We start from the raw sequence: 57,671 nt of genomic DNA, 5'->3' as shown, positions 1-57,671 counted from the left end.
GGGTGTTAGGAAATATTTATCTTTTCCTTGAATATTTCGCACTACAGTTCTCTAAATACTGTTGAAGCGATAATTTATGTGGTTCGAAATGAGTTTCCAAAATTTTCAATTTCTGTATACAATCTAATCTAAATGCTCTGAAATCATTTTTATTTCTGCAAAAAGCAATTAGAACCCAATTATCTTGGGTTGTATAAAGTGCGAAAGGTTCTATTTCTCTTTGGCTTAATTTATTGGCTAAAGATTTATATTCGATTTTTACCAAATTGTAATTGGAAATCGTGGTTTGAAGTTGAATTAAATATTTACTGGTTTTTTCATTTTCTTTGTTATTTCGAACTTGAATTCTGTCTGATAATAATTCTGTTTTCTCCTTTTGTGAATATTTTAAAACAGATTTAATCTTGGTAACAGCACTTTCATATTGTTCGGTCAAAGATTCGTCTTTATTTCTTTTAATGAGCAATTCGGCAGTGATCAATGCATTTGCTTCTTGTTCAGTAAACATTATTGGTGGAATTTTATAGCCATCAACGAAAGAATATCCTTTGCCTTCAATTGTTATTATTGGAATTCCAGATTTTTCTAATGTTCTTATGTCACGGTAGACTGTTCTTATACTGATGTCGAATTTTTCAGCGATAGTTGTTGCGGTTACAATGTTTTTCGATTGTAATTCAGTGAGAATTGCAGTTAATCTCGATATTCTAGGTTTTTCTTTGTCCATTTTTAGCTTATTGACTGCGATACTCTTTTTTTTAGCCCTCCAATTTCTCCAACCTTGAGGTTCCAAGTAATTTAAAGTTTCACCAATTTGTAAATCATTATATCTTTAAGTTATTGCTTAATTTCAATTGTCCTAAAAGTTAAGTTAATTCTTGGAATTTTCACCCTTTTTGTTGGTGGCAAGCGATGTAACCAGTTAGTTTGAGTTGTTCCTTTCATTACGAGCAAGCTCCCTTTTTCTAAAATGACAGAAACGTTTTTTTTCGAAGCTTTGTGTTTAAATAAGAATTTGCGCTCTGCACCAAAACTCAAAGACCCAATAGCGCCATTTTTTTTCAAATCTTTTTCGGCATCACTATGCCACGCCATTCCTTCTTCGCCGCTGTGATAAAGATTCAACAGACAAGAATTAAAAGTTTCACCCGATTTTTTTTCGATGATTTCTTTCAATTCCAGAAGTTCTTTGCTCCAAGGTAAAGCAGATTTAGTGGTTTTCGAATAGGTATATTCAAAAGGTTGATCACCGTACCAAGCTACTTTTCTTTTGGTGATGATGGTTTTCCCGAAAATGATTGCTTTATCATTTTCCCATTGAATGTTGTCCATTAATTTCTCGAAATACTCTTGTGCTTTGGATTGTGAGAGCACAGGCCCGTAGTAATTCACTTCTCCATCAAAGGGTAAAATATTAATATCGTCGCTAAATAGATCCATGTTGATTTAATGTGTCAATTCTGAAATTTTAGTCATTCTTTATTCGTTGTGGTGCTCAACAATTAACTCAGTTTCAACGATCAGTTCCTTATTGGAGTTTTGATCTTTCAATTTAGCTACTACTTTACAAGGATTATCTACTTGACTAGAAGAAAAATTGAACTTAGCGTATAGCTGTTTTTTCAAATTGTCAGGATTAAAACCAATATCTTCATTTTCAAAAAGTAGGTTTGGTGTAAACAATATTTTATTTCCACTATTGTCAGTTATATCTATTGAGAAAGTTGGGAAAGCTCTTCCTTGATTTAAATCAAATCCTTCAATCCCATCAAGAATTAAAATTAATTCACTTCTGCTGTCTATGTGGTTTTTAAAGACCGGACTTTTCAAGGATTCATTCCATAAATAAATTTGTGAATACTTGATTCCTTTGGAATTAATCTCTAAAAGTTCGTTTTCTTTGATGGTGAAAGGTAATTCGTAGTTGAATTTACCATCACTTTTTTCGTCCCATATTTCAACGAATAATTTGTATTCTTCATCGTTTTTATATGGAAAAATAGCTCCAAACTTTGCGTGCAATTGCAGAGGAGATAAATCTGTACCATCCTTCACTTCTTCCAATAAATTTGCATTCGAAACAACTGTATCTTTTTCATTTTTGATAATGTAAATTGACATTCCAGGATAGGTTTTTCCTTCGATTTTTTTTAGTCCTTGAATATCATTAAAATAGATAACCACTCCTTCTCCAAAAATAAATTCATTTCGATTGTCTAATTCTTCGTTGATATTGATTGAAACTTCATCACAGTTAATTCCATCTCCTCGCGAATAAGCACCGGTTGCTAAATCCTTTTTTACGGATTGATTGAATTCACAAGATGTTGAAATCAAAAACAGGAGAATTGCTGCAAAGGGGAATGTAAATTTCATTAAACTTGATTTTTTTAGGTGAATTTGCGAATTTTAATTCAATTCTAACATGAAAATTAGTTACTAAATTATGTTACTATTTTCAATTATGGCTTATCTCGACCTATAAATCTTTCTTTTCCAAGTAAAAAATTAATTGCTCTATTCACGTTTTTTTCTAAACTTTTCTCGGTTTTTAGGAATGAAATATACCTTACAATTTCCTTTTGATAGGAGGGAGATAAGCTTTCAAAAACATTGTTGGCTTCTTTATTTTCAGTTAAAGCATTGACTAACTTCGGATGAGGTTTTATTGTTCTATCGCTTGGATCAAATTCGATTTCAACTTCAATAATTTCACCTATTCTTTTAGGTGAATCCTTAAGCATTTTCATATTGATGTAAAGTCGCCATTCTCCACTGTATCTCAGTAAAGTTTGTTGATAAGGTTTTCCATTAACATTTCCTCTAATTGGAATTGTCCCTTTGTTCTTATTGGCTTTTTCGAAAATTGAATTGAGTATTTCAGAGGGGACAAATACGAATGGATTTCCAACAATAATATCTAGTTTTGCATTGAATTGATTCATCCCCTCCTGAAATATGTTTCTTTAATTTTAATCATAATAAGCAATGATCAGGTTTTTTTAACTTTAATTTTTAACAAACTTAACGCGTTTCAATAATCCTTCAGGATTTGAAATAGTCATGAAATACAGTCCATCATTCAAATTTTTAATGTTGATTTCATTGTTCGAGTAACTTTGTTTTAGCACTTCTTGACCTGCGCTATTCGTAATAATTATCTCTGCGTTATCATCCATAGAAATTCCATCTATTTGAATAGTTGAAACAGCTGGATTAGGGTAAAGAACAATGTTTGAAGCTAATTCTTCATTTGTCATGCTAAGACTTGGGTCTAAATCAAAGCTCCACAAGTCATTTTTTAATCCGGCTTCAGCTCCATTTCTCACTTCTCCAGCTCCAAAATATACTGTGGTTCCAATAGCGAAAGTTCCAGGAGCCCATCTGCTCACTCCAGGATGTGGAGGTAATTCTGTCCATGAATCAGTTTGGTAATCGTATTCCCAAAACTCTCCAGTTGGCATAGAACTGTGGTTGTCTCCATCACCACTAATAACAAAACCTCTATCTCCAATGTTAAATTGTGAACCTGCTACACGACCTTCACCTGGGAAATCATTTAATTGAACCCAGTTTTCGTTTGTTAAGTCCCACTTATACCAGTCTACAAATACATTTGTTCCCGGTCCGTCTCCATGTCCTAAACCTGTGTAAACATCTCCATCCGCTGAAAACATAAAGGGATGATGTCTTTCTAATCCTGGTAAATCTGGAAGCTGACGCCAAGTATCAGTTGCGATATTGTACTCCCACCAATCTTTCATATTTCCGCTTACGTCGTTGTTTCCCATTCCAGTGAAAAGTAAACCGTCTTCAATTACGAATGAAGGATGAATTCTTTCTTCACAAGGACACGTAGCCAATTCAGTCCAAACTCCTGTTGCTGGATCAAAAACCCACAAATCATTTAGATAAGAGTTGTTTGCACCATATCCAAATCCCATATAAGCTTTTCCGTCCCAGGTATCTCCAATTGAAAAACCTCGACCTACGCCAGGGAAATCCGGTAAAGTAGTCCAAGTATCAGTAACTGGATCATATTCGAAGAAATCTGATGTAGACTCATTAGCAACAGTTACCCCAGTTGCTTTATAACCTTTTCCATTGAGGGAAAAAGAAACTGGATGATGTTTTCCATCACCGGGATTACTGGCTTTTTGTTGCCAAGTTTGGGCTGTAGTTGTTCCTAAAAACAGCAATGCTGAAAAGAGTGCAGTAATTTTTGTTATCATAATCAATAGTTTGTCTAGATGAATAAAGTAACAAGTTATGGAAATTTCTTTAAAAATTTAGAATTGGATTTCTGATTTATTCATGTGTTTTCTTGATGGATTAATTAGTTTTAGTAATTCTAATCCATACCAACCTCAAACAAAGTAAAATTATCAATATTTAACTCTCTCTTCACCACTTCATTCCATTTCAACAAATTTTCACGATTTGTACCTCTTTGCATTTCTTTAAAGTAGATTTCACTCATTTCTAATGCTTTGATTTTAGAGTTCTTATATTTTTTCTTGATCAAATTCAAATCATTTCCACATAGGAGAAGTTCTTCATGCATTTTTCGTCTTTCAATTTCCATTAAGTCAAAATAAATATTGATAAAAGCTTGAGATTCCTTGGTCATTGGTAGATTATAGAAAGTATCGAAAGGGTCGAAAACAGTTTTTGTGATAATTTGCAATGTATCACACAGTATGTTTAAGTCCATAAATAATTGAACTTCCAAATGATATAAATTGGATGGTATTTTCCTCCTATGAAAGTCATTTTGCTTGGTCTCATCAATTTTTTCCTTAAGTAAGAATCGATTTCCATTCCATACAGCATAAGACTGTTCAAAGAAATTTTTCTTGAATAAAGTGTCTGTATCGAAAAAGTTATAATCTTTAATTTTCGCTTTTTCGTTGATGAAGGAGTTCCTTTTTATACTGTTGTTTTCTATTTTAAATTCATTTGTGCAAGCCCAAAACTTTTGATTATCGGGCAGCATTTGAATTTTTCGATAATCTGCATTTGAAACTTCAGCGAAATCAAAAAAGGGAAGAATAAATTCATCACTGAAATTATATGCATATAAAATTGCTCTGGTAGAAATATTGATAAGCGAATCGTTTTCAGATTTGTAAGCTAAATTGTAGTTGAAGTCCATTGAATTTAGAAACATTTCACCTTCTATTTCGATAAAACTTTTTGATAATTCTAAATTTACTTTCTCCAAAGAGTGAATAGACCAAATTGCCTGAAAAGGATGAGTTCGTGCATTTTCGATGTTAAACTTGATTTTAATTAATTTATTCGACAATGAATCTATCCAAACCGTTCCTTGGAAAAAATGATTTTTACTTACTTTAGGTTTGAATTTTATGGCATAAATGATTTTATTTTCTTCGTTTTTGAATTTAGTATTTAAAGAAAGCCAATAAGTTTTTCTGAGTTTTCGCGAACTTAATTCCAAAGGGCCAGTTGGAAAATAAGCATCTGACTCCATCAAGTTTTGCATATACATCGCTTTGGAAGTTTCCGTTGAAATAAAAAACCGATTTTCGATTGGAGCTAAAGCAAAACGTGCATTTTTCATTTCTAACTCGGAAACATCATAACCTTTAAAAGTTCCATTGTAATATCCTTGAAATAATTCTAATTGGGCGTTGTTGTGAAATGACTCTAATTCGAAATAGGTTTTAGCTACTTTTTTCGCAGTAGTATTTGACTTTTTCGCATTGGAAACTAATTGATAAAGAAACGCATCATCAGCAAGAATAGTAACCTCATCTTCCAATTGAGCTTCTGGTAAAAGATAGATTTTTGAGTATTTTTTTGTTTGTTGAGCTATGAAAATCAACTTTTCATAACCCACAAACGAGCAAATAATAGTGTCACCATTGGTAACGTTTTCTAGTGTGAATTCACCGTTATAATTGCTTAATGTTCCTTTTGTATCTCTGGTTTTGTAAATGGAAGCAAAAGAAATAGGCTGATCACTCAATGAATCGATCAAAATAGCTTTGATTTTGAAAGAGTTATTCGAATTTTGGCCTAAAGCTATATGCAAGACAAGGAAAAATATTAAGAACAATATGGTTTTTAGATTTTTCACTTTTGTGCGCTGCTGTTTTTTTCGTTTAATTTAAATCAATTTATAAATGGGTTGAGTATTCTATAATTTTAACTCAAATATTGAATCACCCCATCAATCACCTCTTTCGTTCTCAATATACGAAAATGGCCAGTGCCTTCAATTTCTCTAAATTCACAAACATTCCAATTTCTTTGAACATTTCTAGATCTTTCAATGGGAATGACTTTGTCGTTTTTATCGTGAAAGATAATTGCACTTTTTACGTTTACTTCCTTTACAAAATCACTAACATTTAGCGATCTTACATTCATGTTCGACTCTTTTTTTAATTTAGAAATGAGTTTGCTTTTCACTTTGTTGTTGATTCCAACCATTTCAGCAACTTCATCAATTCTCTCTTCGAATTTGTCGGGAGTGGTTATGAGCACATATTTATCAATTTCTAAATCAAGATTGTCGTGTAATGCATAAGTTGTAGCCACTCCACCGAAAGAGTGGCTGATCAAATGTTTGGTTTTAAATTTTCGGATTAACACTCCCACCAAGTTTGCAAAATCTGTAAGGCTAGTTTTGCCTTTACTACTATATCCGTGAGAAGGTCCATCAAAAGCATAAACGGTGTATCCGTCTTCCAAAAGTGCTACAATTATATCTGAAAAATTCCCAGCTTGACCTTCCCAACCATGAATTAGAAAGACTGTTTTTTTACCTCCTTTCCAAGTGTACAATTGAATATCGAACTCATTGTACTTGAATATTTCCTTTTCTGCTTTATCTATAATTTCTAATTCATTTTGACGTAATTTATGAACTTGTGGATTCATCAATTGGTCGAAAGCAAAATTTGTTATTGCAGTAGGGAAGAGGTTGGATGCTAATTTGATGATTTTCTTTTTCATTTTTTCTGGGTCAAGTTTGAATTCACTTTTTACTTGGACATCGAAATTAATGATTTTTGTAGACTTGGTTTTTCAAATTTCTAATGTGTTAATTAAAAAGATTTGACATAAGAGATTTCTTATCTCTTGAACTTCGATTTATTGTTGCCCCTGAATTATGTAGGGCTTTTAAAAGGGTTTTCATTTTAAGGACATGCTTTTCCCAAATAATATGACGTGTAAGAATTTCAGCAAAAGGCTTTCCTTGATTTAATTTGTAAAATGATATCTTCTTTGTTTTCAGTTGTTCACCTTCTTTTTCAGATTTTAGTTTGATCTCAAATTCATTTATTGGTATAGAATAATCCACAGATTTCTTAAACATTAAATCAATTAATTGGAAATGAACTCGATTTTCAACAATGGAAATTTTCTGAACGAATTTACACTTTGAATTTTTCCAATAGATATAAATATTGGCAATTACAGCGACCATAAAACAGATTAAATAAGTAATCTCAGGGTTTTCTGACATCCATCCTATTATATTTAGGGCGCTGGTTTTAGAATTGCCTAGTCTTGTTTTAGCTCCTAAAAACATAGGACCAAAAATAATTAAGGCAAATGTGCCAACAAAAGTTATAACGGATGTTGTGACATGCGTCCAAATAATATGACTTGAATTCTTAGGTTTAGGTATATCAAAAATGGTTTTCAATTCGTCCATAGCTAGAGTACTGTGTGTTTGTTTTCTAAAGCTATTTCCATGTCCAATCCAATTCAGTATTGATTTTAATTCCAACAAACGCTATGTGTTTCTTCAACGATTGAATGTCTAACAATTCTCTTTTTGGAATAATAATGGACATACTTGGTGAAATTTTTAAAAACAAATGATAGTGGGTTTCATTTATGATTTCAATTTCAGATAATTTGAATTTCCCTTCTTCCGTTTTATCACTTGAATGAATATATTCGTTTCCGAAATTTAATTTTATTGGTTTACCAAATTGTTTACTGTAGTTTTCTTTAATAAAGTTTTGGTAGTGCTTTTTATGTTTCCAAATAAAATATTTACGATAAAAAAGACCAGTTATTATTGAAAATGAAAGGCAATAAATTGATGTAAAGATGTTATTCTGAAAGTAAAAATAGATTCCTAAAATCAGAGAAGCTGCTACAATTAAAATCCACGATTTATTTTTCTTTTTATTGATTCTTTCATTTTTTGATGCAGTGTACATTTGAAAATCTAAAAAGTCTTTTTCCGTTAATTTATACGCTATTTCCATTACTTATTTTCAAATTTATCTTTCCTCCAACAATTGCACAAGCAATCCAATCTGCGGGCATTAAATATTTTTTATAAGCGTTTGCCCTCATTAAACATCCGATTTCTATTGTGTAATCATTACTTACAAAACTCTCGTTGTAAACTCAAAACCTCATTTCCAAAACGTTCCGTAAATCCGTATTCTATTGCTATTTGTAAATTCTCACATGCTTTTTCTGTTTTCCCGTCTTTCAGTAAAATAAGTGCTTTAACCCTATAAGCGTACGAGTTCGACGGATACAGTTTAAGTGACTTGTCAATATCTTTCATTGCTTGTTTAAAATCACCTAGTTTATAATAATTAAAACTTCTGTTACTGTAGCCTAAAGGCTCCTCAGGATTGAATTCTAGCACTTTGTCGTAATATTTAATGGCCATTTCGTGTTGTCCCATTTCTTGATATTTGTATCCAATATTTCCATAAGCAGGGTAGAAGTCAGGGTCGACTTCCAAAGCTTTGAGTAGATATTTCAGCGTTTCATCACCTTTTCCAATTTCGTCACAAATTGCTCCGAGGTTAGTCAAAACGGACAAACTTGTTGAATCAATTGAATAAGCTTTAATTAAATCTTCATAGGCAAGATTGAAATTTCTGATTTTCGAATAGGATGCAGCTCTATTTGATAAAGCGCTCGCTCTAATAGTATCATTTTCGGCATTATCAATGGCCATGCTGTAATCTTCAATAGCCATTTCCATTTCTCCAACTGTTTCCATAACCATTCCTCTACCATTGTACGAAACAGAATTTCCGTCCAAAAATATTACATGAGAAAAAACGTTGTAAGATTCCTGAAATTCTTTTAAATCATAATGTAAATAAGCTTTGGAGATTAAATACTCAATATTTAATGAGTCGATCTCTAATGCCTTATCAATATCTTTCAATGCAGCAGAATATTTACCTTCATTTGCCTTTTCAATTGATTGAAGATTGTATTCCTCGGCAGTTTGGGCAACTATAAAATTAAAGTTCAAAAAAAGTAACAGTGATAAAATTGTAAGTTTCATAGTAGATAATTTGTAGAATAATTCGCGTTTACTTTCTAAAATATGAACTAATTTAAAATTATTTGAACGATTATTGAATATTTACATTGAAATTCAATGTTGAACTTGCCTTTTCTTTCTGAAATAGACTGTGATTCCCAACAAAATCGCCAAAATAAGCCAACTTGGTTCGCTCATTCGTCTTGTGTCCTCTCCAATATCTAAATCTTTATTGCTTGATAAAACCTCTTTCTGTTTCTTTTTTAGAATAGCCTTTTGAGCTTCATTTTCTACTACTAAAAACGAAGTTACGGGCGACATTACTTTGGAAACAAAACTGTGTTTTACAAGGTTTAACCATTCGGTTTGGGTTGTTTCTGGATGAAGAATTTGAGATCTCCACATAGCCTGCATCGTTAATGCGGAATTCCAGTTATTTTCTTTCATGTTTTTCTCATCACTTTCAAACTTGTCTGATTTTAGAATAATGCTTGGATTTTCATCATTTGAGATGTAGCGAATACTTTTGTCAGATAAAGGATATTCCAATACAGGTTGATCAAATGACAGAGCTAGACTGTCCTTTGTAACTAACTTTGGATTAGCAAGCAATGAATGAGGTTCAAGTTTTATATTCTTGGTCAAATTATAGAATATATCTGGTTCAGGAAAGGCAAAATTCCAATCTGAAAAGTCTTTATTCAAAATAGCATTTTCTAAGTCATCAGTTAAAACAACAATCACTGGATAAGATTTTTCTTGAGCTTTGTATGAATTATATAACGTTGACTTTATGGCCCTATCCAAGTAAAATCCGCCCTCAAAGTTTTGCTTATTTAATTCCTCTTCCCAATTGGAATTATAAGAAGTGCTTGTTACATATTTATTTACAAAGCTGATTTTCGCATTTTCAGCTAAATCTTTATGTTTTTCTGCAATTGCTTTAATGCGTTTAATGTATTTCTTAATGTTTTCTTTTGCGGTTGAATTGACTAAAAAATGGAAATATGGTTTTCTTTTAATTTCCTTTAATTTCTCTTTTTCTGACGTTGAAACATAAACTGCATTATCATTTTCGACACTTAAATGTGGTTTTGGTTTGTTGAGAGATTGTCCAAGATTCAGTGCATGATCATCAATTGTTATTTGAATTGGATCTTTGTGTAAAAGTTCAATTCCAGTTTTCCGAACTTCATTTTTTGCAAATGGAAAAACCCTAAATCCAACTTTGTTTCCTGATAAATAATACAAAATTCCAGGATCTCTGTTCTCATTTCTAATGCTAGAAAAAACCCACATTGCAGTTCTTTTTTCAGCTAAAATCCCCATTTCTTTCTTGTCAAAAACATAGAGATAATAATCGCTAATCCATGTTCCTTCCGGCAAATCGATTGTTGTGGCATACTCTGCCATCCATGAATCTTCGTTTTTATTCGTGATTTCTAAATCGATCAAACTTTTCCAAGCATTTTGAGATTTATCAAAAGTGCTTTTAGAAGTAATCTCAGTGATTTCAACCTTATTATTTTGAATAATGTCTGTTCTTACATTTCGAGGTTCTTTTCCTAAGAATATACTTTCAAGATTGTCTATTTTGGAGTTTGATAAAGTTAGATTGTCTAAAACTATCCAATTGAAAATAGTGGACAAATAGGGTTGTTGACTTCCGAAAATTCCACCTCTATTATTGACTTTATGTTTTCTTAAAACACTTAAAGTTTTTTCTAACGATTCTTCATCAATATCATATTCTTTTGAATAATCTGGACTATAAACATAGGCTAAAGCTTCATTTAAGGTGTTTCTATCACTGGAATAACTAGCGATTATGAACAGTGGAATTATCAAGAAACCTCCAATTGATATGGACCAAATTTGCGTAGAAGAATATTGATTTTTTAAGTATTTGAAATCTTTAACCAATTCATTGATGTGAAGGATAAATAGGAGCAGAGGCGTTAACATTAAAAATCCTGTTCCTACTGCAATAATGGCAACTACGGAAAGGGGTAAGAAAGGAAGAAAAACCACGAAGAAATAGAATGTGTAAACTAGTGTAATGCTTCTTCCAATAAATAAAAAAGTTCTATAAATCTTGTTTTCAAGGTTTGGCAAACAGATGAATATTCCATTGAGAATTGCTAATATGAAATACCAATAACTATTGAAATCTCCGAAAATACCAGAGCTTGTGGTACTAAAACCATTGGAAAAAGAGCCATTATTCACCAACAAGCCTATTATTGGGAATATAATTGCAATTGGAATTTTCCAAACGAGTTCATATTTCTGTAATGTATCCGCTTTTTTTGTTAAAAGGATAAGTGCGCTTTGCGTAAGGAAAAATAAAAAAAATAGTGTGCCAATTATGAGTAGTATTAGCATAGAGTGGATTCCGAACTTATCTCCCACAGGTTGCCAAAGTGGAAGTATAACTTGTGAAAAGATATACCAGATTACAGGAATAAAAATGGCGATAAATAGACTTTTCCATGCTCTAGGATCATCTTTTTTAATGGTTATTTGAGTTACTAGAATAAATAATGCATAAGCTAAAGTAGGCATTAAGAACGTACCCACATAAACGAGTAAATTTTCAGAAATCATCCATCGTGGAATCGAAAATGGAATTATCTCATGAGAATAAAATCCATATAAATAAATGAAAGTGATGTATGTTGGTAGTGCGATTAATGCATACCAAATTGAAATATTTTTCTGTTTTCGCGTCAAGTAAATAGCATAGCCGAAATTAGCTAGTCCTAATATTCCCAAAGTCCAACCAAACTTCTTCCAAACGATAATATTTTCTTCATCGAGCAGGGTTTTTATGATTTGAAAATCATTATTGAAAAGGAGAAATAAAATTACAATTGGTAAGGTATTTACAAGAAATAGCCATTTTGGATTAAGCAATGTTCGCATGTGAGTTTCGTTTTTGTAATATTTTTTCCACAGCTAAATAGATGAGGATCAAAAATGTGAGGTTAGTAATTATTCCAATACCTTCGTGAATTACCGATTGGTTTGGTAGAGAATGAAATTTCTTTTCTATAATTATTGAGGTGAATATTCTTGAGCTATTCACTAGAACCGTAAAAATGTATGCTCCAACGAATGAAATTAACAGCATTAAAGCTTTAACCAACGAACTGGTAAAATATTTAATGCTTAGAAAACTAAGCATTAGGAAGCAGAGCAACCAAAAGTTAAATCCTGAACAAGATTTATCAATGATAATGTTCAATTTATCATAAAAATAACCTTCTCCAATAATGAATGTTGCTTGGGAACCAGTGATGAGCTCAATTATTTTATTTGTTGGACTGAGTATAAATAATAAATCACTTGTTTCGGATAAAGTATAAAGTAGTTTCAAAAGAATGAAAATCCCTAATGCTGTTAGGTAAAATAGTATGTTCTTATTCCTTGTCAAATTCTTGTGTGTCTCGAATTTTAACGGACATTAATTAACTATGTTGTATGTGAAAATTTCAAGAGATAATTTTTTGGCATTTTTTCACAGAATGATTTGAAATTCCGTAAATTCAAGGAATTTACGGAGTAATTGTTCTCCTCAATTATAATAACTGAAAAGCATAAGATTACAATATTTTCAATTATCAATTGGCTCAATTACTTAACAAACTTTAAGGTCTTCTCTTGAGAATTTTTATCCATAACGGTGATAAAATAAATTCCTTTAGAAAACGCTTCTGTATTCACTTTTGTAATTCCCTTACTTTTATTTTCAGCACTATGAATTCTCTTACCTAAAGCATCTCTAACTTCAACTTTGATGATTCTAGATTCAGTTTTAATATTTAATATGTCTTTTACAGGATTAGGGTATATGCTCAAGTTTTTTAAATCATAATATTCTGTGTTTAAGTTACCCACGGTGAAATTATGTGTCAATACTTGACCTGTGCTCAATATACATTCAACTTTCCATAAGCCTTGGGAAGTCACATTTTTAGAATACCAATAATAAGATGCAACATAATCTTCTGATAAATTTTTGGTCCAAGTTTGATGGATAGAATTGTCTGGTTTAATAACTTTCAAAACGAAGCTTTCATTCAGCTGATCTTTTAGAAATACTGTAAAATAAACCGTTTGATTTGGTTGGAAATTGTCTTGTTCATTTGTAGTTTCCTGCGTCGGACAATTACTCAAATCAACAGGAGCGCTATTTGTTGTTAAGCCATTTATTGTTGGGTTCAAATAGGGTTTCTGATTTTCCCACCAAGATGTTGAATTCCATGTGTTCGATGGTCCAGCATAAGGGTCTATCAATTTATTTAAGGCATAGGAATCATCTTCATAAACTTCAAAATGCAAATGAGGTCCAGTTGAATTTCCGGAACTGCCCACAATTCCTAAATATTCCCCTTGGCTCACTGTAGAACCAATACTTTTTGAAGTAAGAGAGCCATTTTTGAGGTGTCCATACCATGCAACACTTCCATCGTTGTGTTTGACATAAACAGCGTTCCAAATATTGTTATTGAAATTGCAACTCCTGTCAAATTCACCATCATTTTTATAAATAATTTGACCATCTGAAGCGGCAATAACTCTCAAACCATCTTCATCTTGCATTTTCCAAGGAAATGGCCAAGTGAAAATATCTATTCCTTGATGATTGTATCCTGATTGTGTGTCATAAGTTCTCGTTCCACCCGAATAATCTGTTAATTGGTTTGGGTAATTTTGATTGTGATCGACATAATTGGAGATTCCCCAAATTTCATGATAATTAACATTGGTCGCTTGTTCTACTGGCCAAATAAAAAGAGAACTAGGAGTTCGTACATTCGATTGAATGTAATTATTTTGCTCAATTAAATTCTTCTTGCTTTCATTTAATTGGTGAATAATATTTTGTCTTTGTTCAGAAGTTAAACAAGGAGATTTTTCGTGATTGTGGTTGTATTCTCCTCCTCCAGATCCTTGAGCATGAATACTTAGCCCGATATTCGAAAGGAAAAAAACTACTAGTATTTTTGATAAAATGGGTTTCATAACTTCAATATTAGTGAATATAATCAGACTGCTCAAGAATACTAAAGTTGTTTAACTGTTTGTTCATGAGATGTGTAGTGTCTTATTTCTCATTTAAAGTTAAGAATAAAAATTGATTTTAGGTCTTAGGAGTTACAATTCCATCGATATTTTTATTGGTCTTCATTTTAACCAATACCTCGTGTAGCGTTTCTGCGGCTAATCCATGCAAAACCAATCTATATGCTGCACTGTAAGTTGTAACAGGAACCATCGGGTGTTTGTTGTTCACTAGACCTAAATGTCCAGGAGTTCCGAGAATTTGTGATGCATAAATAGCTATTGTTTCATCTAATTGAAGTGAGTTTGATGCTCGAATAAAATCATTAGAAGTTAAAAATAATTGATAAAAGGGAGTAAAAAGTTCTATTGCTGAACGCAAATCTAAAAAGTTGGTCCATTTATTTGGGAATTTGATGTGATCGAATTGATCTACCGTAATCATATCTAAATTGATTTTTTCAGGTGGAGTGATTGTAATGTTCTTCTCTTTCATTTGACTGTTTAGTCTTATTACGAAATTGTACAAATTCAAATCATGATTTAAAAACAAATCGTCCTTTACATCATTAAAATCTTTAGGTTTTAGAGGGTTTCCGTTGATTTCAATATTGGGGACATTCCCTTCTATAAACTGTAAAATTTCAGTTCCAACGTGAAAGTGTCTAAATATAAGCAGGTTTGCATCCGGACTTACAAATCTTTTGAGTCCCCAAGCTAATATACGATGCAAGAATTTTGAAGAATTGATCAATTTAGGGAAGAAAAACTTAAAAATGTGAATGAAAAACATTGTGATTTTGGAGAATAACTGAATCACAGGCATAAAATACCTCACAGATTTCGATGCGTTATCTCTCATCAAGGCCATTTTTGTGGTTTGATTAATTGGAATACTGTCATCTAAAAGTAACGCCAACCAAGGATTAGGATCTCTATCGTCGTGCGCTGAAATATCCATATTTTCGTTTATCATACTCTATTTTTAATAATTGCCTAATTCTTTCAACTGCAAAATGTATAATTTAGCTGTTGTTTTAGCAGTTTTTACAATTTTTCTAGCCACATCCATATTCATGCTCGGATGATTTAAAGCTTCTTCTAAGTTATGAAAATGATTTTCATCTGCTACACCATGATAAGTGAAAAAAGAAACTTGATTGTCTTTTAAATTCATCTGATCTTTAATCATTTCACCCCAGTATCCAGCGAGTCTCTTCCCGATTCCTTCTATGATAAACATTGCACCAAGCAAGTCAACAGGGTTGTTTTTACTCGCTTGTTGAAACATAAACGAAGTCAACGCCACGGTTCCAATGTTCTGTTCACCTGTTCTAATCATTTCAATGTTTTCACCTAAAGCTTCGTAATTTCTTTCCAACATTTGATAATCTTTGTGTTCTGCAGCGGTATGTTTTATGAATGCTGACCTTAATTCAAATAAATCGATATCTATATTAGAAGCCGCTCTAGAAATCCACAAAGAACCATCAATTACTTGTTGCCTCAAATCATGAAGTAATAATTTGTAATCCGAAATGCTCAATTTCCCGTCATGAATTTTAGTAATGATAGGAACTTTAAGTAATTCAGTCTCGAAATCAATCCAAATTTGTGCTAAATTTCTAATCAACCATTCAGAAGTTTCGTTTTTATCAATGACTAATTCTGGTGATTCAATTTCTCTAACTGGATATTTTTTTGAATTTGATTCTTCGTTTCCAACTACCGTTAACTGCATGAAAGAAGTGATGAACCTTCCACTTTCAGGAACCATACAAAGGATTTTATCTCCTACTTTCAATTTTTTCGAATACATCAATTCTTCTAACATAATAAAAATTGAGGCTGCTCCGGTATTTCCTTTTGTGGTAAGATTGCTGAACCATTTTTCATCAGTTATTTCTCCACCACCTTTTAGCATTAATTCTTTAATAGGTTCTTTGAAAATTTCAGATGAATAATGACAACATAACCAATCTATTTTGTTTTTCTTGACTTTCCCTTGATCTATTAAGTCGAAATAATGTGCAACTCCAGCTTTAATTACCTTGTCTAGTAATCGGGTGTCTTGCTTTAAATTTATTGCGCCGGCTTTTGAAGCTTCTTCATAACTAGGGTAATCTAACCAAGTTTGTTCCTCTTCATTCTTGTTGTCCGTTTTACCGGTGAACATACAAACAGGAAATTCGTTGGCATGAGATTTTAAATCAATCCAATCAATTTTCAAAGAGATTCCATTTTCGTTTTTTTTGTTTTGAAGTACCATTGCACCAGCTCCATCGGAAAGCATCCATCGAAGAAATTCGGAATCAAAAGGCAAAGAATCTACGCCTTGGGCTTCAAATCTTGAAGATTTAAATAGGCGAGAAGCCAATTCACTTCCCACACAAACAGCATTTTCCTTTTCTTCACTTTTAATCTGAGAATAAGCATTTTTCAAAGCCATCATTCCACTCGCACAAACACTTTGAAAGCTGGCTACTTCACATCGGTTGATGTCAAGTCCTGCATGAACCATACTTGCAAATCCCGGGATTGGGAGGTCCGCTTGAGTAGTTCCTGTGCATAAAAATTCGACATCTGCGGTCAATAATGCTTTTATACAAAGCATTATTGACCGCGTTTATTGCCAGTTGAGCATTCGAATGCGTAGTTTCTTGGTTTTTATTTAGTGCAAAATACCTGGATTTAATTCCGTTTTGCTTAAGAATACGATTTTTTGCTCGGCTGTCTTTACCATTTATTCGACCTAAATAGTCTTCCATTTCTTCATTCGAAATCGCTTCATTTGGTAAAAAAGTACCTGAACTTGTGATGTAAACTTCTTTCATATTTTATTTATTATTCTTGGAAAATAATTTGTCCAAAAAGTTAAGCGAAAAACCATAATTTTTTCTTCCTCTGCTGTGGTGTTCGTTGTGATAGGTGCCAAAAAGACTCCAATCAGCTCCTTTTCCACCTCCAAATCTATAATTGCAATGACCTGCGAAATTTAAGAGGATGCTAACCAAAGGAAATAGAAAGACAGCTATTATTGAAAATGGAATGAAAGGTACTATGGTGAGTGGAATTGTGCTCAATAATAATGCTTCAATCCAATGGAAGCTAAAAACCGAGTAAACAGTTGGAACAGTTGATTTATGATGAATATAATGAACTTTTTTCATCATAAATTTGTGGTGCATAATTCGATGAACGATGTAAAAATGAATTTCATTCCATAAAGTAAGGATGCCCAATCCAATGAAGATATTCAACCAAGTGTTTGGCAGTAGTTCAATCGTATCAATCCGGATTAAATAGATAATAGGAATGATTGAAAATCCAAAAACAAAGATTGATATTAATGAATGCTTAATTTCAAATTTGATTTGTTTTTTTGAAACGTCCTTTTCTATGATTTTATGAAGTATATTCTTCCTTTCTAAAAACTTACAAATAGCTAAGAAAAGTGAGCCAACACCAAAATACAAAATCATAAAATAGATTACCGTCAAACCAAATAACAATGGATAAGAGTGATTGGATAAAATATTTTCGATTAGAATTTCCAAGTTTAGAATTTTTACAGTAGTTAAACTAGGTTTAACGTAAAAAGGATGGATTTGTTGCTTTTGTTGTGTGTATTATTTATTGTGTGTTTTATTTTAACTAAGTTTTCTTTTCAAGAAATAAATTCCATGAACAATCATAAAAATCACTTCGAAAGCAAAAAGATGGTAAAAATAATTAAGATCACTTCCAAAATACCAATCCATGTGAAGATTTAAACTCATACTGAGTTCAAAGAGCATTTTAATTCCTGTGAATTGAGCCACATATAGCGCTAGTTTAATAATTGTACTCCATGCTAATACATAAACTATATATTTGTACTTTTTTAAAACTTCCGATTTTTTTTGGTACTCAGTTGCACTTATTATTTTGAAAATAGGAATGAAAACTAGTGATAAAAATGAAGTTGAGACGAATAGATAGAGAATAATCATGCTCCAAAATTTTATTAATGAAACAGGAAAGGGAGAGTAAACATGCAACGATTGCTCAATTTCTACATGACCTAAAATAACCAAGAGGAGAGAAACAAAAAATGCTACTGTTATGGGAGTTATATTCGTTTTTAAATGTCTCACTATATTTCTCTTTAAATATATAATATCGCCCTAACTATCCAGGTAAAACAACTCTCTTCAAATCTTTCCCAATGCGTTTTATGAAATTTTTTTCAAGTTTTGAAATGATTTCTGGACATCCTCTTTCAAAATCTTCACATCTAATTTTAACTTTTTGGTCATAAAAAAAAAATCTCAACTTCAAGCATACTGTTGCATGAGGTTGAGCTTTCGTACAAGGAGTCCATATCAAAAATGGAATTATTATTTAACCTATGAAAAATAGATAAAGCAATGCTATCTTCTAAAATTACTTTATGCTTTTTCTCAAAGTCGAACTCCACTTTTGTGTTTTTAGTCTCTTTTGGTGTGAAAGTCAGTTTATTTCCTGAAAGCTCGAAAGAATCGTAATGAAATGCTCCTCTTCGCAAGATAATTTTTAGATGGGGTAAATCATTTGATGTCAATCTTGAAATGTCATAAGGATTTTTATCAAGTGAAATAGAATCATTGTTTTGTACACATCCTGTCACTAAAATAATTGTAAGGAGGAAGAACTGGAATTTTCTATTCATGCATTTTTCAGTTATTTCTCAATGTTATCCAGGTCTTATCTTTTTTCGCTTTCTTCTTCTTTTCCCTCTTGAATAATTTCTTCCGTTTCTTCATTTTCATTACCAGAAATTTCTTCAACTTCATCTTTTTGACTGTCATCCGAGCGGTCAATGCATAAAATGCAACAAATAGGGAAGTGGTCTGAACCTACATTTTCCTTTACATTTAATTCTTTGAGAAACATATTCGGAGAATGAAAGACCAAATCTAAGGGCGCTCTGAAAAACCAATATTTGGCATGAAATGAGGCCAAAATTCCCCTTCCGTGCCTCCCATCAATTAAGCCGCTATTTTTACGAAATAATTTCGAGATGTTTGACCATGCCACTGTATTGAAATCCCCTATTACTAATGTAGGTTTATCAAATTCTTTAACTTTCTTGGCTACACACAACAAGTCTCCATCACGTTCTTTAGAGTTAGCCTCTTCTGTAGGACTTGGTGGAGGAGGATGAACGAAAAACACGGCGAAATCTTCATCATTTTCATTTTTGAAATGAACTTCGATACTTGGTACGTCATCTGCTACAAAATAGTGAACCGTAATTTCTTCAAATGGAATTTTCGAATAAAGATGCATTCCATAGGTGTTTTCAAGTGTAATTTTCTTGGTATGAGGATAATCTTCTTCATGAACACGCATTGCTTTTTCCCAATCTGAGTTACTTTCAATGGTTAAAAAAATGTCGGGATCTTCCTTTCTAATGAACTTATTAAATCTTTCAAATTCTTTATTGAATTGATAAATATTTGCAGAAATAATTTTGACTCCTTTTAAATCGCTAATATCTTGCCCACGTTTTTTATAGAATCTAGTATAGCGGAAAAATAAATAAAAATGATAAATAATTAAAGCCAACTGTAATAAGAAAACTACCCAAAATAAAGTGTTTACTTCAGTAAAAATACCTAATCCAACAATGGCTGTCATATGAAGAAATAGGAGCTGTAAACTAAGGAATTCTGGAACACGAAAAACCCAGTGCTGATTTGGAACAAAAGGCAACAAGCTCAAAAGAACTAAAAATATCGATAATACTAGAAAAAATACTCCCACGTAAGTTGTTTATACAAAGTTAAAATAATTACGAATATATGAACCGTTAAGTAAGCTTTGTGCGTAGACTTAAAAAACAAAAAAAAACTGACCATTCCCTCAATACTAATATTTTCTTGAGTTTATGGTCAGCTTCAATTCTAATTGAGTGTTATTATTTAATCATTAATTTTTTTGTCAAGCTATTTTCTTTGTTTGTGAATTTTAACAAATACAAACCATTAGGAAATGATAAATCTATTTTGTTTTCACCATCAATTAACTTTTCAGTTTTCAATAGTTTACCGCTAATATTAAAAAATTCGACAGTTTCAAAATTCGAATCATTGGTAATGTTGATTCTGTTCTGAGCTGGATTTGGGTATAAATTGATATTTTCTAATTTAAATTTATCAGTTGATAGAATTCCGCAAGACCAATTACTAAAATCAACAGTTCCTAAAGTTACATCATCTACATTGTGGAATACAACATCTTCTATTTCAGTAGAGTCGGCCGCTTGGTTAGATTCTATCCAACAATTTCCCATAGCGCTAATGTCTAGCGGAGTATTGTTGTAGATTGCAAATATTTCTCCATTGTTTCCGTTGTCAGAAAAAAGGTTGTTTCCAAGATCACCAGTTGTTCCAAGATCAGCTGAAGCTTGACCAATTACGGTAATTCCCCAGATGTTCCCACGAATTTTATTTTCACGTATGATGATATTCTGTGAGTCATCACTACTATTTAATGAAATTCCACTTCCTCCTAAATTAGGGTCATTTTGAGAATCATTGTCTTCAATAATATTGTCTTTTATCAATACATTTGCGTTTGCACCTAAAACAGATAAACCATATCTATTGTCAATGATTACGTTTGCCTCTATAATTGCATTGATATCTGCTCCAACAAAATTAGATACACCAATTCCACCAGCCATTGTCATAGCTCTATCACCAAGAATAGTATTTCCAATAATCCTTAAAGTATCAGTACCAGTTGGTCCCACATTTATTTGAGGGCGGTTTTGATTTGACTGACAATTTTTTTCTATCCAGTTATTAATGATTTGTGCGGCTACATTTTGATTTGCTCCCGAACCAACTGCAGGCAAGTCATTCATATAAAATGTGTTGTTTTTTATTACAGCAGCACCTCTTGATAACGAAATTACTGCACCTGTTGAAACTCCTGAGACATTATGAGCTAGATAACTATCTTCAATTTCGAAGTCTTCCGTTAGAACTCTTAAACCACCTGTATAGGTTATTTCAGAATTTTTTATTGATCCAATAGAGAATTCTTCAAAACGAATACCTTCTGCTGGATTCAAGGTATCTGTAGAACTAAGCACAAACTTCGGATTGTTTTGACCAGCATCAATAACTAGACTCCCCTCAATGGTTATTCTTTTATCGGAATCAACGAATAAAGTGTCTGAAGTCGTAATTTCTAAAACATCGGTAGTTGAAATGATTAAATCATCACTCAGGATGTATTTTGTTCCATCAAAGGTTAAAATTGATGGGTCTAAAGCAGATAGAGTGGTTAAGTCATAATTTTGACCTGTTCCTGGTGTTGTCAATTGCGCATAACTTGCGGCACTTGCTAAAACACCAAAAGCGAAAAGTGTAATTTTTCTCATGTTATTTTTTTTTAATGATTATTCAAAAACACTAAATACCATAGGAAAACTGTTTTTCTATGGTATTTAGTGTTGTTACTGAAGCAAAGGTATCTATTTTAAAGGGTTTTGTCCGAATAGAACCGAACGAAATAAGTTACTTTTTGTTAACCTTTTAATTTCAATCAATTATAATTAAGTCATGAAATTACTACCATAATTATTACCGTTTTAGGTACTTTTTGAGGCTGTTTTATTGATGAAAAAATTGCGAACTATTGAATGTTAATTTGTAAAAAGGATTTTTGCAAAAGTGCTTATTCTTCGTTTTATATAACGATATTCTCTAATGTCAAATGGTTAAATAAAAAAATATCAGCATGTAGTTGGTACAAACTTCGCAGTTAGTTGATTTACCCCTCGAAGATGTTACAAATCATCACTCGAATAGGTATCTCCTTGTCTAATGTCACCAGTTTTAAATCCTTTTGTGAACCATTTTTTACGTTGAGCAGAAGTTCCATGAGTGAAGGAGTCGGGTGTTACATTTCCTCTTACTCGCTTTTGAATGGCATCATCTCCCACGGCATGGGCTGCACTTAACGCTTCATCGATATCTCCTTCTTCGAGATATTGCTTCATGTGATATGCCCAAACTCCAGCATAAAAATCCGCTTGCAATTCTTGTTTTACGGTCATTTTATTGGCTTCGACTTGTGATTTTTTGGATTGAATTTGACGAACTTTTGCTGTGATTCCTAATATTGTCTGAACGTGATGTCCAACTTCGTGAGCAATTACATAAGCCATTGCAAAATCTCCTCCTTTAGCTCCATACCGGGTTTCAAGTTCTTGGAAAAAATCTAAATCCATATATACTTTTTTGTCTCCTGGACAGTAGAAAGGACCAGATGCTGAAGTTGCATTTCCACAAGCTGTAGAAACTTGCCCAGTAAATAAAACCATACCTGGTTCTTCGTAAACCATATTGTTTTCTTGGAAAATTTTGTTCCAAACATCTTCTGTGTCTTGGAAAACAGTTGCTACGAAATCTCCAATTTCAACTTCCTCAGCAGAAAGTTCTCGTTGTTCAGAATTTACCATTCCCGATGAGGAGGATTGATTAAACTGTTCTAAAATAGGAGCAATTTGCTTTCCAGTTTCTCCACCGAATACACTTACTAAAAGGATGATTATTCCAATCAAACCACCTCCACCTAGAATTTTAGACTTAGAACTAATTCCTCGTCTATCATCTACGTTACTGCTTTTTCTTCTTCCTTTCCACTTCATAGCTATGGTCTTAATTTTGAATGTAAAAATATAGAATGTAGTGGATTAATTAATCAATGTGATGCTTTTTTTAAGAGTTTAGCAATTTTATTATTGATAAATAATTTCCATAATTTCATTTGCTACATGAGGCCTAAAATGTGAAGTTTCGTAAAAATTATGAATTGGCTCAGTAAAACTGTTTTTACCTGAGAAATTAAAAATATTTTCACTGCCAAATATTTCATTCAATAGGTCAATTTGATCCTGTTCAACTGGAACTTGGTCATAAATAGGTGATAACACTATTTTGTAGTTAGTGTTATGTTGAACAAAAAGCTCTTTCATCAATTTTAGTTGCTCTATTTCCTCTTTAGTAACCTCAGGTTTCCGATTGTTTGGTTTAGGTCTTTCGTAAAAGACACCTTGTTCAATAAGGTCTTTGTAATACCCTAAGGAATCTTCTTCAATTTCCCTGTCATATCCATACCATATGTCCCCATTTTTGCGATTCATTAAAAATGGATATTCACGAGTATTGATAAAATTGCCCATATATTCTCTATGCTTTTTAAATATTGCGTAATCGATATAAGCCAGTAAAAATTTAGGGTACAGTGAAGCCTTTAGAAATTCCGAATAGTATTTTACATACGATCCCTTAGAAATTTCAGGCATGGCAATGAATAACACTCCGTCCCTAGGTCTTGTTTCTGATAGTCCATGTCTATCCAAAATAACTAAAGCGTTTTTTATAGAATCACCATTCTCATTAATAAACTGCATTTTCTTCAATATGCCCCATATCCCCTCGGCTGAAGCATCGAAATGTAAGGGTTTAGCATCTTTAGGTAAATGTTCTTTCCAATTTTCACATTTAAATGCGTGTGATCTTGAGCTTCCAAATAAAAAAGAATCATATTTCTCTTCTTCTCTTAAATGAATATATGTTTTAGTAGTCATCGTTCCACGATTGACTGCAGTTCTTTGATCAAGGTGATACTCTGGAAAACCAAAAACTTGGAAGAAATCAAAATATGCAATGGGCAAAACAATTATTGCAATAGGTGCTAGGAATAGAAGGAATCTAGTAAGAAGTTTTTTCATTTTTTTTGAATTGAAAATTTTAAATTGTGGCCTCTTTACCTAACTCTAAAATAATCAAAATTATTAGTTAATAAATTACTTTCATCCTAAAGTCAAGATTTTAAAAAGCCAAAAAATAATTGTACTTAAATTTGAATTAAATCTTTTATAAAATGAGAATCTTTAGACGAAACAAAAGTAGTAATAAACCACTTATCAGACAAGTACGTATAATCACTATATTCTAATTTTGATTTCACTTGGTTTATCTAATATCTTAAGTCTATTTTTTATACTGAAGTGGGGTAACTAAACAGGATGTTTGGAAATTAAAATGAAGTTTCGTTTAAAGAGAATATATATTGATTTATTTCATCACTTTAACATTGTTTATCACTATCAAAGAAACCTAATTCATACCTTAGGAGTTCATCAAATAATGACAAATTATGGAAAGAAAAGCAATAGCCGTTTGGAGCGGAAATGGAAAAGAAGGAAAAGGCCATTTAACAACTCAAAGTAAAGTTTTAGATGAAACCAATTATTCTTACAAAAGTAGATTTGAAGATGGAAAAGGAACCAATCCAGAAGAATTGATTGCAGCTGCTCACGCAGGATGTTTCACGATGAAATTAACATTCAACTTACAAGAGGCAGGATATACCGCAGATACCCTGGAAACTTCAGGTTCTCTTACATTTGAAGACGGTAAAGTTGTTTCTTCAAATCTAAAACTGACAGCCAAAGTTGATGGAATTAAAGAAGATGAGTTCTCGAAATTAGCAAAGGATGCCGAAGAGAATTGTCCAATTTCATTGTTGTTAGATACCAAAATAAATTTGGATTACACCTTGAATAAGTAGATGGTATTCTAAATGCGGAATTTTGATTAATCTCAATATTCAAAATCAAATTTAGAAGCGGAATTTCCAATGGGATTTTCCGTTTTTTTTTAATCAATAAAATGAATTTTTGTTAAACTGCTCCACATCAGGTTGAACAGCTACTAGCTGAAAAGAATGTATTTATTAGGAGTTTTATTATCAATCTTTTGTTGCCTTAATCCCTCAATTGAAGTTTCGCTGAACAATAACAGATAAAACCCATTTTTTTTCAATGGCAAACCTTTAGTGTATTGGAAAAAGCAAATCAATTTCTAAAATAGACCAGACTATTATGGGTTGAAAAATTAGATTTGGAACTTGAATTTCAATTCTTCTACCTTTTTCATTTTTCTGAATTGCGACTACATTGTTCTCATTTTGTTAAATATTATAAATTTTAAAATCCAATTTATTAATTTTCAGTATTATTAATTGTAATTATTAGAAATGGTTTTGGAATTCGTTTAAATCACTGATTAGCTATTCGATTTAAAATATTTTTCACTCAAATATCACTATATGTTTCAAAAAATAAAAACCGCATTAAATCCTATTATCGAAGTTGTAAAAACGATTATTTCTGGAGTAGGCTCTCATAGTTTAATGACTTTTGCCGCTGCAATAGCATTTTACACCATATTTTCATTGCCAGGTTTGATTATAACAATCATTATTGTTGCCGGAGTATTTCTCGGAAAGGAAGCTGCAACTGGTGAATTAACAATGCAGTTAAGCGAATTTATTGGACCTGATATTGCACAGTCAATTTCTGAAATTATTGTTCAAGTAGATATGTCATCAGATAGTACACTTCAGACAATATTTGGAGTAGGAACTTTGGTATTCTCTGCAACAACCATATTCATGAGTTTACAAGAAGGTTTAAATAAAATTTGGGATGTGGTTGCGCAGCCTAAAAGGGGTTTTGTTAAGTTTCTTGTGAATAGGGTGTTATCTCTTGGGATGATTGTTGGAATGGGGTTCATTTTTATCGTATCTTTAATTAGTGACACTTTACTAGAATTGTTTTTTGGTAAAATTCAAAGTTTAATAGGAAGCGAACCAAGTTTACTTTTAAATATTACAAGTAGTATTGTTTCATTCGCAGTTGTATTCGCAATCATCGGAATGATATTTAAATTTCTTCCTGACGTAATTTTAAAATGGAAAGATGTTGGATTGGCAGCATTAATCACAGCTGGATTATTTATTTTAGGAAAGTATGGAATACAATATTATTTATCAACTAGCGATTTTGCTGAAACATACCAAGCAGCTGGATCTATTGTAGTTTTATTGATTTGGGTTTATTATTCAACTGTCGTTATTCTTCTTGGGGCGGAAATAACCAGAGCAATTATGATTTACAAAGGTAGACCAATTCGCCCTGCGGAGCACGCCAAAAAAGTTTCTGTTAAGCAAGTTGATTACGATACTTATAAATCAAATTTCTACGATAAAGATAAATAATGATTAATTATTAACGCGATATTCACTCATATTGAGCTATATAAGTCGAATTGATTGAATATTGCGTTTTCTTTACAACGCACTACTATTGGTCCATTCGGCATACAATAATAATTATCCATTAAGCGTTATTTTTTTCTAAACAAAAAGTCTCTACCATCTTGATTTAGAATCATTTCATTTCTTGTCGGAATAAAAGTGAAGATTGCTCCAGCCTGATCAAATTTAAACTCATGCTCACCTGTTGCAACTAAAATTAATTCTGGTTGATCTGTTCCTTGGGCAATTAATTTGTTTTCATTTCTGGAAATTTTAATTTTTATTGGAATTTCATCTGAAGAATAAGTGCCAATATAATGTTCTAAAATTTCAGACCTCACCTTATATTCTTGAAAGGAAGGAATCGCGAAAGGTTCGTTATTTATGACATTGAGTACTCCATTAGTGATAAAATTTAAATCAATGTCTAAACCGTTGGAAATAACTGAATATGATATCTTTCCTTTTGAAAAATGATAAAAACTAGACTTGAAGCCATCAATTGCTCCGTCATGGCCATAACCCATTTTATTTTTAAAAGAAAAAGAGAATAATCCAACTCCATAATCTTCTTTTATTGTTTTCATAAGGTTTACACTCTCAGAATTTAAGAGTGATCCAGCAAAAAGGGCATCACTAAATTTAACTATATCTGAAGGAGTGGAAACTATTCCTCCAGCTCCTAATGGAATAGACATGTCACTTTCTACTTGTTCTTGCCAACCTTCATTGTAATAATAAGATTTAGCATCCTTACTTAAAGTACTTATTTTAGACCCCATAAAAGTGTTGTTTAATCCTAAAGGCTGAGTAATATATTTAGAAAGAATTTCATCCAATGTTTTGTCGTAAATTTTTTCGAGAATGAGGGTCAACAATACATAGTTAGAATTACTATACTCAGCCTTCTTGCCTGGTTTAAAGTCACTACCGCCATCAGCAATGATTTGTATTAATTCTTCTCGGGTTTTTGGCAGAGTGTAATAGTTCACGAAATTTTTATCGTTGGTGAAATTTGAAATTCCACTACTGTGATTTAATAATTGTAGGATTGAAATCTGCTCAGCGTGTTTTATTGATGGAAAGAACTTGTCAATGTGTTGATTTATAGTCAATTTTCTATCTTCTATTGCATTCAATACCAAAACTGCAGTAAAAGTTTTGGAGATTGACCCAATTCTAAATTTTGTTTCATGAGTATTTCTAATTTGGTTTTTAACATCTGAAAAACCAACTGATTTAGTATAAATTATAATGCCGTTTTGGGATACTGCAACACTTCCCATAAATTTATTATTCTTTTCTAATGTGTTAAAATATCCATCTAGTTTCTTTTTATCAAAGCTTTGTGATAAAGAGAATGAGCTGAAAAAAACAATAATCAGTGCGAAAAATAGGTGGTTTTTCATCTTGCTATTATTAGTTAGAATGGTGCTTAAATCTTAAACTTTTGGAATAAATATAAAGAAATTATTTGTAAAGTATTAAAAACTAGTTGAGTAAATTGGTTTGGGCTGCAGTTTTAAATTGGTTTCCTTTTTTTTTGAATAATAAATAACAGGGTTAAAAGGGTATATTCTTTTAAGAATACCTTATCAAATCAATTGGCTATTTTCAATTCAAAAAAATACTTGATTTGCCATTCTTGAGTTTTAATCGCCTGTTTACTCATTGGTAAATCCCAAAGAGGATAAACCCTAATTCCACGTTTTCCGTCTTTACGCTCATCAGATATAATCTTTTTTTGATGCAAAACAGCTTTTGGAAATATAAATACACCAAATGATTCTTCTTTTTGGACTAATATTATAAAGAATTCAAAATCATCAACAATATTATAGGGCGAAGTTATTCCTTCATTATTACGCTTCCAAATAGTTACAAATTGCCCGGTTTTCGTAGGTGTGATTTTAGCTTTTCTAAAGATTACTTTTTGACCATCCAATTGAAATGTGTGAGCTAAATATTCTTTACTCTCTGACTCAGATACAATGTTACTTATTTTCTTCCCTTGAGGTATGAAAAGTTTTGCGTCGAGAAGTTCTATTTCTGGAATGTCCATATTAACTATAAATTTTTAATTGCTTTCTTCGTTTCTAGATTTTATATGAAATATCGCAGACATTACGATAGCTGTAAGTCCAATGAGTAAAAAAAAGCCATGAAAAAGAACATTAAAATTATCTAAATCACTTAAACTTAAAATAGTTAGAAATATTCCAGATATTAAAAGTTTTGTCGGTTTGCTTAATTTCATGGCTGCTTTTTATAAGGTACAAGTTTAATTAATTCTTAAGAATTTAAATAGGAATTGGGACTTGTAAAATCATACAATTGAACTTCTATTTTAATCTTCAAATTTTATCAAATATCTCATTCTATCTTGATTGAAACGATTCCGGTACAGTTGTTTTTCTTTTGTGAAATTTGGAAATAATTTCTTGTTTAAGAGATAACTCAATAAGATTAGGGCAATAAATATCGCCAAATTGACTATTTCATAAGCTTCAAAATTATAATCAAATGATAAAATGACACCTACCAATCCAATACTATATATAACCATGATGGCTACATAAGTACCTTTGTAATATCTGGCTACACCAATCAGAAACAGAATACTCATTAAAAGTGAAATTCCTTGAAACCAATTTGATTCACCATCACTATAGTTCCAAATAAGTGTAAGTATCTTGAGAATAATGGTGAAAACGATGATTAGCATCAAATTCCCATTCATGATTTTAAATTTTATTCTTGCATTTAAAGAAGCTATTGTTTGAACTATTCTTCCTAAATCATCGCTAGAAATCTTATTTTCGGATTTAAGGATATCATAAGTTTCTTGCTTTGATAATCCATTAGAAACATGAATTCTAGCAGCTTTACGTAATTGTCGTTTTGTCATAGATTTGAAGAATAGTAGTGTAAATTTATAAAGTTAATCGGAAACAAGTAATGGTTGCACGTGATAAATATCTAAACTGTTTTTCGTTCACCATTCATGACTAACTATTCCTCTAACAAGATTTTCACTTTTCAATTGCCTTCTCCCATCCAATTATAGCCGCTTTCCGTGTTTTTCCCCACATATATCCTCCAAAAGCTCCCGTCGCTTTAATTACTCTATGACAAGGAATCAGAAATGCAATGGGATTACTGCCAATTGCCGTTCCTACTGCTCTTGCCGCTTTTGGATTGTCAATTTTCTTGGCTAACTTCCCATAAGTTGAAAGTTTTCCTGTTGGAATGGCCAAGAGTGCCTCCCAAACTTTGAGTTGAAAATCTGTTCCTTTTAAATGCAGTTTTATTTTGTCAATTTCCGTCCAATCTTCTGTGTAAATCTTTAATGCATTTTCTTGAATAGCATCGCTTTGTAGGATAAACTTTGCATTTTGAAAACGGTTATTTAGTTCAGAGAATGCTATTTCTGAGTCATCTGAAAATCCCATATAGCAAATTCCTTTTGATGTAGATGCTACCAATAATTTTCCAAATGGGCTTTCTCCGAAACTGTAGTTAATGGTAAGATTTTCTCCTTTGTTTTTGTATTCTCCCGGAGTCATTCCTTCAATATTCACGAATAAATCATGCAACCTTCCTGTTCCGGAGAGTCCAGTTTCTATTGCAGCATCAAATAAGGTTGATTGATGCGTTCCCAATATTTGTTTTGCATGATGAACGCTAATGAATTGTAAAAATTTCTTAGGACTCACGCCAGCCCATTCCGTGAACAAACGCTGAAAATGGAATGGACTTAAATTGATTTTCTTTGCAATTTGGTCAAGCGTAGGTTGATTTTTGTAATTTTCTTGAATGAATTCAATTGCCTCTGCTATTCGCTGATAATTTAGAATTGCTTGCTCATTCATACACTTTAGTTTTAATTCTGTAAATGTAGAAATGTTTTTAATGACTCGAAACCCGATAATTGCTAAATAATAGAAGTAAGAATTTTGTCCTTATTAGATTATTTCAATTGCTCACCTAACAGCTCCACCTTTTTCAACCATTTTTCTCTAAAAGTTGCATTTGAACCTTTAATAGAACTTATGAAAGTAACTTTTACTCGATTGATTCCGCAAAATTTCAAAGTTCCTTTCTTAAATTGATTGATAGTTGGACGCTTCATAATTAGAAAGTCATACCATCTTGGGGTGTCTGCAGTAATTATTATTCTTGAGGATTTTCCTTTCAATAACTTTTCTGGAAATGGTTTTCCTTCAATAGGTTGATAAGTAATTCCTGGGAGAAAAGTTCTATCGATAAATCCTTTCATTAAAGCGGGATAGCCGTACCACCACATTGGAAAAACCCATACAATATGGTCCGCATTTTTAATTTTCTCTATTGCATCCAATAAATCTGGTTCTAATTCCATTCTTTTACGATAACCGTATGTTAGGTTCGGATTAAACTTTAAATCAGCTATATTTATTTGACTCAATTGAACATCTGTTTTGGCAGCTCCATTTAAATATGCTTCCGATAATGCGTAATTGTAACTTTCTTGGTCTGGATGTCCATTAATAATTAAAACTTGTTTCATGATTGCTTATTTTTATTTCTGCAAAGTTCAACAAGTAAAAATAGAGGGGAAAGGACAAATGTCTAATTCGCAATTGACTTTCTAATTCGGCTTAAATGCCTTTGTGTGATACCTAAATAGGAGGAAAGGTAATTAAGAGGAATAATTTTTAATAATTCTGGTTCGTTAATCATCATGTTTCTGTAGCGTTGATCGGCGCTTTCTTTTTGTAGAATGAAAATACGCTTTTCCATTTCAACGTATTCGTTTTCAGCATTGATTTTGAAAAATCGTAACCAATTTTCACTAGAATTCTCCAACTTCAATACGTCATCCCGCGTAAAGCTTAAAACCTCAATATCAGTAATCGCTTGAATATTTTCAATAGATTTAGATTGGGTTAAAAAAGAAGAATAAGCACTAACAAATGAATTCTCGAAACGAAAACAATAAGTAACTTCCTCACCGTTCGAAGTTGAGTAAAAAGACCTAAATATTCCTTTTGAAATAAAAGCTACTTCCTTACAAGTAGAACCTTCTCGTATAAAAAAATCACCTTTTTTGTATTTTTTTACTTTCGCCAATTTTTCAGCGATTTGAAGTTCTTTTTCAGTGAGTAATCTAAAGGATTTGAGATAATTTATCATGAAATAAAGTTAATGTTTTCATCTAATAAGGTCCAAACAAGACGGCTATAATTGAAATATCTATTTCTTTATCGAATGTAGCCAAGATATTCGAAAAACTATTTGCATCTCCATGATATATTTTATTTCCTCGAACTGTGAGTAAACAATCCACAAAGCTGGTAGATTCCCCTTTGTAAATTTTTCCATTGCTAATTGTATATAAAACATCTGTAAAACTCGTAGAATTCCCACGATAAATGATATTTCCTTTAACAGTGTAATGAATATCTGTAAAACTTATGGATTGATCCTTATAGAATTTCCCATCCTTTATGGTAAATTGAATATCCGTAAAACTTGTAGATCCCCCACGAAATATTTTATCACCATTTATGTTGTATAGTACATCAAAGTAACTGGTAGAATTCCCTTTGTAAATATTTGTTTGAGCGAAAAGTGTTAATGAGAAGAAGAGGGAAGCTATAATCAGAATGTTTTTCATAATTTGAATTTATCTTTTTTATTGAAAAATTATAGCCAAAGATAAGACGATTGATTTAACCTTGTTTCTCCATTCTTGTAATGAAACATTAAACAGCTTATGTTTTTGAGTATGATGAAATCATTAAACAGATATTTTTCTATTAACTAAATTTTATTCCCCTAACTTTGCAACAATGAAATATCAAGAGGACTTAGACATCGCAAAAGAGAACAAAGCCGACAATAAAAGGTTGGGAAAGCAAATGAGACGAACTCCAGAAAGAAAACTGGACGAAATTTTCCATGCGGAACACGAAAAAGCTTTTGAAGATATTGACTGCTTAGAATGTGCCAATTGTTGCAAAACAACAAGTCCGATTTTCAGAGATGTTGATATTAAAAGATTAGCAAAACGCTTTAGAGTAAAGCCAATTCAATTTATTGATCAATATTTAAGGGTTGATGAAGACGAAGATTATGTGTTAAAATTGGCTGAACCTTGTCCTTTCCTTTTTGATGATAATTCATGCAGTGTTTATGAAGATAGACCAAAAGCCTGCAGTGAATATCCACATACCGACAGAAAAAAAATGTTCCAAATTATTCCTTTAACATTGAAAAATACTGAAATCTGTCCTGCAGCAAGTAGAATAGTTGAAGCAATGAGAGATATTTAAATATCAGTATTGAGCAAGAGTATTGAGTAGAGAGGCGAGATCAAGGATTTTTTACTTTTTATAATTTAAATTCTCATTTTATTCTTTAGTCTTAAATGGTCTCAAATAAAATCATTATTCAGAAGAAATATGGTTAAGTCTGAGATGTAGGTGTGAATGTTAAATTTTATTTATTATATTTTTAATGATATTTCGATGCACCTCTCCCTTTGGAGGGAGATACAGAGTGAGGATTTTAGTGTGGTGTATTTGATTACTAGTAGGAGTGTCCTAATTGATTTTTCTCTGATAGTTAGTTATAATTTGTTACATAAAAAAAATCCCCCATACTTTTCAGTACAGAGGATTTCAACTTTTATTTCATTCTCACTTCCTTGCCGATTCATCGGCACTTCTTTCAAGAAATTGTTAAACAATTGCCTCTTCTTCTTCCGTAATCGGTTTTCTAAACACAATCTTACCATCGAATAAATCAACAATCACGTTTTGGGATTTGTCAATTTTCTGAGCGAGTAAATCTTTCGATAATTCATTCAAAATACTTTTTTGAATTACTCTTTTCACCGGTCTCGCTCCAAAATGTGGGTCGTAACCTGTTTCGGCAATCCAATTGAGGGCATCATCTTTTACAACCAATCTGATATCGTGTTGCTCTAATTGTTTTTTCAAGTTGTTCAACTGAATTTCTACAATTTGACGTGTATCTTCTTTTGTTAATGGAGTAAACAAGATTTGCTCATCGATTCTGTTTAAAAATTCTGGACGAATGTGTTGCTTCAAGAACTCATGCATTTCCATTTTTGTTTTCTCTTTAATTCTTGGGAGTTCCACATCTACAGCTGCATCAAAGTTTCTATGTATGATTTCCGCACCCATATTTGTAGTCATGATAATGATGGTGTTTTTGAAATTCACTAGCCTTCCTTTATTGTCGGTTAACCTTCCATCGTCTAAAACTTGTAATAAAACATTGAATACATCAGGATGCGCTTTTTCGATTTCGTCCAACAAAACAATAGAGTAGGGACGTCTGCGAACAGCTTCGGTCAATTGCCCACCTTCATCGTACCCAACATATCCTGGAGGAGCTCCAACTAAACGACTCACACTGTGTTTTTCTTGGTATTCACTCATGTCTATTCGCGTCATTGCGTTTTCATCGTTGAATAAATACGAAGCTAATGTTTTCGCCAATTCTGTTTTCCCAACACCTGTTGTACCCATGAAAAGGAAAGAACCAATTGGTCTATCTGGGTTTTGTAATCCTGCTTTATTTCTTCTCACAGCGTCAGAAACTGCTTCGATTGCATCTTCTTGTCCAACAACTCTTAACCTCAACTCATCTTCTAAACGTAAGAGTTTAGCTCTTTCGCTTTCCAACATTTTATTCACCGGAATTCCTGTCCACTTAGAAACTACATCCGCAATTTCTTCTGCATCCACTTCTTCCTTAATCATCTTACTGTCAGCTTGAAGGTCAATTAAGTCTGCTTTTCCTTTTTCAACTACTGCTTCCAGTTCTTTAATTTTTCCATAGCGCAATTCGGCTACTTTTCCATAATCTCCAGCGCGTTCTGCTTGATCGGCTTTCAATTTAGTTTGTTCAATTTCTTCCTTCGCATTTTGAATAACATCAATCACATCTTTCTCAGCTTTCCATTTCGCCATAAATTCATCACGCTGTTCAGAAAGATTTGCTAGTTCTGCTTTTAGACTCGATAATTTTTGTTGATCATTTTCTCGTTTAATTGCTTCTCGCTCAATCTCCAATTGCATGATTTTTCTTTCAATCTCATCCAATTCTTCAGGTTTTGAGTTGATTTCCATTCTCAATTTTGAAGCAGCTTCATCAATTAAGTCAATCGCTTTATCTGGTAGTTGTCTGTCGGTAATGTATCGTTGTGAAAGTTCCACCGCAGCAATAATCGCTTCATCTTTGATTAAAACCTTATGGTGATTTTCGTATTTTTCTTTAATTCCACGAAGAATTGAAATTGCATCATCCGAAGTTGGTTCATCAATTAAAACAGTTTGAAAACGTCTCACTAAAGCTTTGTCCTTCTCGAAATGTTTTTGGTATTCATCCAACGTTGTTGCTCCAACCGCTCTCAATTCTCCACGCGCTAAAGCAGGTTTTAGAATGTTTGCTGCATCCATAGCGCCTTCTCCAGCTCCAGCTCCTACAAGTGTATGAATTTCATCAATGAAAAGAATAATTTCTCCATCCGACTTGATCACCTCGTTCACAACTGCTTTTAATCGCTCCTCAAATTCTCCTTTGTATTTTGCTCCAGCAATTAATGCTCCCATATCCAAAGAATAAACAATTTTTGATTTTAAATTTTCAGGAACGTCTTCCGAAACTATCCTTTGAGCGATTCCTTCAGCAATTGCTGTTTTACCAACACCTGCTTCACCAATCATAATTGGATTGTTTTTCGTTCTTCGCGTTAGAATTTGCAGTACACGACGAATTTCTTCATCACGACCAATAATAGGGTCTAACTTCCCATTTTTCGCCATTTCATTTAAGTTGTTGGCAAATTTATCCAAAGACTTATATGTTCCGTCCTTGCCTTGAGAGTCTACAGATTCTCCATCTCTTAATTTCATAATTGCTTCTTTTAAAGTCGATTTTTTGAACTTATTGTCTTTCATTAAACTCGCCACTGTGTCGTTTCCATCCATCAATGCATAAAGTAAAACCTCTAATGAAAGAAACTCGTCCTTAAAATTGCGCATTTCATTCATCCCATAATTCAAAACACGTTGTAAGGTGTTGCTTAAATAAGGTTGACCACCTTGAACTTTCGGGTAGTTTTTTATTATACTATCCAAAGCACTTGTAAATATAGCCAAATCGCTATTTAATTCTTTAAATATAAAAGGAAGAACACTATCGTCGACCTGTATCATGCCGCGCAAAACATGTCCAGTTTCAATCGCCTGTTGACCGCCTTCAAGCGCAATTTTTTGCCCTTCGTGCACAGCCATCTGCGTTTTAGTTGTCCATTTATTAGTATCCATATTTTCTTGTTTTTTATTTCTTATTTTCGATAGACTTATATCAAAATCTAATCCATTAGAAAAAATGTATAGAATCGCTATGTATCAATGACAATATGGCATTCGGAAAGTTTTAGAGCTGACTAAAAGTCTGAAATTCGAGATTTCCCCATGATAAAATATAAATTATCTGACAAGATATGCGTTTTAGCGAGATTGAAGTTCAATATCTATCTTCAATTAAAAAGTTTTAAAAAAAGATGTAACTTGTCTAAAAATTTCCGTTACAGATAATACAAACATTACATATGAAAAAAACAGTCTTCCCCATCCTAACAGTTCTAATCTTAGGAATTTCAATTTCTATGAACATTCAAAAATTACCATCAGAACGAAAAATTCTTAAAAACATTAGTAAATCCTTTGGACATGTTCCTTCCGGGGAAGTGAACTTAGATGGAAATGATAAAAGGATATCAGAATTTCACATTTCTAAAACAGAGGTGAGCAATAAAGAATACCAAGAGTTCTTACATGAGCTGAAAGAAAATGGTGAAAATGAAATATATGAAGTTGCAAAAATTGATACTTTAGGTTGGCAAAAAGAATTTGGTCAAAAATCAGAGGCCTACTCAATACATTATCATAGGCATGATGGCGGTAAAGATATCCGTAATCGCAGTACGAAAAATTATGATGGGCCTTCACCAATGGTTGGTTTTAGAATAGTTACAACATCAATTAAGTAATGAGTGGTCAGTATTGGGGTTGATATTAAAGATTCCTCGCGCTAAACCCAAGACTCCTTTCTCAAAACTCAAGACTAAAAATAGTATTAAAAATAAAATTTTTAATACTATTTTTGCTCGATGTTAACACCATTAAATTTTCCCAAAACCCCATTAAAACTCTCCAAAAAAGGAGATGAAATATATGTTTGGGATATTTTTAGGAAAAAGAAATTACTTCTTACACCAGAAGAATGGGTAAGACAACATGTTTTGCATTTTTTGATTAATGAAAAAGAAGTTCCGGCAACCTTAATTGCTGCAGAATATCCTATCGAAGTCAATAAAATGGTGCGCCGATGCGATGGAGTACTTTTTAATCGTGAAGGAAAACCTATTGCAATTGTAGAATGCAAAGCGCCTAAAATTAATCTTACAGAAGCTGTTTTACATCAAATAGCACAATACAATTTCAGGTTACGGGTGAATTGGTTGATTCTTACGAACGGTCTTCAAACTATTGTAGCCTTCGTTGATCAAAGCTCTGGAGCTATTCAATACTTTGAAGAGATTCCTTTCTACGGAGAAATGATTAAATAAAAAAAGAGCAACATTTCTGTTGCTCCTTAATTCTTTGTTTTATCCTTATTCAAAAGTGTACTACAGCGAGTTACCAACTCGTCGTTTAATGAATACTTTTTATTTACCTATCAGCTCCATAACTTCCGTTAAATTTGGAGATAAAATAATTTCTGTTCTTCTGTTTTTAGCTTTTCCAGCGGAAGAGTCATTAGACGCCTTAGGTTCGTATTCTCCACGACCAGATGCAGTCAATCTATCTGGATCAAGTCCGTGTTCATCTTGTAATATTCTTACCATTGATGTGGCACGTGCTACACTTAAATCCCAGTTGTCGCTGTATTGCGCTGTTTTAATTGGAACATTGTCAGTGTGACCTTCAACCAATATTTGGAATTCTTTGTTCTTCTTTAATACTCCAGCCAATGCTTCCAATGCTTCTTTTCCTTTAGCTTGAACATTTGCTTTTCCTGATTGGAACATCAATTTATCTGACATCGAAACGTAAATCTTTCCATTTTTTATTTCAGTTGTCAATTCATCTCCATCAAATCCAAGTAAAGCTTCACGTAAAACTCTATTCAATCGGTTTGCAATTGAATCTTGACGAGCTATTTCTTCTTCTAATTTCTTGATTTCACCTTCTCTTTCACTTAAAGCAGCTTCCTTTTCAGCAAGTTTTCTTTCTTTTTCTTTGATTCTTTCATCATATAAGTGACCTTGATTCAGATTATTAGTTACAGCATCTGAATAGCGCTCGCTTAATTTCAAGTGTTCGCTTTCTAGATTCTTGAGCTTTTTACTTGTTAAAGCATTTTCTTCTTTCAAGTCTGCATTAATAGTTGATAAACTATCGTTAACGACTTCTAATTTCTGATTGTTTCTAATTAAAAAATCGTTTTCCTCTGTTTTGATACTCAAGTTTTCACACAATTCATCACGTTCTTCAACAACTTCTACCAATCGTTTACTTCCCGCAATTTCTCCAGGTGGTTTTTCTTCCCCACATTTATAAACAGGGGCGCAAGAAGCAAGAGAAAACAAAGCACCCATTGCAATGAATGCGAAATTCTTATTTTTCATAGTTTAATGTTAAATTTTTATGTAATTACTCAAATATACAGATTTTGAAAGCACTCTCGGAGAATTTTATTAATTATTAATGTTTACGATTTAATTATTAACGCGAGTTGAGTTGGACTTCTTCAAAATCAGACACAATTTCTAAGCTGTCGAAATTCAATGCCAAACCCATTAAACATTAATAATTTAACTTTAACCATTAGTAAAAGTGCCGATAAACATTAATAATTTATCATTAACCATTATTTATTCATCTCTTTCATTAAGACCTTGTATAGCTTTATCATTTCCTCGATGTCACTTAAGTAAACCTTTTCAGTTGGCGAATGAACATTGTCTTCCGGAGCGCCTATAAAACACCAGTCAAAAGGTAAATCCGTGTCTTGTAGCATTGAACCGTCACTTCCTCCAGCAGATTCAACCTCCAATTGGAATTGAATGTCGTTTTCTTTTGCAATAGAAATAATTTTATTCAGGAAGCTCTTTCTTGGAATAGCTTTGTCACGCATTGAAATGGCAACACCTCCTCCATGTTTAACACCATCTGTTACCCATGTTATATCCGAAATTAATGCTTGACGAACATTGAAACTGTTGTATAAGAAACGGCCTAAAAATCCAACTGATCCACCGCCATGTTCTTCATAAGTAGAAAATACAATTGCACCATTTTCTATGTCTTCGCAGATTGTTAATGCATTTAAAACGCCTAAACGATTATCTAGATATGGTGTTTGAACATATTGTTCTGTTAATTTGAAATTCGGTTTGAATGTTAAATCTGTTCCCCTGTCAATTTCCCTATCGAAAACATATTTCAAACTTGTATTTCCTTCGTCATCTTCAATAATCATAAGTTCGGTTTCAATTTCACCTTGACTATCACTTCCTACTAGCTTCATCCCATCAATGGCTCTTGGTCCGCCAATTTTAATGAGATTTTGGTTGTAAGCCGTTGTAAAACCTATTGTATCCATATGTGCGAAAACAGCCGTTTTTGGTTTTCCAAATATCAGCACAATGGCATCTTGAAATCCTTCTCCATAATGCACCGAAACTTCGCTTTTCCAAGATTTTTTGTTGGATTCAATATAATCGAGAATGAAATCCCTAATATCTCCTTCATTTCCTGAAGCTCCCCTAACTTCTATTAATTGCTCTAGTAATTCTGGTTTAAAATGTGCCAATTTTTTCAATTTTTAGTGAATCAAATGATTCTAGTTTAGATAAAAGTAATTCAGTCGATTCTATTTTGATTGCTATTTGTAGGTAACAATCATTCTCAAAAATTTGTTTGTTGATATTTGCATCACTGTCTTTTACAACATCCATGATTAAAGCCATATCTTGATAGTTGAAAAATAATTCAAAGCGATCTTTTACAACTTCTTTGATTATTTTTCCATTTTCTAAAGCTTCCTTGGCAGCCGTTCGATAGGCATTTATTAATCCTCCAACACCTAATTTTTTACCTCCATAATATCGGACAACACCAATTAAAACATTGGTTAAATCGAAAGATTGAATTTGACCTAATATTGGTGCTCCAGCAGAATTACTCGGTTCTCCGTCATCATTCGCTCGAAAAACATCTTGTTTTATACCAAACCGATAGGCATAGCATAAATGTCTGGCTTGATGATGATCATTTTTCCATTGGGCTAAAATCTGTTTTGCTTCTTCTTCGTCCTCACAGTTAATTGCAATTCCAATAAACTTAGAACCTTTTTCCTTATATTGACCTTCTGAAGTGCCTTTTAATGTTTTGTATGTTGTGGGTATTTTCAGTATTTTTGAGTTTTGTGCAAATATAATAAAGTAATCGCTGAAATAAATGAAGACTAATTTATCTATACTATTTACCTTTGCATTGATCCTATTCTCTTGCAATAAAGATGAGCAATCATGTTCTGATGGTATTTTTACTCCGGAAAAAGAAGAAAAACTTGATTGTGGAGGTGTTTGTCCACCTTGCGATTTTGTTCCAACAATTATTGATACTTATCTTTCCGCTGAAATAAACGACCAGCAAATTTCATTCAATAATTTTAGTTTGTCAAAAACACCTGATTGGATTTTTAGTTTTGATAATGATACAATTTCGGTAAATGTTAATTTTGGAAGTGGAGATTCTTTAGGTGGTAGACCAATTTCAACTACATTTTCTATAGGAGAATTGAATAATATTAATTACTCAACTTTGCATAGCGGTTTTGTTGCTTTTGAAGAAATTAACGATGTAGAAAATTATCTTTCAGGTATATTTACAGCGAAATTTATTTCAGATATTAATGTTTTTGATACCCTAGTGATCAAAGGAGCACAATTCGCAAAAATCAATTGGTGAAATTATGAAAATCAATTTCCGCGTTATTTTGGGATTAGCCTTAGTAGCTATTACATTTTATGATATTACTTTGGCTGGATTCGAGATTAAACATGCCGTTTTTATTAGCATCGCTGGTCTAGCCATTTTTTTAGCTTTAAAGAAAAAAGCCTAATCCAGTCTTGAAATTAATATAAAAGAAATCTATTTCGATACTTAGTTGTTGATGTAATAAGAAATTGATAGAGCAAATGAAATTGGATTTACAAAATAATTTAAAAAGATATAAGCGACCATTTTTAATTGCAGGTCCATGCAGTGTTGAAAGTGAGGATCAAGTGATGGAAATAGCGAAATCAATTGCTATTTCTAAACCAGCATTAATTCGAGGTGGAATTTGGAAACCTAGAACCAGACCAGATTCTTTTGAAGGTGTTGGTACCATAGGTTTACCGTGGCTCGTGAACGCAGGAAAGGAGGTTGGAATACCTGTTACGACAGAAGTTGCAAATGCTAAACATGTAGAAGCAGCTTTGAAAGCGGGTGTTGATGTTTTATGGATAGGAGCAAGGACCACTGTAAACCCTTTTGCAGTTCAAGAAATTGCCGATGCGATTCAAGGAACAGAAATTACAGTTATGGTGAAGAATCCAATAAATCCTGATCTCATGCTGTGGATTGGTGCTTTCGAAAGATTTCAAAAAGCCGGAATAACTGATTTGATTGCCATTCATAGAGGTTTCTCAGTTTATAAACATCCGAGATATAGAAATGTACCGAATTGGGAAATTCCAATTGGTTTAACTGAAGAACTACCAGAAATACCAGTTATTTGTGATCCTAGTCATATTTCTGGAAGAAGAGACGGATTGCTTCATGTTTCCCAAAAGGCTATGGACTTAAATTTTGCGGGATTGATGATTGAAACACATAACAATCCTGACAAAGCTTGGTCCGATGCCCAACAACAAATTACACCTGAAAAGTTGAGTGAATTGTTGCAGCAACTCATATTGAGAAAAGCGGATATAAAAGTTGAAGAACTTGATTTTATTGGGTTTCAAAGAAGCAAAATTGCTGAATTAGACAATCAACTGTTCAAATTGTTAAAAGAAAGAATGGAAATAGTTAGAGACATAGGTCTCTACAAGAAAGAAAATAACATCACAATTCTTCAATCTGATCACTGGAAGAGAATGATTAATCAAAGGCTTTCTCAAGCTAAGGAATTAGAGTTGACTATCGATTTTTTAAGAAGTGTTTTAGATGCCATTCACCAAGAATCTATTCGCCACCAAACCAAGGTGATGAACCCATAGCTAATTGGGGATTATTAATTACAAATTGTAGGTTATTGCTTTTTTTAACGTTACTGCGAGATTATGCGGTAACGGTTTTTCTCAGTATATTCTTTTTCTTTAATTCTTCACAATTCTAAACACTTTATCTACATCTTCTGTTTCAACATGGATCATGTAAACAGCGGATTCGAACGGGAGATTAATTTCAATATTATCGGTGTCTTGAACAGTTATTTTTGTAAGGAGTTGACCTAGAATTGAATAGATCTGAATGTTTACTTGTTCTTTCTTGGTGCCAAATTGAAGTCTAACCCCATCTTTCGTTGGATTAGGAAAGACATTTACACTGTCGCTAGCATAGTCGTAAAAAGTACTCTGATTGAATTCAATACAATCAGATAATTGAGTACAACCATTTTGAGTTACTTCAACAGCGTATTCTCCATCTTGAGTTGGTGTAAAGGTCGCATTGGTATCTCCTGGAATTGGAGAGAAATTGTTCAAACAATCTACCCATTGATATTTCGCACCAACAGCATCTGCATTCAATTGAAATCCAGATTGAGTTATTCCTACTTCAACATCGATAAAAGATATGGTTAATGTGTCGGATTGAAGTGAGCAAGTTCCATTCACGTTATAGGTAACATATATTTCATCTGATTCAACTGCATTTTCAAAATAATGAGAAGCATTTGTTCCAGAATAAACTAAATTGCCATTCAAATAATATTCTACAAATTCACCAAAATTATTTGCTTGAACTATTACTGAGTCACCACTACAAAATGGACTTCCAGAAAGTTGAGGTTGCTCTTCGAAAACATAAATATGGTCTACATAAGTTAATGTATCGTCACCAACTGTATTTGTTGCGATAAGTTCAACTGTGTAAAGGCCGGAAGCGTTAAAACTAACTTCAGGATTTTCAGAATTGTTATTTGTTCCTGCTTCAAAACTCACAGTGTTTGGTAGGAAGTTCCATTCGTAAGAAGTTGCATAAGTAGAAGTATTGGAAATGGTAGTGGAGCCATTGTTGCAAAGATTTGTTTCGTTTACTGTGAATTCTGCGATTGGAGCTGGAGATATATTAATATCGTCGATTGCCAAATCAGATGTCCATCCGCTTGATGCATTTGAACCCCTAATTATTATGACCACATTTTGATTGCTAAATTGCGAAAGATCAACTATCTGATTAATCCATAAATCCCCTTTTTCACCAACAACAGGAATCATTATATCTTCAAAAAATTCACCATCTGCTAAAACGTCAACATGTAATTCTCCAATTGAAGTTCCGTAAGCATGATACCAAAATGAAAGTTGTGCATTGGTGATTCCAGTCAAGTCTATACATGGAGACATTAGTTTTGCAGTAGAGTTATTACATGGCCCTGACCCTTCGATATACAAATATTTACCATTTCCAGATGTGTGGTCTGATGAGGGTCCTGTATCTGCCGAAATTGTAGATCCATCTTGTGTTCTCCAATCAATATCATCACCTGTTCCGTTTGGAACATTGTACCAACCATCTTGTAAAATACATGTGCCTATTTCACAATTTGAAGAGGTACTGCAATTATTGAAGTTGTCAAAGGTTTGTTCTAAATAAGGTCCTGAACCCGTACTTGAATAAACAATAATGTCATTCACGATTGAATCATTTAATATATTAGAATCTCCGTTTAAATGTGTCCAAACTGCAAGGGTATTACTGCCTGGTAATAGATCGACTGAAGAATTAAATGTGTACTCATAATTTGCTGCAGAAGATAAATTTGTAAACAAGGTGTCTAAATAAATTGCACCTCCATTTAACTGATATCCAATAGGTAAAGTGTCAATTGAATTGACACCATAATTTCTTAAATTAATTTTAATTGATAATCCATTGCTCATACAGCTAGGGAAATTTAAACTTCCAGGCGTAATAAGTTTGGTAGCTCCAATGTCATTCGAATTACAATTCAAATCTGAAGGTGCTCGTTCAACAGCAATTACTCTTCTGCTGGTAACACCATTAATAACTGCTGCGATTGAAAAGTATTCGATTTCTGTTGAGGACAAACCGTTAATAATTATTGAGTTCGAAGTTGTGTACATTATAGAATCCATATAGTTTCCAACAATACGATAAACAATATATCCATCTGCATTTGGAAAGTCGTCCCAAACAAACATTGATGAATCTGCGCATGTCCATGCTACAATTAAGTTTTCAGCTTGTTGAGCAATAGTGAAAGTTGTATCACTTTGTCCATTTGAATTTCCTCTATCAACTTTGATAAGGGCAGTATTTGTTAAATCTTGTGGCACATTCCAATCGTAATATCTTTCGGCTTCTCCTATTCCAGTTGCTATGCTACTCCAAGTACTTCCGTTGTCATTACTGTAAGAAATCTCAAAATCTTGTCCATTGCTCACAGCGTCCCATCTAATTCTTTGAGTCTCATTAGGTGTAAATTTTTCTCCTCCATGTGGGTGTGTTACAATGATGTCGTCATAAACGAATTCATAAGTCATGAAGTAGGTTTGAGGACCTTGTGGAATCATGGTCCCTTGCACATTTAATTGGTAGTTTCCTGCTTGAGGGTCAGTAATTGTTATTTGTTCGTTATTGTTTAACGTGTCTGTTGCACGAACAGCATTTTGATTCAATGTAGCGGGGTTAAACGAAGGATTCAGAACCCATGGTTGATAGCTATTAGAGCTTGGCTCTGTAAGTGTGATATCTAAATCATTAACCAAAGATCTTGTCGTTATTCCCGATGTAGCTTCATAGTCAACCCAATAAACCATCACTTTTACTTCCTTTACATTTGCTGGTACCGTAATGTTGTGGCTGTTATTTGCTCCATTTGCTATGGATGCTTCAATATGATTTCCTTCTTTTATTACTTCATAAGCTCGTCTGGCATTCACATGTCCAAAACCAGTTTTGAAATCCGGCCCAGGATTTAACATATCATCGGCGGTATTCATGATTACTGCCTTCAATAAACCTGCTGAAGGAGTGGTGTTGCTATTATGAAAACGATAAGCTTCAATTAATTGTGCGAAAACACCTGCTAAATTGGGAGAAGCATAGGAAGTTCCACCTTGACCTGGAGCAATAATATGCGGTAAAATTCTACCATCTTTTGCAGGGCCTCTGCTGCTAAAGTTGGTTAATTCACCATTATCACCTGAAGACCCCACATTGAAAATGTTCTTGGCCATTTTTGCCATTCCTGTAATGTTACCCCAGCTAAATAATCCCGCGTAGCAATTGCTTGTTCCAGCATTTCCAGCAGAATGTGTAATGATAAATGTTGGGTATGTACGAACGTAATAATCATAAGTGGAAGATGAGGCGTTATAGGTTTGAGTTCCTGATGGACATCCCCATCCATAAGAACGATTGACGATATTCATTCCTCCCGTAGCGGCATCTTGAGTGTTGATGCTCCCAGAAAATAGACTTGCTCCAAAAGCAGTTCCTTCTTCTGTAGGATTCAGATTTCCTGCTTTCGCCATTCGGGTTCCTACGTTCGTTTTATGTGAGCTTGGAGTCGTAGCGTTCTCAAAACTTCTATCAATTCTACTTCTAAAGTTTGGGTTTTCAATTGGGTCTAATATTCCACCTTCATCAACTGCAATATTTGCTCCTGATCCATCGAAGTAATAATTCTTTCCAGGGTTATTGGAAATGTAAGTGCTTATAATTCGCTCAGACTCTTCAAGAATGGTTTCGTTTTGAATCGGAGGATCAACAAATTCTATGAATTGAACTAAAGGATGGTCTGCCAAATCTATTAATTCAGAAGCAGATGTACTCAATTCAACACTATTTAAAATGTTATCTTCCTTTGTAATTGTAACACTGTATTTATTTAAAATTGATTGAAATGAGGTGTTTTTAGTTGAAGCGAAAAACACTACTCGGGCATTTACTTTGTCTAATGAACCTGCATAAAAAGGGATATCTCCAGATTTTAATTCACTCACTATTTTCCAATCAGAATTGATTTTCGTAATATTTCGAACATTATTTGAAGTTAAAGTTTGAATGTCTGTGCTTGGTTTAACACGGGCTACCCAACTGAAATTTGGAATATATTTTAGTAATTCTATACCGTTTGCTAATAATGTAGCTTTGTTTTCTTCCGATGGAATTGTATTAAATTGAAGTAAAACAATAAAATCTCCTTCAAATTCAATAGTTAAATCATTTTTTAGGCTCTCCCAGTTTTGTGCAATTGATCCTTTTATTTGAATTGGCGTGTTACCTATATGGATAAGGTGATTTCGATTTGATTCTTGCGCGAAAAATGAAAAGCAAAAGAATATATAGAACAGTGCAACTGAAAGCTTCTTCATAAATAGATTGTGTAATTTTCCGTTAAAATAGAGAATTATGAAAAGAAATGAGACTTTTTAAAGACCTAAATCTGTTTTTACTATTTGGCAGACAGAATTTCACTTTTTTGAAAGTTAAAATATTATCACTCTTTCTCACAAGTATGCCTATACATGCGATGGTCTGTAATTTCTATACTTGAACCATTGGGTGTATAAGTAGAAGTACCACTTCGGGTAAGAATTAATGAATTTTTCTCCCATTCAATATCAAAAGTACGTGTTGATTCAAATTCATAGAAATCTAATATTAATTCTGAATCAGAATTTGTGTATTTGAAATTTGACTTCTGTGCGTCATAACCATCAGAATCTATCATCCAACCTGACCCATCCTTTTCAAATTGGAAAATTCCAATATTTTCATTTACTTCATTTTTCTCGTTAGCTGGCCAATTAGAAGTTACAATTTCTTCATATTTTACGATATCCCATTTGCCACCATTCTTCCATAGATTTCTTTCTATTTTCTTTTCTTTGCTGCACGAGAATATTAAGAAAAGTGTAAGTGTTATAAATATTAATCTTTGCATCATTAATGATTTTAGTGTTTGAGTTTTACTTTTTCTCACAATTAAACTTCATCGAATAAATGGATGTTACTTTTGATCCTGGAATCGTATCATTGAATTGATCAAGATCGTAATCAACATGAGTTTCATTGTGACTGTAGATCATTTTGTCCTCTTCCCACTCTAAGTCAAAAGCTGCGCCTTGAGCATCTGTAAAAATAAAGAAAATCGAATTTTCAGTAAAGTGATAGGTAAAATCAGCGTTGATTTGTTCTTCGTATATAATAATCTCTAAATATTCTGCTAATTCTTCTGAGTATTTGAATTTTCCAGTTCCGTCCTTATTAAATTGAATAGAGCCTCCATTGCTGATTAATGTCGAATAGTCAAATTGTGAAGCAGGGATTTTATAGGCTGATTGTTCAAATGATTTGATTTCCCATTCTCCTCCATTATTCCAAAGATTCTTTTCGATTTTATTTTCTTTTTTGCATCCCAATGCAAGAAAAGCGATGAGTAAAATAACTAGTAGATTTTTCATAATGTAGTTTAATATAAAATATAAATCTACAGTTTATTAATTCAAATGACAAATTTCATCTTGTGACCTTGCTCAACTTCTGAACTACTAATGTTTAAATAATTCACGTTTTAACAATTGGAGATGCATAGACTCAGCTTCAAGTTTTACCATTTATACAATATCCGTCTCCTTCCATCTCTTTTGAAATAACCAAGTAAAACCAAGCTCATTTCAACATAAACTCATTATATTTGCGGGTATTCAGTATTTTGAAATTATGGAGAAAATATTACCTTATAAAACAAAGAATAAAGTTAGAATAGTTACCGCAGCCTCACTTTTTGACGGCCACGACGCAGCTATTAACGTAATGCGTAGAATCATCCAAGCTTCCGGTTGTGAAGTGATACACCTTGGGCACGATAGAAGTGTTGATGAGGTGGTGAATTGCGCAATTCAAGAAGATGTACAAGCAATTGCAATGACTTCTTACCAAGGAGGTCATACAGAATATTTAAAATATATGTACGATTTGCTCCAAGAAAGAGGAGCACCGCAAATCAAAATATTTGCTGGGGGAGGTGGAACAATTCTACCTTCTGAAATCGAAGAATTACAAGCTTATGGAATCACGAGAATTTATCATCCAGATGATGGTCGTGAAATGGGCTTGCAAGGAATGATCAATGATTTAATAGAGAAATCTGACTTTCCAGTTGGACAAAACGTGAAAATTGATCCAAAAACTCTAAAGAATAAGAAAGATGCAGATATCGCTAAAGTGATTTCAGCTGCAGAAAATTATCCTGAAGAATCGAAAGCTCTATTAGACGAAATGCACGGTTTGGCTGAAAAAGCTAATGTTCCTGTTTTAGGAATCACTGGGACAGGTGGTGCAGGTAAATCATCTTTGGTAGATGAATTGGTTCGCCGTTTCTTAATCGATTTCGATGACAAAAAAATAGCTGTTGTTTCTGTTGACCCTTCGAAAAGAAAAACAGGAGGAGCTTTATTGGGTGACCGTATTCGTATGAATTCAATTTCTAGCGATAGGGTATACATGCGCTCTTTGGCAACTAGACAATCTAACTTAGCCTTGTCAAAATATGTTGGTGAAGCATTATTGGTGCTAAAAGCAGCTGAATTTGATTTGATTATTCTAGAAACTTCTGGAATTGGTCAGTCTGATACTGAGATTATGGAACATTCTGATGTGAGTTTGTACGTAATGACACCAGAATATGGAGCAGCAACACAATTAGAGAAAATTGATATGCTGGACTTTGCGGATGTTATCGCCTTAAATAAATTCGATAAACGTGGAGCTTTAGATGCATTGAGAGATGTACGTAAACAATACCAAAGAAATCACGTAAAATTTGATGACCCGGTAGATTCAATGCCAGTTTTTGGGACGATTGCATCGCAATTTAATGATCCAGGAATGAACCAATTGTACAAAGTACTTTTGGAAACATTGAAGGAGAAAACCGATACGAAACTAGAATCTACTTTCGAGATTACAGATGAAATGTCTGAGAAGATTTTTGTTATTCCACCGGAAAGAACACGTTATTTATCAGAAATTTCTGAAAGCAACCGTAATTATGACCGTTGGGTTGATGCACAAGTGATTGTTGCAGATAAAATGTATGCCGTTCAAAAATCAATTGAAACTATTTCTGACAGTGAAATGGATGATAAAGATAGATTGGTTAAAGGTTTGACTGAAACTTTCGAGAAATTGAAAATGGATTTGAACCCACACAATATGGTGGCAATCGAAACTTGGGGAGATACAGTTCAAAAATACAAAGACCCAGTTTTTAAATTTAAAGTGAGAGATAAAGAATTAAAAATTCAAACCCATTCAGAGTCACTTTCTCATTTACAGATACCTAAAATAGCTTTACCAAAATATTCTTCTTGGGGAGATATTTTAAGATGGTTATTGCAAGAAAATGTACCAGGAGAATATCCTTATACCGCCGGATTATTCCCATTCAAACGTGAAGGAGAAGATCCAACAAGAATGTTTGCGGGTGAAGGAGGGCCTGAGCGTACTAATAAACGTTTCCATTACGTAAGTTTGGGAATGCCAGCAAAACGACTTTCAACAGCTTTTGATTCTGTTACTTTATATGGAAATGATCCAGCTGAACGTCCAGATATTTATGGTAAAATCGGTAATTCAGGTGTTTCGATTTGCTGTTTAGATGATGCCAAGAAGTTGTATTCTGGATTCGATTTAAGTGATCCTAAAACATCTGTATCAATGACAATTAATGGTCCAGCGCCAATGTTGTTAGGATATTTCATGAATGCTGCAATTGACCAGGCTTGTGAAAAATATATTAAAGAAAACGGATTAGAAGATGAAGTTCGTCAGAAGATAAAATCAATTTTCGATGCTTTGGGTACAAAACAACCTGTTTATCAAGGCGATCTTCCTCAAGGAAATGATGGACTTGGATTAATGTTGTTAGGAATAACTGGAGATCAAGTTTTACCAGCAGATGTTTATGAAGAAATCAAGAAAAATACGCTTTCTGTTGTTCGTGGAACAGTTCAAGCAGATATCTTGAAAGAAGATCAAGCTCAAAACACGTGTATTTTCTCTACAGAATTTGCTTTGCGTTTAATGGGAGATGTTCAGGAATACTTCATTTCTGAAAAAGTTAGAAATTTCTATTCTGTATCAATTTCTGGATACCATATTTCTGAAGCAGGAGCAAACCCAATTACACAATTGGCATTGACACTTTCTAACGGATTTACGTATGTTGAGTATTACCTAAGCCGTGGAATGGATATCAATGAATTTGGTCCAAATCTTTCATTCTTCTTCTCAAATGGAGTTGATCCAGAATATGCTGTTATTGGTAGAGTGGCAAGAAGAATTTGGGCGAAAGCAATGCGTGAGAAATACGGAGCAAACAAACGTGCTCAAATGTTGAAATACCACATTCAAACATCTGGTCGTTCGTTACACGCTCAAGAAATTGATTTCAACGATATTCGTACAACTTTACAAGCGCTTTATGCAATTTACGACAACTGTAATTCATTGCATACAAATGCTTATGATGAGGCAATTACAACACCTACAGAAAACTCTGTACGTAGAGCAATGGCAATTCAGCTAATCATCAACAAGGAGTTAGGTTTAACTAAAAACGAAAATCCAATTCAAGGTTCGTTCATCATTGAAGAGTTAACTGATTTAGTTGAAGAAGCTGTTTTAACTGAATTCGATAGAATTGCAGAAAGAGGAGGAGTTCTTGGAGCAATGGAAACAATGTACCAACGTTCAAAAATTCAAGAAGAGTCGTTGCATTACGAAACCTTGAAACATACAGGTGAATTTCCAATTATAGGAGTAAATACTTTCAAAAGTTCAACAGGTTCGCCAACGATTGTTCCAAAAGAAGTAATTCGTGCAACTGAAGAAGAAAAGCAATATCAAATTGAAATGCTTTCTGATTTAAAAGAAGCCCGTAAAACTGAATCAGAAAAATGGTTGACAATTCTTCAAGAAGCAGCCATCAAGAATGAGAATATGTTCGAAAAATTAATGGAAGCAAGTAAATTCTGTTCTTTAGGACAGATTACAAGTGCTTTGTTTGATGTAGGAGGGCAGTACAGAAGAAATATGTAATATTTTAAATCGTGGAGGCGCAATGCATTGCGTCTCCACATTATAAAACATTGCGCCTCTACATGAAAAATCATTCGAAAAAATAATTGTTTTATATCCATGCAAATATTATCTTTGTGTGATTCGTACAAAAAATGGAAGAAATTCAAAAAGTCATAGCAGAAATAGAGTCTAAGGTCGCAAAGATGCGAGCTGCTTTAGTGGATGTTAAAACTGAAAACATAAAATTAGCATCAGAAGTGCAATTGCTTAATGAAAAATTAGGTCAGCGCGAGGAAGAGGTTGAAGATTTCAGGGAAAAGTACGATGGTTTAAAGCGTCAACATGAGGAACGCCTTTCACTTGAAGATCAAGATAAGAAAGGAAATGAAGCTCAAATAGACGCGTTAGTTAGGGAAATAGATGACTGTATAGGTCGATTGAAAGCATAAATATATATGAGTAAAGTGTCAATTAAAATAGTTATTGCCGGAAGAAATTATCCGCTTACCATCAATGAAGGTGAGGAGGAAAAGATCCGTAAAGCTGTGGAAGACATTAATACCAATGTTCAAAAGCTACAAGAGAGTTATGCAGTAAAAGATATGCAAGATTTATTAGCAATGACTTCATTGCAATTGGCCACACGAGCAAATGCAACTCCTTCAGATGGTAAGGAGCGAGTAGTAAAATCGGATGTGCTAGAGGCTTTAACCTTATTGTCACAAACTGTAGAAGGAGAATAATAAGCTTGCATATTTTGTTATAAACGTTTCCCATTTTTTTTAATAGCATTCCTGCTCTTAAGAGATTTGGGATTTTTAATTTTTAATAATTATGGAAATAATAATAGGGATAAGTATAGGGCTGATAGTAGGGGTCATACTTGCCGTGGTAGTGCAAAATGTACTATTAAAGAAAAGAAAAGAACAAATCCTTAAAGAGGCTGAAACCGAGGGTGAGTCAATAAAAAAAGACAAGATTATTCAGGCAAAAGAGAAATTCTTAAACTTGAAAGAAAGTCACGAGAAAACAATGAAAGATCGTGAGCGTAAATTACAATCTGCAGAAGATAGAACTAAAGCTAAAGAGAAAAATTTATCGAAAAAAATTGAAGAAAATAACCGCAAGGAAAAATCCATTGATTCGAAAACAGCATCTTTAGAAGAAAAGATTCAATTGGTTCAGACCAAACAAGATGAATTAGAAAAAATTCAAGATAAGCGTGTTTTAGAGCTGTCTCGTATTTCAGGAATGGATGTCGACGAGGCCAAAAAACAGTTAATGGAAGCTTTAAAGGATGAAGCGAGAACAGGAGCAATGTCACATATTAAAGATATTGTTGATGAGGCGAAATTGAACGCTAACAGAGAAGCGAAGAAAATCATTATCCAAGCTATTCAACGTGTTGCACATGAGCAAGCAGTTGAAAATGCTGTTTCTGTATTCAACATTGATTCAGATGAGGTAAAAGGTAGAATTATTGGTCGTGAAGGTAGAAATATTCGTGCTTTAGAAGCAGCTACTGGAGTTGAAATCGTTGTTGACGATACACCAGAAGCAATTTTACTTTCTTGTTTTGATCCAGTAAGAAGAGAAATAGCAAGATTATCTATGCACCAATTGGTTTCTGATGGTCGTATTCACCCAGCGCGTATTGAAGAAGTTGTTGCGAAAACAAGAAAATCTTTGGATGATGAAATCGCTGAAACTGGCCGTCGTACTTGTATCGATTTAGGAATTCATGGTTTACATCCTGAATTATTGAAAATGGTAGGTCGAATGAAATACCGTTCTTCTTACGGACAAAACCTATTGCAACACAGTAGAGAAGTAGCGAATATTTGTGCAATCATGGCTTCAGAGTTAGGCTTGAATGTGAAATTAGCGAAACGTGCTGGTTTGCTTCACGATATTGGAAAAGTTCCTGAAGACGAACCAGAATTGCCACACGCAATCTTGGGGATGAAAATTGCTGAGAAATTTGGTGAAAAACCAGATGTGTGTAACGCAATTGGAGCTCACCACGATGAAATAGAAATGACAACAATGATTTCTCCACTTGTTCAGATAGCAGATGCTATTTCTGGAGCAAGACCTGGAGCTCGTCGTGAGGTTGTAGAATCTTACATCAATAGAATTAAAGAATTAGAAAATCACGCCCTTTCTTATGACGGTGTAATTAAAGCTTATGCGATTCAAGCAGGTAGAGAATTGCGCGTTATGGTAGAAAGCGAGAAAGTATCCGATTTAAAAGCGGATGAACTTTCTTTTGCCATCTCACAAAAAATTCAAACTGAAATGACCTACCCAGGTCAAGTGAAAGTTACTTTGATTCGTGAAAGAAGATCAGTTAACTACGCCAAGTAGATAATTACGAATTTTTAAATATTCATATTATACAAGCCATTCTCTTTGAGGATGGCTTTTTTCTTTTTAACATCTTTTTCCAAAGTCCAAAGCCTTACTTGTGCTATCACTAGTGTCACCGTGAATGTCGCCGCGAGTGTTACCGCGAGTTTTCAACTCGTGGTTGCACTCTCGGTCTACACACTCACGTTAATCATTAATAATTTACCATTAATCATTAAAAACTAGCCTTACAATATTTCCAACTTAAATCGTTTAGTAAATTGAGTTTAATCTCAGTATATTTATAACATGAAAAATATTTACTTTTTAATAACCATTTTCTTCGTATCTGTAAGTACCAATTCTTTTGCTCAAGAAGTGGATAAATCGAATGCAATAAAGAAACAAGGAACTTATATGGGTTTGTCTAAACCATTGAAGGATTTACCTCAAATTCATGATGAAAATTCGGTAGTTTATTATAACGATGAAGCAAAAGTGAGGAAAAATAGAGTTCGACCAGAATATATTGATTCGACAGCTTTACCTCTTAAATATGATCCATTAATTAAGAGTCAAAACTTCAGCACTAAAGGGCCTGCAGAAAAACCGCGTGGTGAGGTAAATCTACTAGAAAATTTTGATGGAATGAATGGTTCTTTTCCACCAGATCCTTCAGGAGCTGTGAGTGATGAATATTATGTTCAAGCAGTAAATACGGCTTATCGTGTATATAACATAGATGGTACCCCTGTTACTGGTGTTATCCAGTTAAATAATTTATGGCCAGGGTCTTCGAATTCTGGAGATCCTATTGTGATGTACGACAGACACGCTGATAGATTTGTCGTTACCCAATTTCAAACGGGGTCAAATGAAATTCTACTTGCTGTATCACTATCTGATGATCCAACTGGAGCTTATCACTTATATTCTTTTTCCTTTAACCGTTTCCCTGATTATCCAAAGTATTCTGTTTGGTCGGATGGTTATTATATGACATCAAACACGCAAGGAAAAGGTGTTGTAGCTTTCGAACGTGATAAAATGTTAGTTGGTGACCCCACAGCTTCTATGATTAATTTGGATTTACCGGATTTTGCTAGAGAATACGGGTTTAACAGTGTATTGCCTGCTGATGCGGATGGAGATTTACCGCCTTATGGAACTCCAATTAGCATGTTTTTGTTTCAAGATGATTCGTGGAGTGGATCAGTTACCGAAGATCACATAAAAGTTTTGAAGATGACTACGGATTGGAATATTCCCAACAACTCTTCCATTGTAATTGACCAAGAAATTATTACTGTACCTTTTAATTCAACATTTACGAATTCTTGGGATGACATCGAACAACAAGCATCTAATCAAAAATTAGATGCTATCGCTTCAGTTTTCAACTATAGAGCACAATATTTAAAATGGCCAACTTATAATACAGTTTTACTTTGTAATGTTGTAGATATCGATGATGAGAATACTGCTGGTATTCGTTGGTATGAATTGCGTCAAGATAATGATGGAGATGATTGGGGAATTCATCAACAAGGAACCTATTCAATTGATGATGGAAATAGTCGTTTTTTGGGAAGTATTGCCATGGATTATAATGGTCATATCGGAATGGGATACTCAGTATCTGGAACTACGGAATATCCGGGTTTAGCAGCAACAGGACGTTTTTCTAATGATAATTTAGGTGAGTTCACTTTTACAGAAACTTGGGCTCAGAAAGGTCTATCAGCGCAATCGGGAGGAAATCGGTTTGGAGATTACTCTCACATGTCATTATCACCAAATGGACAGGAATTTTGGTACACTGGAGAATACATTGGTGCATTTGGAGCAAGGAAAACAAGAATATTTTCTTTCAATCTTCAAAGTCAGGTGAGTGTAGAAAATGAAAGTTTAACAAATGACCCAACTTTAGTTTTAATTCAAAACGAAGATCAAATCATAGTTGAAGGAAATTTCCTACCTAATTCTTCAGAAATGTACATCGATTTATTCGACATCAGTGGAAAATTAATCGAGCGTCAAACTAAAAGCACAGTCGATGGAAAAATTAAAACTTCCTTTGACAAAACCACACTTTCAAATGGGATTTACCTCGTAAGAATAGGTAAAGAGAGTTTTATGAGAGTTGAGAAAATTGTAATTTCGAAGTAGATGTTGAGTTTAGGTTCGTACCGTTATGGCTTCAATGGCATGGAGAAAGATGATAAGATTAAAGGAGAGGGGAATAGCCTTGATTTTGGAGCTAGAATATACGACCCTAGAGTTGGGAGGTGGTTGAGTACTGATCCTTTGGAATCAGAATACATTGATCAAAGTCCTTATAATTTTGTGGCTAACAACCCAATAGGTCATAAAGATCCTGATGGTGAAAGGATAATTGTTCCTATGAGATTAAATGGAGGTTTGTTTGGATGGTTTAAAGTTAGAATGCAAATAGCTTTTAGAAAAAGAAACGACCCAGTTTTTGCAGATCAATTTGCAAAAGATCGAAAAGATAATAACTTACACATATATCGATCTACTTCATATAGTGGGAATGGAAGTGGACGACACGATGATGCTTCATGGACTAAACCCACAATAATAAAAGTTGATGAGAGTGTTGTTGAAAGGGTTGGAAGGTATAATAGGTTAGCAAAAAGACTACAAAGAAAATCAAAAAGAAAACCTGGAGGATCATCATCTTCAATTCAAGTTAATTATGAGTATAGACCTACTGATTACGTTACTGGAATAAACAATGATGTAGAAGGTATACCAAATACTGAAGGACAAGATTTTAAAACGATTAACTCTTTTGTTTCCAGTGGTTTTCAGTCATTTAGTATTACTGGAGATAATCGTCCAATTGGTGATAGAATTCAAATTTCAGATAACAATGGGAATATTCTTTTCGACACGGCAAATTTACCTGGTGCTAATGCAAATGGGGAGGTCTCAAATTCATATACATCAGGAATCATAAACGTACCTTCTGGTACGAATAAATTAAATATAACTGTCAATGGAAATTCTCCCTCTCCTGGCTCACGATTTAGCTATAGAATAACTACAACAGAAAATACATCTAGAGAGGGTACTACAACTAAAGAGGCTAGAAAGATGTCTCGAAAAGGGCAAGTTGTTTTTGAAAAACCATAATACCATGAAAAAATCACAAGCTTTGTTATTGCTTCTATATTTTTGTGTAAATACTCAACTTTTACTTTCTCAAAGCATTATTCAAAAAGATAATATATTCGAAGAAAATTATGATGTATACAATCTTTTTGGAAATAGTAGTATTGATAGTATCTCATATGTGTTCTATCGAGAAATGATTGAGCATGTTGAGAAGGACTCTCTTAGCTTGGCTGTAATTGTAGATGTGGACCATAGTTTTTTTCAATATAAACTTACTGATTGTAAATGTAGGTTTACTACAAATGATTTTGAAATAGGAGGAGAGTTAAAATATAAAATCGGATTTTTAAATTACCTACTTGATAAAGCGGCAGAGAATACAAAGCTTCACGTGTTCGGTATTACAGGCCCGTCAATGGATAGTCATTCTTTGAAATTTTATCAAAGTTTATATCCTACTATTTCTATTGACTTACAGAAAGCTTATGATACAATAAGGTTCAATACGGATAGTTTGTTGGTTTCATTAAGCTGGAGCAAAGTAAATAAAGCACTAAATTTAATTGATGACGATTGGGATAGGTTTAATGTGGAAATGGTTTTTAATAGTTTGAGAAAAAATGATTTTCGTTCATTTGTACAAAGAAAAATACTTTCTTTTAGAAGAGTACTGAAATTGGAGAATAATTATTTCAATCATGATAGTAGGGTAATGTTTGATGATGATCTGAAAATAAAATATTTATACTTAAATAGTTCATGGGTTCACAAGGATAAGTTTTTGAGAAGGGGTGAAAAACTAGTTAAAAATAAATTTTATCAAGAAAACATTCATTTATTTAGCGAGGAAAGAATATATTTATTCAATTCAGCTAAGAACAAGTTTATCAAGACAGGTTTAATAAAGGATGGATTATCGTATTTAATAAGTTATGATGATAGATATGAATCTAAAATATTCATGAATAAATAATTAATTAGTGATTCTCAACCTATCGAGGAGAAGAATCTTGCCCCAAGCTGTNNNAGATCCGACAGCTGTACGGATTAGCGAAGCCTTCTCGTGGCCTTGGGCTTACCTTTTACTCCACTTCTGTGAGCTTTGAGAAGTATGAAAAACGGCAGAAATGAGCACTAATTTTTGAGTTTCCTCCCAAGCTGACGCGAGATTTAGCGAAGCTTCTCGTGGCCTTGGGTCTCCAAACATAAATCTCAGTCAAAAAAGCTTACAAAAACATCATTCCATAAACTTTGATTGAATAATT

52 protein-coding genes are annotated in these 57,671 nt (G+C 33.1%); 15 read left to right on the top strand and 37 right to left on the bottom strand.

Translation table 11 applies throughout. The features are described 5' to 3' along the window. Nucleotides 1-16: 16 nt before the first annotated feature. From C6368_RS10475 to C6368_RS10370, 23 genes are all read right to left on the bottom strand, one after another. A complete protein-coding gene (locus C6368_RS10475) occupies nt 17-727 on the bottom strand; it encodes a helix-turn-helix transcriptional regulator (RefSeq protein WP_107039273.1) in 711 nt (236 codons plus the stop codon). Between the two features lie 110 nt (nt 728-837). Beyond that, nucleotides 838-1,440: an alpha-ketoglutarate-dependent dioxygenase AlkB family protein gene (locus C6368_RS10470; RefSeq protein ID WP_107039154.1), complete on the bottom strand. Its 603-nt coding sequence runs from the start codon at nt 1,438-1,440 to the stop codon at nt 838-840. Nucleotides 1,441-1,479: 39 nt separating this feature from the next. Then, nucleotides 1,480-2,376 (bottom strand): hypothetical protein, encoded by an 897-nt coding sequence (locus C6368_RS10465; RefSeq protein ID WP_107039153.1) that lies wholly within the window; start codon nt 2,374-2,376, stop codon nt 1,480-1,482. 86 nt (nt 2,377-2,462) lie between these two features. Then, complete coding sequence (locus tag C6368_RS10460; protein ID WP_107039152.1) at nt 2,463-2,945, bottom strand: YdeI/OmpD-associated family protein; 483 nt, start codon at nt 2,943-2,945, stop codon at nt 2,463-2,465. A 63-nt stretch (nt 2,946-3,008) separates the two neighbouring features. Continuing rightward, entirely contained in the window at nt 3,009-4,232 is a 1,224-nt protein-coding gene (locus C6368_RS10455; RefSeq protein WP_107039151.1) for a T9SS C-terminal target domain-containing protein, read from the bottom strand. A 119-nt stretch (nt 4,233-4,351) separates the two neighbouring features. Further along, entirely contained in the window at nt 4,352-6,103 is a 1,752-nt protein-coding gene (locus C6368_RS10450) for a carboxypeptidase-like regulatory domain-containing protein (RefSeq protein WP_159038552.1), read from the bottom strand. Between the two features lie 68 nt (nt 6,104-6,171). Continuing rightward, nucleotides 6,172-6,984: an alpha/beta hydrolase gene (locus C6368_RS10445; protein ID WP_107039149.1), complete on the bottom strand. Its 813-nt coding sequence runs from the start codon at nt 6,982-6,984 to the stop codon at nt 6,172-6,174. An 88-nt stretch (nt 6,985-7,072) separates the two neighbouring features. Next, on the bottom strand, nt 7,073-7,681 hold the full coding sequence (locus C6368_RS10440) for a hypothetical protein (protein ID WP_159038551.1): 609 nt from the start codon (nt 7,679-7,681) through the stop codon (nt 7,073-7,075). A 40-nt stretch (nt 7,682-7,721) separates the two neighbouring features. Next, nucleotides 7,722-8,255: a YcxB family protein gene (locus C6368_RS10435; protein ID WP_107039147.1), complete on the bottom strand. Its 534-nt coding sequence runs from the start codon at nt 8,253-8,255 to the stop codon at nt 7,722-7,724. Nucleotides 8,256-8,374: 119 nt separating this feature from the next. Next, nucleotides 8,375-9,307, bottom strand: coding sequence for a tetratricopeptide repeat protein (locus C6368_RS10430; RefSeq protein ID WP_107039146.1), 933 nt, complete (start codon nt 9,305-9,307; stop codon nt 8,375-8,377). A gap of 93 nt (nt 9,308-9,400) precedes the next feature. Continuing rightward, nucleotides 9,401-12,211: an MSEP-CTERM sorting domain-containing protein gene (locus C6368_RS10425; protein ID WP_107039145.1), complete on the bottom strand. Its 2,811-nt coding sequence runs from the start codon at nt 12,209-12,211 to the stop codon at nt 9,401-9,403. After that, a complete protein-coding gene (xrtK, locus tag C6368_RS17640; protein WP_107039144.1) occupies nt 12,195-12,722 on the bottom strand; it encodes an exosortase K in 528 nt (175 codons plus the stop codon). Before xrtK ends, C6368_RS10425 begins: the two co-directional genes overlap by 17 nt. Nucleotides 12,723-12,922: 200 nt before the next feature. Then, a complete protein-coding gene (locus C6368_RS17300) occupies nt 12,923-14,314 on the bottom strand; it encodes a peptidoglycan DD-metalloendopeptidase family protein (RefSeq protein WP_159038550.1) in 1,392 nt (463 codons plus the stop codon). 118 nt (nt 14,315-14,432) lie between these two features. After that, a complete protein-coding gene (locus C6368_RS10410) occupies nt 14,433-15,329 on the bottom strand; it encodes a DUF6999 family protein (RefSeq protein WP_107039143.1) in 897 nt (298 codons plus the stop codon). Nucleotides 15,330-15,338: 9 nt separating this feature from the next. Further along, nucleotides 15,339-16,967 carry a 3-oxoacyl-[acyl-carrier-protein] synthase III C-terminal domain-containing protein gene (locus C6368_RS10405; RefSeq protein ID WP_199851623.1) on the bottom strand — a complete coding sequence of 543 codons (1,629 nt, stop codon included), beginning with the start codon at nt 16,965-16,967 and terminating at the stop codon, nt 15,339-15,341. Beyond that, nucleotides 16,855-17,187 (bottom strand): hypothetical protein, encoded by a 333-nt coding sequence (locus C6368_RS17390; RefSeq protein ID WP_199851622.1) that lies wholly within the window; start codon nt 17,185-17,187, stop codon nt 16,855-16,857. The genes C6368_RS10405 and C6368_RS17390 overlap by 113 nt, the downstream gene beginning before the upstream one ends. A 3-nt stretch (nt 17,188-17,190) precedes the next feature. Further along, complete coding sequence (locus tag C6368_RS10400) at nt 17,191-17,910, bottom strand: sterol desaturase family protein (protein ID WP_199851621.1); 720 nt, start codon at nt 17,908-17,910, stop codon at nt 17,191-17,193. A gap of 93 nt (nt 17,911-18,003) precedes the next feature. Then, nucleotides 18,004-18,489, bottom strand: a complete 486-nt coding sequence (locus C6368_RS10395; RefSeq protein ID WP_159038549.1) for a hypothetical protein — start codon at nt 18,487-18,489, stop codon at nt 18,004-18,006. Nucleotides 18,490-18,647: 158 nt separating this feature from the next. Next, nucleotides 18,648-19,043 carry a hypothetical protein gene (locus C6368_RS10390; protein ID WP_107039141.1) on the bottom strand — a complete coding sequence of 132 codons (396 nt, stop codon included), beginning with the start codon at nt 19,041-19,043 and terminating at the stop codon, nt 18,648-18,650. 35 nt (nt 19,044-19,078) lie between these two features. After that, nucleotides 19,079-20,140, bottom strand: coding sequence for an endonuclease/exonuclease/phosphatase family protein (locus tag C6368_RS10385; RefSeq protein ID WP_107039140.1), 1,062 nt, complete (start codon nt 20,138-20,140; stop codon nt 19,079-19,081). A gap of 154 nt (nt 20,141-20,294) precedes the next feature. Then, nucleotides 20,295-21,767: a T9SS type A sorting domain-containing protein gene (locus C6368_RS10380; protein ID WP_107039139.1), complete on the bottom strand. Its 1,473-nt coding sequence runs from the start codon at nt 21,765-21,767 to the stop codon at nt 20,295-20,297. Nucleotides 21,768-22,175: 408 nt separating this feature from the next. After that, nucleotides 22,176-23,039 (bottom strand): KPN_02809 family neutral zinc metallopeptidase, encoded by an 864-nt coding sequence (gene ypfJ / locus C6368_RS10375; RefSeq protein WP_107039138.1) that lies wholly within the window; start codon nt 23,037-23,039, stop codon nt 22,176-22,178. A gap of 90 nt (nt 23,040-23,129) precedes the next feature. After that, nucleotides 23,130-24,125 carry a hypothetical protein gene (locus C6368_RS10370; protein ID WP_107039137.1) on the bottom strand — a complete coding sequence of 332 codons (996 nt, stop codon included), beginning with the start codon at nt 24,123-24,125 and terminating at the stop codon, nt 23,130-23,132. 428 nt (nt 24,126-24,553) lie between these two features. Between C6368_RS10370 and C6368_RS10365 the strand changes: the two genes are divergently transcribed. After that, nucleotides 24,554-24,967, top strand: coding sequence for an OsmC family peroxiredoxin (locus C6368_RS10365; protein WP_107039136.1), 414 nt, complete (start codon nt 24,554-24,556; stop codon nt 24,965-24,967). A 540-nt stretch (nt 24,968-25,507) separates the two neighbouring features. Further along, nucleotides 25,508-26,458 (top strand): YihY/virulence factor BrkB family protein, encoded by a 951-nt coding sequence (locus C6368_RS10360; protein ID WP_107039135.1) that lies wholly within the window; start codon nt 25,508-25,510, stop codon nt 26,456-26,458. A gap of 128 nt (nt 26,459-26,586) precedes the next feature. Here C6368_RS10360 and C6368_RS10355 read toward each other — a convergent pair whose 3' ends face one another. From C6368_RS10355 to C6368_RS10325, 7 genes are all read right to left on the bottom strand, one after another. Beyond that, the gene (locus C6368_RS10355; RefSeq protein ID WP_107039134.1) at nt 26,587-27,906 is read right to left on the bottom strand and encodes a serine hydrolase domain-containing protein; all 1,320 of its coding nucleotides are present in this window, start codon (nt 27,904-27,906) and stop codon (nt 26,587-26,589) included. A gap of 191 nt (nt 27,907-28,097) precedes the next feature. Next, nucleotides 28,098-28,559: a MepB family protein gene (locus C6368_RS10350; RefSeq protein WP_107039133.1), complete on the bottom strand. Its 462-nt coding sequence runs from the start codon at nt 28,557-28,559 to the stop codon at nt 28,098-28,100. A gap of 285 nt (nt 28,560-28,844) precedes the next feature. Then, nucleotides 28,845-29,405: a hypothetical protein gene (locus C6368_RS10345; RefSeq protein ID WP_107039132.1), complete on the bottom strand. Its 561-nt coding sequence runs from the start codon at nt 29,403-29,405 to the stop codon at nt 28,845-28,847. Between the two features lie 124 nt (nt 29,406-29,529). Next, nucleotides 29,530-30,369 (bottom strand): bifunctional helix-turn-helix domain-containing protein/methylated-DNA--[protein]-cysteine S-methyltransferase, encoded by an 840-nt coding sequence (locus tag C6368_RS10340; protein ID WP_107039131.1) that lies wholly within the window; start codon nt 30,367-30,369, stop codon nt 29,530-29,532. A gap of 98 nt (nt 30,370-30,467) precedes the next feature. Next, nucleotides 30,468-31,046 carry an NAD(P)H-dependent oxidoreductase gene (locus C6368_RS10335; RefSeq protein WP_107039130.1) on the bottom strand — a complete coding sequence of 193 codons (579 nt, stop codon included), beginning with the start codon at nt 31,044-31,046 and terminating at the stop codon, nt 30,468-30,470. A gap of 62 nt (nt 31,047-31,108) precedes the next feature. Further along, nucleotides 31,109-31,672 carry a Crp/Fnr family transcriptional regulator gene (locus C6368_RS10330; protein ID WP_107039129.1) on the bottom strand — a complete coding sequence of 188 codons (564 nt, stop codon included), beginning with the start codon at nt 31,670-31,672 and terminating at the stop codon, nt 31,109-31,111. 22 nt (nt 31,673-31,694) lie between these two features. Further along, nucleotides 31,695-32,156, bottom strand: coding sequence for a hypothetical protein (locus tag C6368_RS10325; protein ID WP_107039128.1), 462 nt, complete (start codon nt 32,154-32,156; stop codon nt 31,695-31,697). Between the two features lie 175 nt (nt 32,157-32,331). On the opposite strand from C6368_RS10325, the gene C6368_RS10320 reads away from it, so the two are divergent. Beyond that, nucleotides 32,332-32,814: a YkgJ family cysteine cluster protein gene (locus tag C6368_RS10320; RefSeq protein ID WP_107039127.1), complete on the top strand. Its 483-nt coding sequence runs from the start codon at nt 32,332-32,334 to the stop codon at nt 32,812-32,814. A gap of 408 nt (nt 32,815-33,222) precedes the next feature. Here the strand turns inward: C6368_RS10320 and clpB are convergent, their stop codons facing one another. Then, nucleotides 33,223-35,841: an ATP-dependent chaperone ClpB gene (gene clpB / locus C6368_RS10315; protein ID WP_107039126.1), complete on the bottom strand. Its 2,619-nt coding sequence runs from the start codon at nt 35,839-35,841 to the stop codon at nt 33,223-33,225. Between the two features lie 287 nt (nt 35,842-36,128). Here clpB and C6368_RS10310 point away from each other — a divergent pair, with 287 nt between their 5' ends. Then, on the top strand, nt 36,129-36,569 hold the full coding sequence (locus C6368_RS10310; RefSeq protein WP_107039125.1) for a hypothetical protein: 441 nt from the start codon (nt 36,129-36,131) through the stop codon (nt 36,567-36,569). Nucleotides 36,570-36,689: 120 nt separating this feature from the next. Next, entirely contained in the window at nt 36,690-37,148 is a 459-nt protein-coding gene (locus C6368_RS10305) for a type I restriction enzyme HsdR N-terminal domain-containing protein (RefSeq protein WP_107039124.1), read from the top strand. 99 nt (nt 37,149-37,247) lie between these two features. Here C6368_RS10305 and C6368_RS10300 read toward each other — a convergent pair whose 3' ends face one another. The 3 genes from C6368_RS10300 to C6368_RS10290 form a co-directional block, all read right to left on the bottom strand. Further along, nucleotides 37,248-38,210 (bottom strand): OmpA family protein, encoded by a 963-nt coding sequence (locus C6368_RS10300; RefSeq protein ID WP_107039123.1) that lies wholly within the window; start codon nt 38,208-38,210, stop codon nt 37,248-37,250. Between the two features lie 242 nt (nt 38,211-38,452). Further along, the gene (locus C6368_RS10295) at nt 38,453-39,397 is read right to left on the bottom strand and encodes a M20/M25/M40 family metallo-hydrolase (protein WP_107039271.1); all 945 of its coding nucleotides are present in this window, start codon (nt 39,395-39,397) and stop codon (nt 38,453-38,455) included. Then, the gene (locus C6368_RS10290; protein ID WP_199851620.1) at nt 39,384-40,100 is read right to left on the bottom strand and encodes an IMPACT family protein; all 717 of its coding nucleotides are present in this window, start codon (nt 40,098-40,100) and stop codon (nt 39,384-39,386) included. The genes C6368_RS10295 and C6368_RS10290 overlap by 14 nt, the downstream gene beginning before the upstream one ends. Between C6368_RS10290 and C6368_RS10285 the strand changes: the two genes are divergently transcribed. The 3 genes from C6368_RS10285 to C6368_RS10280 all read left to right on the top strand — a co-directional run bounded on the left by C6368_RS10285 (nt 40,045) and on the right by C6368_RS10280 (nt 41,855). Continuing rightward, complete coding sequence (locus C6368_RS10285) at nt 40,045-40,557, top strand: hypothetical protein (RefSeq protein ID WP_159038548.1); 513 nt, start codon at nt 40,045-40,047, stop codon at nt 40,555-40,557. The two genes, C6368_RS10290 and C6368_RS10285, sit on opposite strands and share 56 nt — an antisense overlap. A 4-nt stretch (nt 40,558-40,561) precedes the next feature. Further along, nucleotides 40,562-40,711: a hypothetical protein gene (locus tag C6368_RS17295; RefSeq protein WP_159038547.1), complete on the top strand. Its 150-nt coding sequence runs from the start codon at nt 40,562-40,564 to the stop codon at nt 40,709-40,711. 76 nt (nt 40,712-40,787) lie between these two features. Next, a complete protein-coding gene (locus tag C6368_RS10280) occupies nt 40,788-41,855 on the top strand; it encodes a bifunctional 3-deoxy-7-phosphoheptulonate synthase/chorismate mutase type II (RefSeq protein ID WP_107039121.1) in 1,068 nt (355 codons plus the stop codon). A gap of 99 nt (nt 41,856-41,954) precedes the next feature. Here the strand turns inward: C6368_RS10280 and C6368_RS10275 are convergent, their stop codons facing one another. The 3 genes from C6368_RS10275 to C6368_RS10265 form a co-directional block, all read right to left on the bottom strand. After that, a complete protein-coding gene (locus C6368_RS10275; protein WP_107039120.1) occupies nt 41,955-46,202 on the bottom strand; it encodes a S8 family serine peptidase in 4,248 nt (1,415 codons plus the stop codon). 125 nt (nt 46,203-46,327) lie between these two features. Beyond that, a complete protein-coding gene (locus C6368_RS10270) occupies nt 46,328-46,774 on the bottom strand; it encodes a hypothetical protein (RefSeq protein ID WP_159038546.1) in 447 nt (148 codons plus the stop codon). Between the two features lie 25 nt (nt 46,775-46,799). Beyond that, on the bottom strand, nt 46,800-47,294 hold the full coding sequence (locus C6368_RS10265; RefSeq protein ID WP_107039118.1) for a hypothetical protein: 495 nt from the start codon (nt 47,292-47,294) through the stop codon (nt 46,800-46,802). 259 nt (nt 47,295-47,553) lie between these two features. On the opposite strand from C6368_RS10265, the gene C6368_RS10260 reads away from it, so the two are divergent. The 7 genes from C6368_RS10260 (at nt 47,554) to C6368_RS10230 (ending at nt 57,379) form a co-directional block, all read left to right on the top strand. Continuing rightward, nucleotides 47,554-50,934, top strand: a complete 3,381-nt coding sequence (locus C6368_RS10260; protein ID WP_107039117.1) for a methylmalonyl-CoA mutase family protein — start codon at nt 47,554-47,556, stop codon at nt 50,932-50,934. A 134-nt stretch (nt 50,935-51,068) separates the two neighbouring features. Next, a complete protein-coding gene (locus C6368_RS10255; protein ID WP_107039116.1) occupies nt 51,069-51,365 on the top strand; it encodes a hypothetical protein in 297 nt (98 codons plus the stop codon). Between the two features lie 6 nt (nt 51,366-51,371). Then, entirely contained in the window at nt 51,372-51,659 is a 288-nt protein-coding gene (locus tag C6368_RS10250; RefSeq protein WP_107039115.1) for a cell division protein ZapA, read from the top strand. Between the two features lie 91 nt (nt 51,660-51,750). Then, nucleotides 51,751-53,283 carry a ribonuclease Y gene (rny, locus tag C6368_RS10245; protein WP_107039114.1) on the top strand — a complete coding sequence of 511 codons (1,533 nt, stop codon included), beginning with the start codon at nt 51,751-51,753 and terminating at the stop codon, nt 53,281-53,283. A gap of 291 nt (nt 53,284-53,574) precedes the next feature. Beyond that, nucleotides 53,575-55,434, top strand: a complete 1,860-nt coding sequence (locus tag C6368_RS10240) for a T9SS type A sorting domain-containing protein (protein WP_107039113.1) — start codon at nt 53,575-53,577, stop codon at nt 55,432-55,434. Then, on the top strand, nt 55,435-56,424 hold the full coding sequence (locus tag C6368_RS10235; protein ID WP_107039112.1) for an RHS repeat-associated core domain-containing protein: 990 nt from the start codon (nt 55,435-55,437) through the stop codon (nt 56,422-56,424). It abuts the gene before it with no gap. A gap of 4 nt (nt 56,425-56,428) precedes the next feature. Further along, nucleotides 56,429-57,379, top strand: a complete 951-nt coding sequence (locus C6368_RS10230) for a hypothetical protein (protein ID WP_107039111.1) — start codon at nt 56,429-56,431, stop codon at nt 57,377-57,379. Nucleotides 57,380-57,671: the final 292 nt, after the last annotated feature.

This window comes from Brumimicrobium mesophilum, from assembly GCF_003025005.1.
Taxonomy (GTDB): domain Bacteria; phylum Bacteroidota; class Bacteroidia; order Flavobacteriales_D; family Crocinitomicaceae; genus Brumimicrobium; species Brumimicrobium mesophilum.
Note: the sequence above shows the minus strand (reverse complement) of the source record. Positions and strands in the feature narration are given on the sequence as shown.

Coding starts and splice junctions, on each gene's coding strand:
- C6368_RS10470 (WP_107039154.1), bottom strand. CDS start 1,440: ATGGATCTATTTAGCGACGATATTAATATTTTACCCTTTGATGGAGAA.
- C6368_RS10270 (WP_159038546.1), bottom strand. CDS start 46,774: ATGCAAAGATTAATATTTATAACACTTACACTTTTCTTAATATTCTCG.
- C6368_RS10300 (WP_107039123.1), bottom strand. CDS start 38,210: ATGAAAAATAAGAATTTCGCATTCATTGCAATGGGTGCTTTGTTTTCT.
- C6368_RS10335 (WP_107039130.1), bottom strand. CDS start 31,046: ATGAAACAAGTTTTAATTATTAATGGACATCCAGACCAAGAAAGTTAC.
- C6368_RS17390 (WP_199851622.1), bottom strand. CDS start 17,187: ATGAAAGAAGTTTACATCACAAGTTCAGGTACTTTTTTACCAAATGAA.
- C6368_RS10340 (WP_107039131.1), bottom strand. CDS start 30,369: ATGAATGAGCAAGCAATTCTAAATTATCAGCGAATAGCAGAGGCAATT.
- C6368_RS10250 (WP_107039115.1), top strand. CDS start 51,372: ATGAGTAAAGTGTCAATTAAAATAGTTATTGCCGGAAGAAATTATCCG.
- rny (WP_107039114.1), top strand. CDS start 51,751: ATGGAAATAATAATAGGGATAAGTATAGGGCTGATAGTAGGGGTCATA.
- C6368_RS10235 (WP_107039112.1), top strand. CDS start 55,435: ATGTTGAGTTTAGGTTCGTACCGTTATGGCTTCAATGGCATGGAGAAA.
- C6368_RS10405 (WP_199851623.1), bottom strand. CDS start 16,967: ATGCTTTGTATAAAAGCATTATTGACCGCAGATGTCGAATTTTTATGC.
- C6368_RS10320 (WP_107039127.1), top strand. CDS start 32,332: ATGAAATATCAAGAGGACTTAGACATCGCAAAAGAGAACAAAGCCGAC.
- C6368_RS10230 (WP_107039111.1), top strand. CDS start 56,429: ATGAAAAAATCACAAGCTTTGTTATTGCTTCTATATTTTTGTGTAAAT.
- C6368_RS10410 (WP_107039143.1), bottom strand. CDS start 15,329: ATGATAAACGAAAATATGGATATTTCAGCGCACGACGATAGAGATCCT.
- C6368_RS10310 (WP_107039125.1), top strand. CDS start 36,129: ATGAAAAAAACAGTCTTCCCCATCCTAACAGTTCTAATCTTAGGAATT.
- C6368_RS10435 (WP_107039147.1), bottom strand. CDS start 8,255: ATGGAAATAGCGTATAAATTAACGGAAAAAGACTTTTTAGATTTTCAA.
- C6368_RS10255 (WP_107039116.1), top strand. CDS start 51,069: ATGGAAGAAATTCAAAAAGTCATAGCAGAAATAGAGTCTAAGGTCGCA.
- C6368_RS10365 (WP_107039136.1), top strand. CDS start 24,554: ATGGAAAGAAAAGCAATAGCCGTTTGGAGCGGAAATGGAAAAGAAGGA.
- C6368_RS17295 (WP_159038547.1), top strand. CDS start 40,562: ATGAAAATCAATTTCCGCGTTATTTTGGGATTAGCCTTAGTAGCTATT.
- C6368_RS10475 (WP_107039273.1), bottom strand. CDS start 727: ATGGACAAAGAAAAACCTAGAATATCGAGATTAACTGCAATTCTCACT.
- C6368_RS10455 (WP_107039151.1), bottom strand. CDS start 4,232: ATGATAACAAAAATTACTGCACTCTTTTCAGCATTGCTGTTTTTAGGA.
- C6368_RS10380 (WP_107039139.1), bottom strand. CDS start 21,767: ATGAGAAAAATTACACTTTTCGCTTTTGGTGTTTTAGCAAGTGCCGCA.
- C6368_RS10285 (WP_159038548.1), top strand. CDS start 40,045: ATGAAGACTAATTTATCTATACTATTTACCTTTGCATTGATCCTATTC.
- C6368_RS10305 (WP_107039124.1), top strand. CDS start 36,690: ATGTTAACACCATTAAATTTTCCCAAAACCCCATTAAAACTCTCCAAA.
- C6368_RS10445 (WP_107039149.1), bottom strand. CDS start 6,984: ATGAAAAAGAAAATCATCAAATTAGCATCCAACCTCTTCCCTACTGCA.
- C6368_RS10390 (WP_107039141.1), bottom strand. CDS start 19,043: ATGAATAGAAAATTCCAGTTCTTCCTCCTTACAATTATTTTAGTGACA.
- C6368_RS10260 (WP_107039117.1), top strand. CDS start 47,554: ATGGAGAAAATATTACCTTATAAAACAAAGAATAAAGTTAGAATAGTT.
- C6368_RS10425 (WP_107039145.1), bottom strand. CDS start 12,211: ATGCGAACATTGCTTAATCCAAAATGGCTATTTCTTGTAAATACCTTA.
- C6368_RS10460 (WP_107039152.1), bottom strand. CDS start 2,945: ATGAATCAATTCAATGCAAAACTAGATATTATTGTTGGAAATCCATTC.
- ypfJ (WP_107039138.1), bottom strand. CDS start 23,039: ATGAAGTGGAAAGGAAGAAGAAAAAGCAGTAACGTAGATGATAGACGA.
- C6368_RS10350 (WP_107039133.1), bottom strand. CDS start 28,559: ATGGACATTCCAGAAATAGAACTTCTCGACGCAAAACTTTTCATACCT.
- C6368_RS10330 (WP_107039129.1), bottom strand. CDS start 31,672: ATGATAAATTATCTCAAATCCTTTAGATTACTCACTGAAAAAGAACTT.
- C6368_RS10265 (WP_107039118.1), bottom strand. CDS start 47,294: ATGAAAAATCTACTAGTTATTTTACTCATCGCTTTTCTTGCATTGGGA.
- C6368_RS10360 (WP_107039135.1), top strand. CDS start 25,508: ATGTTTCAAAAAATAAAAACCGCATTAAATCCTATTATCGAAGTTGTA.
- C6368_RS10430 (WP_107039146.1), bottom strand. CDS start 9,307: ATGAAACTTACAATTTTATCACTGTTACTTTTTTTGAACTTTAATTTT.
- C6368_RS10370 (WP_107039137.1), bottom strand. CDS start 24,125: ATGAAAAAACTTCTTACTAGATTCCTTCTATTCCTAGCACCTATTGCA.
- C6368_RS10465 (WP_107039153.1), bottom strand. CDS start 2,376: ATGAAATTTACATTCCCCTTTGCAGCAATTCTCCTGTTTTTGATTTCA.
- C6368_RS10345 (WP_107039132.1), bottom strand. CDS start 29,405: ATGACAAAACGACAATTACGTAAAGCTGCTAGAATTCATGTTTCTAAT.
- C6368_RS10280 (WP_107039121.1), top strand. CDS start 40,788: ATGAAATTGGATTTACAAAATAATTTAAAAAGATATAAGCGACCATTT.
- clpB (WP_107039126.1), bottom strand. CDS start 35,841: ATGGATACTAATAAATGGACAACTAAAACGCAGATGGCTGTGCACGAA.
- C6368_RS10240 (WP_107039113.1), top strand. CDS start 53,575: ATGAAAAATATTTACTTTTTAATAACCATTTTCTTCGTATCTGTAAGT.
- C6368_RS17300 (WP_159038550.1), bottom strand. CDS start 14,314: ATGAAACCCATTTTATCAAAAATACTAGTAGTTTTTTTCCTTTCGAAT.
- C6368_RS10275 (WP_107039120.1), bottom strand. CDS start 46,202: ATGAAGAAGCTTTCAGTTGCACTGTTCTATATATTCTTTTGCTTTTCA.
- C6368_RS10355 (WP_107039134.1), bottom strand. CDS start 27,906: ATGAAAAACCACCTATTTTTCGCACTGATTATTGTTTTTTTCAGCTCA.
- C6368_RS10325 (WP_107039128.1), bottom strand. CDS start 32,156: ATGAAAAACATTCTGATTATAGCTTCCCTCTTCTTCTCATTAACACTT.